This is a genomic window from Vibrio sp. A2-1 (assembly GCF_021728355.1).
GTDB classification, from domain to species: Bacteria; Pseudomonadota; Gammaproteobacteria; order Enterobacterales; family Vibrionaceae; genus Vibrio; species Vibrio splendidus_K.
On the sequence record NZ_JAKKCO010000002.1, the window covers coordinates 57,672 to 115,342 of the forward strand.

At 44.3% G+C, this 57,671-nt stretch carries 49 protein-coding genes and 4 tRNA genes (2 of these 53 cut by a window edge); 17 read left to right on the forward strand and 36 right to left on the reverse strand.

Annotated features, from left to right (window positions below; translation table 11 throughout):
- The 5 genes from L3V33_RS07965 to L3V33_RS07985 form a co-directional block, all read right to left on the reverse strand.
- Positions 1-256: the beginning of a cache domain-containing protein gene (locus L3V33_RS07965; protein WP_102553388.1), read on the reverse strand. 1,100 nt of this gene lie to the left of the window's left edge; the window shows 256 of its 1,356 coding nt (coding positions 1-256); its start codon is at positions 254-256; its stop codon lies off the left edge, out of view.
- Positions 257-360: 104 nt separating this feature from the next.
- Positions 361-1,644, reverse strand: a complete 1,284-nt coding sequence (locus tag L3V33_RS07970) for a TRAP transporter large permease subunit (protein WP_054547368.1) — start codon at positions 1,642-1,644, stop codon at positions 361-363.
- Positions 1,645-1,653: 9 nt separating this feature from the next.
- Positions 1,654-2,226, reverse strand: coding sequence for a TRAP transporter small permease subunit (locus tag L3V33_RS07975; protein WP_054547367.1), 573 nt, complete (start codon positions 2,224-2,226; stop codon positions 1,654-1,656).
- A 211-nt stretch (positions 2,227-2,437) separates the two neighbouring features.
- Entirely contained in the window at positions 2,438-3,532 is a 1,095-nt protein-coding gene (locus tag L3V33_RS07980; RefSeq protein WP_029223544.1) for a TRAP transporter substrate-binding protein, read from the reverse strand.
- A 608-nt stretch (positions 3,533-4,140) separates the two neighbouring features.
- Positions 4,141-4,533, reverse strand: coding sequence for a MarR family transcriptional regulator (locus tag L3V33_RS07985; RefSeq protein ID WP_237290201.1), 393 nt, complete (start codon positions 4,531-4,533; stop codon positions 4,141-4,143).
- 220 nt (positions 4,534-4,753) lie between these two features.
- Between L3V33_RS07985 and L3V33_RS07990 the strand changes: the two genes are divergently transcribed.
- Positions 4,754-5,569 carry a DUF2982 domain-containing protein gene (locus L3V33_RS07990; protein WP_237290202.1) on the forward strand — a complete coding sequence of 272 codons (816 nt, stop codon included), beginning with the start codon at positions 4,754-4,756 and terminating at the stop codon, positions 5,567-5,569.
- A gap of 122 nt (positions 5,570-5,691) precedes the next feature.
- Here the strand turns inward: L3V33_RS07990 and L3V33_RS07995 are convergent, their stop codons facing one another.
- From L3V33_RS07995 to nrfB, 15 genes are all read right to left on the reverse strand, one after another.
- Positions 5,692-6,345: an MBL fold metallo-hydrolase gene (locus tag L3V33_RS07995; RefSeq protein WP_004733386.1), complete on the reverse strand. Its 654-nt coding sequence runs from the start codon at positions 6,343-6,345 to the stop codon at positions 5,692-5,694.
- Positions 6,346-6,445: 100 nt separating this feature from the next.
- Positions 6,446-6,994: a YcbK family protein gene (locus L3V33_RS08000; protein ID WP_065204824.1), complete on the reverse strand. Its 549-nt coding sequence runs from the start codon at positions 6,992-6,994 to the stop codon at positions 6,446-6,448.
- 199 nt (positions 6,995-7,193) lie between these two features.
- The gene (locus L3V33_RS08005) at positions 7,194-8,732 is read right to left on the reverse strand and encodes a L,D-transpeptidase family protein (protein ID WP_237290203.1); all 1,539 of its coding nucleotides are present in this window, start codon (positions 8,730-8,732) and stop codon (positions 7,194-7,196) included.
- A gap of 80 nt (positions 8,733-8,812) precedes the next feature.
- Positions 8,813-9,901, reverse strand: a complete 1,089-nt coding sequence (locus tag L3V33_RS08010) for a DUF1513 domain-containing protein (protein ID WP_237290204.1) — start codon at positions 9,899-9,901, stop codon at positions 8,813-8,815.
- Complete coding sequence (locus tag L3V33_RS08015) at positions 9,891-10,952, reverse strand: imelysin family protein (protein ID WP_237290205.1); 1,062 nt, start codon at positions 10,950-10,952, stop codon at positions 9,891-9,893. Before L3V33_RS08015 ends, L3V33_RS08010 begins: the two co-directional genes overlap by 11 nt.
- Before the next feature lie 158 nt (positions 10,953-11,110).
- A complete protein-coding gene (locus L3V33_RS08020) occupies positions 11,111-12,499 on the reverse strand; it encodes a di-heme oxidoredictase family protein (RefSeq protein ID WP_237290206.1) in 1,389 nt (462 codons plus the stop codon).
- 112 nt (positions 12,500-12,611) lie between these two features.
- Positions 12,612-13,871, reverse strand: a complete 1,260-nt coding sequence (locus L3V33_RS08025) for an imelysin family protein (protein WP_237290207.1) — start codon at positions 13,869-13,871, stop codon at positions 12,612-12,614.
- Between the two features lie 176 nt (positions 13,872-14,047).
- Positions 14,048-14,644, reverse strand: a complete 597-nt coding sequence (gene ribA, locus L3V33_RS08030; protein WP_004733379.1) for a GTP cyclohydrolase II — start codon at positions 14,642-14,644, stop codon at positions 14,048-14,050.
- 249 nt (positions 14,645-14,893) lie between these two features.
- On the reverse strand, positions 14,894-15,070 hold the full coding sequence (locus L3V33_RS08035) for a hypothetical protein (protein ID WP_017063565.1): 177 nt from the start codon (positions 15,068-15,070) through the stop codon (positions 14,894-14,896).
- A gap of 89 nt (positions 15,071-15,159) precedes the next feature.
- A complete protein-coding gene (locus tag L3V33_RS08040) occupies positions 15,160-15,600 on the reverse strand; it encodes a cytochrome c-type biogenesis protein CcmH (protein WP_237290208.1) in 441 nt (146 codons plus the stop codon).
- Positions 15,597-16,151 carry a DsbE family thiol:disulfide interchange protein gene (locus L3V33_RS08045; protein ID WP_171330945.1) on the reverse strand — a complete coding sequence of 185 codons (555 nt, stop codon included), beginning with the start codon at positions 16,149-16,151 and terminating at the stop codon, positions 15,597-15,599. The genes L3V33_RS08040 and L3V33_RS08045 overlap by 4 nt, the downstream gene beginning before the upstream one ends.
- Positions 16,132-18,054: a heme lyase CcmF/NrfE family subunit gene (locus L3V33_RS08050; RefSeq protein WP_237290209.1), complete on the reverse strand. Its 1,923-nt coding sequence runs from the start codon at positions 18,052-18,054 to the stop codon at positions 16,132-16,134. Before L3V33_RS08050 ends, L3V33_RS08045 begins: the two co-directional genes overlap by 20 nt.
- A 128-nt stretch (positions 18,055-18,182) precedes the next feature.
- The gene (gene nrfD, locus L3V33_RS08055; RefSeq protein WP_237290210.1) at positions 18,183-19,157 is read right to left on the reverse strand and encodes a cytochrome c nitrite reductase subunit NrfD; all 975 of its coding nucleotides are present in this window, start codon (positions 19,155-19,157) and stop codon (positions 18,183-18,185) included.
- A 2-nt stretch (positions 19,158-19,159) separates the two neighbouring features.
- On the reverse strand, positions 19,160-19,846 hold the full coding sequence (gene nrfC, locus L3V33_RS08060; RefSeq protein ID WP_004733373.1) for a cytochrome c nitrite reductase Fe-S protein: 687 nt from the start codon (positions 19,844-19,846) through the stop codon (positions 19,160-19,162).
- A gap of 3 nt (positions 19,847-19,849) precedes the next feature.
- Positions 19,850-20,434 carry a cytochrome c nitrite reductase pentaheme subunit gene (nrfB, locus tag L3V33_RS08065; RefSeq protein WP_004733372.1) on the reverse strand — a complete coding sequence of 195 codons (585 nt, stop codon included), beginning with the start codon at positions 20,432-20,434 and terminating at the stop codon, positions 19,850-19,852.
- A gap of 481 nt (positions 20,435-20,915) precedes the next feature.
- Between nrfB and nrfA the strand changes: the two genes are divergently transcribed.
- Positions 20,916-22,346, forward strand: a complete 1,431-nt coding sequence (gene nrfA, locus L3V33_RS08070; RefSeq protein ID WP_017091593.1) for an ammonia-forming nitrite reductase cytochrome c552 subunit — start codon at positions 20,916-20,918, stop codon at positions 22,344-22,346.
- Positions 22,347-22,474: 128 nt separating this feature from the next.
- On the forward strand, positions 22,475-22,819 hold the full coding sequence (locus L3V33_RS08075) for a rhodanese-like domain-containing protein (RefSeq protein WP_102540736.1): 345 nt from the start codon (positions 22,475-22,477) through the stop codon (positions 22,817-22,819).
- A gap of 72 nt (positions 22,820-22,891) precedes the next feature.
- Here the strand turns inward: L3V33_RS08075 and L3V33_RS08080 are convergent, their stop codons facing one another.
- Positions 22,892-23,521, reverse strand: a complete 630-nt coding sequence (locus L3V33_RS08080; RefSeq protein WP_237290211.1) for a tetratricopeptide repeat protein — start codon at positions 23,519-23,521, stop codon at positions 22,892-22,894.
- 257 nt (positions 23,522-23,778) lie between these two features.
- Positions 23,779-26,466: a DNA topoisomerase (ATP-hydrolyzing) subunit A gene (gene gyrA, locus L3V33_RS08085; RefSeq protein WP_237290212.1), complete on the reverse strand. Its 2,688-nt coding sequence runs from the start codon at positions 26,464-26,466 to the stop codon at positions 23,779-23,781.
- A gap of 258 nt (positions 26,467-26,724) precedes the next feature.
- Between gyrA and ubiG the strand changes: the two genes are divergently transcribed.
- The 4 genes from ubiG to yfaE all read left to right on the forward strand — a co-directional run bounded on the left by ubiG (position 26,725) and on the right by yfaE (position 31,772).
- A complete protein-coding gene (ubiG, locus tag L3V33_RS08090; RefSeq protein ID WP_017078713.1) occupies positions 26,725-27,468 on the forward strand; it encodes a bifunctional 2-polyprenyl-6-hydroxyphenol methylase/3-demethylubiquinol 3-O-methyltransferase UbiG in 744 nt (247 codons plus the stop codon).
- Between the two features lie 508 nt (positions 27,469-27,976).
- Positions 27,977-30,259 (forward strand): class 1a ribonucleoside-diphosphate reductase subunit alpha, encoded by a 2,283-nt coding sequence (nrdA, locus tag L3V33_RS08095; RefSeq protein WP_108176287.1) that lies wholly within the window; start codon positions 27,977-27,979, stop codon positions 30,257-30,259.
- A 101-nt stretch (positions 30,260-30,360) separates the two neighbouring features.
- A complete protein-coding gene (gene nrdB / locus L3V33_RS08100; protein WP_004733365.1) occupies positions 30,361-31,494 on the forward strand; it encodes a class Ia ribonucleoside-diphosphate reductase subunit beta in 1,134 nt (377 codons plus the stop codon).
- Positions 31,494-31,772, forward strand: a complete 279-nt coding sequence (gene yfaE, locus L3V33_RS08105; protein WP_004733364.1) for a class I ribonucleotide reductase maintenance protein YfaE — start codon at positions 31,494-31,496, stop codon at positions 31,770-31,772. Before nrdB ends, yfaE begins: the two co-directional genes overlap by 1 nt.
- A 179-nt stretch (positions 31,773-31,951) precedes the next feature.
- On the opposite strand, the gene napF is transcribed toward yfaE, so the two are convergent.
- Together napF and L3V33_RS08115 are read right to left on the reverse strand one after the other, a co-directional pair.
- Entirely contained in the window at positions 31,952-32,464 is a 513-nt protein-coding gene (napF, locus tag L3V33_RS08110) for a ferredoxin-type protein NapF (RefSeq protein WP_054547353.1), read from the reverse strand.
- Entirely contained in the window at positions 32,464-33,030 is a 567-nt protein-coding gene (locus tag L3V33_RS08115; RefSeq protein WP_171316054.1) for a molecular chaperone, read from the reverse strand. The genes napF and L3V33_RS08115 overlap by 1 nt, the downstream gene beginning before the upstream one ends.
- Before the next feature lie 198 nt (positions 33,031-33,228).
- On the opposite strand from L3V33_RS08115, the gene L3V33_RS08120 reads away from it, so the two are divergent.
- The 3 genes from L3V33_RS08120 to L3V33_RS08130 are packed head-to-tail and all read left to right on the forward strand — an operon-like array spanning position 33,229 to position 37,146.
- Positions 33,229-35,667 carry a DmsA/YnfE/YnfF family dimethyl sulfoxide reductase gene (locus L3V33_RS08120; RefSeq protein WP_171330959.1) on the forward strand — a complete coding sequence of 813 codons (2,439 nt, stop codon included), beginning with the start codon at positions 33,229-33,231 and terminating at the stop codon, positions 35,665-35,667.
- Positions 35,668-35,678: 11 nt separating this feature from the next.
- The gene (locus L3V33_RS08125; protein WP_004733360.1) at positions 35,679-36,299 is read left to right on the forward strand and encodes a DMSO/selenate family reductase complex B subunit; all 621 of its coding nucleotides are present in this window, start codon (positions 35,679-35,681) and stop codon (positions 36,297-36,299) included.
- 1 nt (position 36,300) lies between these two features.
- The gene (locus L3V33_RS08130; protein ID WP_171309115.1) at positions 36,301-37,146 is read left to right on the forward strand and encodes a DmsC/YnfH family molybdoenzyme membrane anchor subunit; all 846 of its coding nucleotides are present in this window, start codon (positions 36,301-36,303) and stop codon (positions 37,144-37,146) included.
- Positions 37,147-37,307: 161 nt separating this feature from the next.
- Here L3V33_RS08130 and L3V33_RS08135 read toward each other — a convergent pair whose 3' ends face one another.
- Positions 37,308-38,546: a CinA family nicotinamide mononucleotide deamidase-related protein gene (locus L3V33_RS08135; protein WP_237290213.1), complete on the reverse strand. Its 1,239-nt coding sequence runs from the start codon at positions 38,544-38,546 to the stop codon at positions 37,308-37,310.
- 209 nt (positions 38,547-38,755) lie between these two features.
- On the opposite strand from L3V33_RS08135, the gene L3V33_RS08140 reads away from it, so the two are divergent.
- The 4 genes from L3V33_RS08140 (at position 38,756) to L3V33_RS08155 (ending at position 42,811) form a co-directional block, all read left to right on the forward strand.
- Positions 38,756-39,667, forward strand: coding sequence for a DUF3943 domain-containing protein (locus tag L3V33_RS08140; protein WP_054547348.1), 912 nt, complete (start codon positions 38,756-38,758; stop codon positions 39,665-39,667).
- A gap of 253 nt (positions 39,668-39,920) precedes the next feature.
- Positions 39,921-40,433 (forward strand): ACT domain-containing protein, encoded by a 513-nt coding sequence (locus tag L3V33_RS08145; protein ID WP_065204842.1) that lies wholly within the window; start codon positions 39,921-39,923, stop codon positions 40,431-40,433.
- Between the two features lie 192 nt (positions 40,434-40,625).
- Complete coding sequence (locus tag L3V33_RS08150) at positions 40,626-42,275, forward strand: DUF1566 domain-containing protein (protein ID WP_237290214.1); 1,650 nt, start codon at positions 40,626-40,628, stop codon at positions 42,273-42,275.
- Positions 42,275-42,811: a DUF1566 domain-containing protein gene (locus L3V33_RS08155; RefSeq protein ID WP_146457118.1), complete on the forward strand. Its 537-nt coding sequence runs from the start codon at positions 42,275-42,277 to the stop codon at positions 42,809-42,811. Before L3V33_RS08150 ends, L3V33_RS08155 begins: the two co-directional genes overlap by 1 nt.
- Positions 42,812-42,896: 85 nt before the next feature.
- Here L3V33_RS08155 and nspC read toward each other — a convergent pair whose 3' ends face one another.
- From nspC to uvrY, 10 genes are all read right to left on the reverse strand, one after another.
- On the reverse strand, positions 42,897-44,030 hold the full coding sequence (gene nspC / locus L3V33_RS08160) for a carboxynorspermidine decarboxylase (RefSeq protein WP_237290215.1): 1,134 nt from the start codon (positions 44,028-44,030) through the stop codon (positions 42,897-42,899).
- A 213-nt stretch (positions 44,031-44,243) separates the two neighbouring features.
- Entirely contained in the window at positions 44,244-45,494 is a 1,251-nt protein-coding gene (locus L3V33_RS08165) for a carboxynorspermidine synthase (RefSeq protein ID WP_237290216.1), read from the reverse strand.
- An 8-nt stretch (positions 45,495-45,502) separates the two neighbouring features.
- Entirely contained in the window at positions 45,503-48,454 is a 2,952-nt protein-coding gene (locus tag L3V33_RS08170) for a pyridoxal phosphate-dependent class III aminotransferase (RefSeq protein ID WP_237290217.1), read from the reverse strand.
- A 665-nt stretch (positions 48,455-49,119) separates the two neighbouring features.
- Positions 49,120-49,195, reverse strand: a tRNA-Gly gene (locus L3V33_RS08175).
- A gap of 36 nt (positions 49,196-49,231) precedes the next feature.
- A tRNA-Leu gene (locus L3V33_RS08180) sits at positions 49,232-49,318 on the reverse strand.
- Between the two features lie 80 nt (positions 49,319-49,398).
- Positions 49,399-49,474, reverse strand: a tRNA-Gly gene (locus L3V33_RS08185).
- A 47-nt stretch (positions 49,475-49,521) separates the two neighbouring features.
- Positions 49,522-49,595: transfer RNA gene (locus L3V33_RS08190), tRNA-Cys, on the reverse strand.
- Positions 49,596-49,861: 266 nt separating this feature from the next.
- Positions 49,862-50,419, reverse strand: coding sequence for a CDP-diacylglycerol--glycerol-3-phosphate 3-phosphatidyltransferase (gene pgsA / locus L3V33_RS08195; protein ID WP_017078221.1), 558 nt, complete (start codon positions 50,417-50,419; stop codon positions 49,862-49,864).
- Between the two features lie 46 nt (positions 50,420-50,465).
- Entirely contained in the window at positions 50,466-52,298 is a 1,833-nt protein-coding gene (gene uvrC / locus L3V33_RS08200; RefSeq protein ID WP_171310846.1) for an excinuclease ABC subunit UvrC, read from the reverse strand.
- Positions 52,299-52,313: 15 nt separating this feature from the next.
- Complete coding sequence (gene uvrY / locus L3V33_RS08205) at positions 52,314-52,958, reverse strand: UvrY/SirA/GacA family response regulator transcription factor (protein ID WP_004729778.1); 645 nt, start codon at positions 52,956-52,958, stop codon at positions 52,314-52,316.
- Between the two features lie 426 nt (positions 52,959-53,384).
- Here uvrY and L3V33_RS08210 point away from each other — a divergent pair, with 426 nt between their 5' ends.
- Positions 53,385-55,748, forward strand: coding sequence for a DNA polymerase II (locus tag L3V33_RS08210; protein WP_237290218.1), 2,364 nt, complete (start codon positions 53,385-53,387; stop codon positions 55,746-55,748).
- Between the two features lie 133 nt (positions 55,749-55,881).
- Here L3V33_RS08210 and L3V33_RS08215 read toward each other — a convergent pair whose 3' ends face one another.
- The gene (locus L3V33_RS08215; protein ID WP_237290219.1) at positions 55,882-56,649 is read right to left on the reverse strand and encodes a nucleotidyltransferase domain-containing protein; all 768 of its coding nucleotides are present in this window, start codon (positions 56,647-56,649) and stop codon (positions 55,882-55,884) included.
- A 137-nt stretch (positions 56,650-56,786) separates the two neighbouring features.
- Here L3V33_RS08215 and yeiP point away from each other — a divergent pair, with 137 nt between their 5' ends.
- Positions 56,787-57,356, forward strand: coding sequence for an elongation factor P-like protein YeiP (yeiP, locus tag L3V33_RS08220; protein ID WP_004729781.1), 570 nt, complete (start codon positions 56,787-56,789; stop codon positions 57,354-57,356).
- Between the two features lie 10 nt (positions 57,357-57,366).
- A protein-coding gene (locus tag L3V33_RS08225; RefSeq protein ID WP_004729782.1) for an HI1450 family dsDNA-mimic protein crosses the window boundary here: on the forward strand, positions 57,367-57,671 show its 5' portion. It continues 25 nt past the right edge of the window; only the first 305 of its 330 coding nucleotides appear in the window; the start codon lies at positions 57,367-57,369; its stop codon lies off the right edge, out of view.

Here is a 57,671-nt window from a genome sequence, read left to right on the forward strand (position 1 = left end):
ATATGGTTCGAACTTCTCTTTTGGCTTGGGCTTCTTGGATATCAGGGTCGTTGTAGATATGTTCGATGGCATCAAATGCGAGGTCAACAGTGTCTTTGAGGGCGTTTTCACGAGCCTTGATTAGGCTGTCTCTGAAGATCTCAACTTCTTTAGCACCCAACGTTTTGGTTTGATGTAACGAGATCCAACTTATGCTCGCCGTGACCAGTAGCAACGGGAGTAGCGTCAGCAAAATCAGCTTAGCTTTTAGAGGCATTCCTTTCCCTCACAAAAAACGGCTTACTGAACATCAATAAGCCGTTTTACTTTAGCAATTTATAGATAGCCGTTGAAACATATCATTCACATTCTTGGCTTCACTCACATTCCATAGAAAGAAGGGAAAGCGAGAAGTGATCCAAGTACGAGGATTTGAATAAGAATGAACGGCATCACGCCTCGGTAGATGTCTTTTGTGGTGACGCCTTTCGGTGCAACCCCTTTCAAATAGAACAAACTAAAACCAAATGGCGGCGTTAAGAAGGAGGTTTGTAGGTTCATCGCGATAAGGATAGCGAACCAAGTCATGTTGATACCCATCAGTTCAGCAACAGGCGCAATGATCGGTACGATGATGAAACAGATTTCTACGAAGTCGATGAAGAAACCCAGAATCAAAATAACCAACATGGTAATGATCAAGAAGCCCCATTTTTCACCCGGCAACTGCAGCATCCACTCTTCAACCAGATAATCACCGCCAGTATAAGTGAACGCCATCGAGAATGCCGTCGCACCAAGCAAGATAGCAAAGACCATTGCCGTGACTTTCACCGTTTCTTTGGACGCTTCATACACCATCGACCAACTGAATTGACCGTACAACAAAGCAAGTACCATAGCACCCGCACCACCTAATGCAGCTGACTCTGTCGGCGTGGCAACACCCGCGAAGATAGAGCCCAATACGACAATGATCAGCGCGAGTGGCGGTACGATAGCTTTCAGTGCATTGATGACTTCTTGTTTACGACTAATTGAGTCATCACGTTCAATTGGTTGAGCCGCTTCTGGGTTAAGCTTTGCGTATATCAAGATATAAACGATATACGCGCCCACCAACATTACACCCGGCCAAATCGCCGCTTGGAACAAGTCCCCTACTGGCACACCGAGTACATCACCTAATAAGATCAGTACGATAGAAGGCGGAATGATTTGCCCTAACGTGCCAGATGCACAAATAGTGCCGCAGGCTAAGCCTTTGTCGTAGTTGTACTTGAGCATAACTGGCAACGAGATAAGACCCATGGCAACCACAGAAGCACCTACTACGCCCGTTGAAGCCGCAAGCAGTGAACCCACAAGTACCGTCGAGATAGCAATACCACCACGAACACCACCAAACAGTCGTCCCATTGACTCTAGCAACTGCTCAGCAAGCTTGGTCTTTTGTAGAACAAGCCCCATGAAAACGAACAATGGAACGGCCATCAGCACCGTATTTTCCATGATCGATTGAATTCGATATGGCATGAAGGCGAACATTTCGATGCCTTCAGCCCAAACACCAAAGATTAACGCGATACCACCAAAGGTGAACGCGACCGGGAAGCCAAGCAAAAGTGCAAACAAGGCTACGAAAAACATTACTATTCCAATCATGTTCAGCCTCTACTTATTCTTTGTATGAGTATTGTTTACATGCGTGTTAGTTGCATGGATAAGGTGCGGATTAAAAATCTTATTCAGCGAATGCAGAATCAAGCCAACGCCACTGACTGCCATCAAGAAAAACGACAGTGGGATCATCGCTTTAATGATCCAACGATACGGCAAGCCACCGGGATCGCCCGACGTTTCACCCAGGTTATAACTCTCTTTGGCAACATCGATACCAAACCAAGCCACCAGCAAACAAAAAGGAAGCAGGAAGACAACGGTGCCGATTAGATCAATAATCGCTTGCGCCTTGAAGCTGAGTTGTTCGTAAAAAACATCCACTCGCACGTGGCCACCAGCCTTGATGGCATAAGGAACACCTAATAGGAAAACAGCTGAGAAAAGATGCCATTCCATTTCTTGGAAGGCGATTGAGACATCATTGAAGGCATATCTCATGACAACGTCATACACGACGTTCGCGATAAGTAAAATAAACAACATACTGGAAAGCCATCCCAGTGCATCACCGATACGATTAAATAGGCGTTCAATATAAATTAGACTTCGCATTCCCGACTCCATGGAATTTGAAAAGACATCGCGTATTAGAGTTAGGGCAACTAAAACAAGTAGCGCTAACAAGATGCACGACGTAGAAAGGGTTCTTGGGATCTTGTTACAGGATTTATCCTGCTTAATTATTATGGTTAAAATGAACCCGCCGCTTAGTCACTCTTAGTTACCTAACAAGAACAGCTTTGGGTTCATTTAGCTTCAGTTCAACAACTGTCGATTATTTCGCTTGGCTATTTAAATAAGCTCTGTGTGAAATATCCGTCCATGAGCGCACTTGCTCTAGGTAGCTTGCTTGTGAAGCTTGGATCTCTTTTGCCAGTGCATCTTTCTCAGCATGTGCCGCAAGTAGGCGATCGTTCGCTTCTTTCAGTGCCGACATGACTTCTGGTGGGAAATCTTTAACTTGTACGTCTGGGTATTCTGTTTTCATTGAAACCCAGTTCTTGCCACTTTCGTGCGTTGCTTGTGTGTACATGTCGTAAGCCGCTGTACGCATTGCAACACGCAAGATTTCTTGTAGGTCTTCAGGAAGCTTGTTCCATGTACGCTTATTCACTAGGAATTGAAGCTCTGAACCCGGCTCATGCCAACCTGTGTAGTAGTACGGCGCAATTTTGTGGAAACCCATACGCAAATCAAGTGATGGACCCACCCACTCTAGCGCATCGATTGTGCGACGCTCTAAAGATGTGTAAAGCTCACCAGGGGCAATGTTAGTCGGCTTAGCACCTAGCTCCGCAAGGATCTCACCAGCAAAGCCTGGGATTCGCATTTTCAGACCTTGTAGATCTTCAACGCTGTTGATCTCTTTTTGAAACCAACCACCCATCTGAATATCCGTGTTACCACCTGGGAACGACATTAGGTTGTGTGGAGAGTAAACCTGCTCCATCAATTCCATACCGCCACCGTGATAGAACCACGCGTATTGTTCTGCTGGCGTCATACCGAAAGGCATAGAAGTGAAGTAAAGAGTGTTTGGAACTTTACCTTTCCAGTAGTAAGAGCCTGAGTGACCCATGTCGTATTGACCAGACTTAACCATGTCAAAAACGCCAAGCGGTGCTTTGTGTTTGTTTGCTGAATCGATTCTGATTTGCAGTCGACCATTCGACATTTTCTCAGCCATCGCAGCCATGTTTTTGGTTGCATCACCGAAAACAGGGAAGTTTGGTCCCCATGTTTCAGCGAGCTTCAAGCGATAAACCTTATCAGCAGCTGTGGCGCCAGTTGCGACCAAAGCTAAACAAGCCGCTGCAGTAACCGCAACGTTTTTAAAAACTCGTGTGAGGGAGTTAGAAATGAGACTCATGTTCACGTCCTTTTGTTGGATTAACACTCTTTCTGTGAGTATTTTTTATGGTTCAACATAAGAGTGCACCTTGATGAGGCAACTAGATATCAGGGAGAGCACGCACGACAGACCCACACAAACTGCGTATTAGACCAAAGGATTACGTAGAACTACGTAGGAGATAATTGAGTTATGTCGGTTTTAAAGGACTTACTCTATTCATCAGGGGAATGCTTATTGATAAGTACCTAAGTATTAATAATTAAATATCGTTAACAATTGATTGCCATTTCGTGATGAGGCTCTATTCTCACCACATATCAAATACGCACCTGAATGCATTCAATCCATGAGAATCAAGGATTTCAGAGAATCCGACGCCCTACTTTGGTGCTTACTGATTCGAAACAAGGGACGCACGAAAGACAGATGAATAACGGAAGAGATCTGCCGATTGGAAATGAGGCTTCTGGGGCTAGGTTCGAATGCTAGGTTTGAATATGAGTATGTGTTTAGGGGATTTGGGTTTTGGTTTTGGTTTTGGGATTAACATGATCCGTCAGATACAAAAAAGCCTCGAAAATCGAGGCTTAAAAACTTAACGAAGCGAATGTAATCCCACAGAATTAGATAGCTTTGTAGATAACCTTGTTACCTGCAAGTTGCTCTTTCGCTACTAGGTTTTCTTCAAGAAGTTTTTTCAATGCGCCTGTTGCCCATGAAGCTGCTTTCGCGTCTTCTTGACCAGCTGCTAGGCCGATACCTTTAGGGTTAATGCCTTCAGCATTGCTAACAACGATGTCTAGAACTTGTTGTTGCTTAGGAGTCAGTGCTACTGCAACTTCTTTAGTTGCTGCTACTGCTTTCTCTACCGCTGGTTTTGCTGCTACAGTTTTTTCTGCTACAACTTTCTCTGTGACAGGCTTCGCTTTTTTCGGCGTTGCCACTGCTTTAACTACAGCCGCTTTAGTGCGTTTCTGCAGTTTAGCCTGCACCTTACGCTTATGAGCAAGTCTCATTGAATATTTCTCCAGTTCACTGCTCTTTTCGCAGTGGTGAAAATTTGAAGCGCGATTTATACCAAAAAACAGGAGCTATTTGTAGAGTGAAGCGCCGAAAGTCGACGAAAAATACCGATATTGTCTACTAGCGTCTATTATTTAATCATCGACTTATCAATTCAGGGTCATATACACTGGTTATCCATCCAGACAAAAATATGAAAACTTGGTGTTGCCTATGGACACTCGTCACCTTACAAATTTCTCTTTGCCTTCGTTCACACGTTCGTACCGTATTCTGGCCGTTGTTTTAGGCTTCCTTTGCTTGATCGTTGCTCTGTACAGTGACAATCCAAAGTTACTGATCGTGGGTGCATTTTGCATTATTGCCCTACTCGGAACTGGCTATTATTTAATGTTGCGCAGCAGAGTGATGTTCACTCTCACACCGACTCATTTTCAGCAGCATTTTTATAAAGGAGGGTGGATTTTAAAGTGGAGCAATATTGAAAAGATCGGCCTATGTACTTACGAACAAGATGGGTGGCATCAACCTCTTCCTTGGGTTGGTATCAAGGTTAAAGATTACTCGCCCTACCTCGATTCAATTTGCCCTAAAATCACTTGCGAGTTATTGCTGAGCCAGCGAGCACTTTTGTATCTGGGCGCCAAGCAAGCGGGTAAAGAGTCAAACTTTGAAGATATGGTTCTCGACTCATCGCATTACCATGCGCGCTGCACTGAGAGCGGTTGTGTGGAACTGAACAGATATAAAGAGTCACAAAATACTGACGAGGTTATCTTCAACGATAGCCAAACACAGACTAGCCCAGGTTCATCCCATGAATCGAAATCCCATAAATCGAATGCGAAAAACGCAGTGATTAAAGACTATTCCGGGTTGCAGGCGATGCTAGCGAATAGGATGAAATATCAGAGGGGTTTCCACGGTTACGATATTTTCATATCAACTCAAGATTTGAATATGAGTGGAGAGGAGTTTATTGGACTTGCTCGACGCTACTTGGCGGCTGCCGAGCGTCTTTCTGATTAAAATTAAACAGGTTTAAAAATAAACTCGCACGCAATAAAAAAGCTTAGCTTTCATAGGAAAAGCTAAGCTTCATTTTCAATCAATCGCAACACGAATAATCGGCCGGATAATCAAATACTTAATTAGTACAGGGGCATTTCATCCGCGACAAACGGGTTTGATGCGCGTTCACGACCAAATGTCGATTCAGGGCCATGACCCGGAACGAATGTTACGTCGCTGCCTAGTGGCCAAAGCTTAGTCTTGATTGAAGCAATCAGCGTGTTGAAGTCGCCTTGTGGGAAATCCGTACGACCAATAGCACCGTTAAATAAAACATCACCAACAAACGCCATGCGCGCTTGCTCACTGAACAGTACAACGTGACCTGGCGTATGACCCGGAGTATGAATCACATCAATCACTTGGTTACCAAAAGTAACTTTGTCGCCCTCTTCCAACCATGTGTTTGGTTCAAAAGCTTTACACAATGGGAAACCAAACATCTGACTTTGATTCTCTAGGCCTTGAAGCCAAAAGTTATCGGCTTTATGCGGGCCAACAATGTTCACGTTCAAGATCTCAGCAAGCGGTACAGTGCCGCCAACATGATCTAAGTGACCGTGCGTCAGGACCAAGTTCACCACTTTAACACCGAGCTCTTCAATGATCGCAGCCAGCTGTTGAACATCACCGCCCGGATCGACAACGATGCCTTCCATTGTCTCATCACACCACACAATTGAGCAGTTTTGAGAGAAAGAGGTAACAGGGACAACTTGATACTTGAGAGACATATACAAACCTTAAAGGGCAAACTGAAATTTGGGCAAACTATGACATTGGATGTCTACTTTGACAAGTCCCTACCGTTTCGCTCGCAATCTAAGCTTAGCGCTACCAGCTACGAACTGGGCCAGTATCGATATGGATAAAGTTGCTACGTGCATAATAACCTACACCACCCGCATTCAGGCTTTTGGCTACGTCTCTTAATTCTTTTAGGTTGACGCCATCAATGCGGAAATCAATCGCTTTACCCAACATGTGGTAGCTCTTCTTAGCTACGCCACTCGACTTAGAGCGCAATGCCTCATTGGTCGCTGGAGAGCGGTAGCCAGAGATGATCTGAACTTCTTTATGAATACCTAAGACATTTTGAATCTGAGTGATCTGATCAAACAGGTTCTTGTCCATTGGGTGAATTTCATTACGGCGGAAATCACGACATAGTTTGCTGAGGCGTGCCATCTCATCACCAACATAGTTAGTGCCATCGAAATAACAGGTCTCTAATCGTTCACCAGTGTGAAGATTGTTCATACTAATCGTTCTTGGTTGATCAGGGTATGAAGCAAAAGCAATAGAAGGAGTAATTGAGGCGACAACAGCGGTACCACCAGCGTAAGTCAGAAACTGACGGCGTGAAAATAAACTTTGAGACATACAGCAAAAAAACCAATTAGATCGAACGAAAAATGCACGATACATAATGGTAATTGCTGCGTCAACGTACAAAAACCGCCCAAAAGGTTAGTATTTGTAACCTTTTCACGGTTAGTTATTGATCCACATTATAATTTTATCAATAGAAGCTTGGTTGTCATTTTTTGGTCAAGATCACCCTTATTGGCTTCACTGATGGTTAACCACCCTCTTTATCATATTGGTAGATGTCACCACGATACTGTATGCCCCCTTCTTCAAACAATACGGTTTGATAAATGATATGTACGGGGATTCGCTTCTTGAGTCGCACCTTAGTATTAGGAGCAAGGTCATCACTTTGGTTAGGTACTTTCCTTACCTTGGTAGCAAACAACAATTCAGCCAATTCCTCTGCATGTTCAACACGTATGCAGCCGGAGCTATAAGCACGGAAGTCGTCATTAAACAGACCTTTGCTTGGCGTATCGTGCAGATAGATCGCTCGCTTGTTAGGTGTGTTGAACTTGTACAAACCTAATGCATTACGCGAGCCTGCCTGCTGACGCATTCGATATGGGAAAGAATTGAAATTGATGGTCTGCCAATCGATCTCAGTGGTGTCGACCGTCTCCATAGTGCGCCAACCGTCAATCACTTGGAAGTTGTGTGTATCTAGATAGCTTTCGTCCGCTTTCACCTTAGGCAAGATGTCTTTGACCATGATTTTCCATGGCACATTCCAAGTCGGGTTTAGGATGACCGAATCGAGGTTTATCTCTAAAAGTGGTGTTTTTCGCGACTTTCTGCCCACGACGACTTTGGACTCAAAGACCTCTTCGCCATCTTCCCAATACTTCATATCAAAACTAGGGACATTGACGACGATGAGAGAGTCTCTGTTTTTTGGCCACAAACGAACTCGTTCGGCGTTCAGAGCCAATGAAGTCAATCGATCATCAAAGCTCATGTTGATCCATTTGATCGTATCTGGCCCGACGATCCCATCGTCTGTAAGGCCGTGCATGCGCTGAAAAGATTTAATCGCTGTTTGCAGATCTCGATCGAACTCGGGAAAATCGACCGCGATCATCGAGGTATCAACACCAACCAAAGCAATGCGCTCAACAAGAACCGTTTTGTCTGAAAGCTCGTCACCCAAGCGCTTCAAACCTTTCTGTCTATATCGTTCAATATTGAGTTCAGAGGCGGTTTCTAACACCGAATAGGTTGTTTTGAATTGGTCAAAATCCCCTACAGGCGGAGCGTAGGACAGCACCATCTCCAATAAATAATCATCGGAAACACTGCTTTTTAATCTCATCAGAATATGAGGAGAAGGCGCCGGTAATTTGGAATGTAGCTTTCCGGAAAAATACCATTCCTTTCCCATTAGTGGCGCATTTTCAACGTAACTTAAGTAATAGATAAAGGTATCGGTTAAAAGAACGTCCAACTCTTGCCATTGACCGCGGGATTGATACTGACGGATTTGCTTGAGTTGTCGTTCGAAGAGCGGTGCCATTTGCGCTTGTTCGAGAAGCGACAATTGGAATTCAAACGCTTTAACAAGTTCAGGGGAGTCCCATAGAATTGGCAGAGAGGAGTCTTGATAAATACTCTGGGTAAGCTCTGGATAAATCAACATAAAAGAGAGCTCTGAATCAGCCGGAATAAATCGGCTCTCGTCAGAACTCGTATAGCTCCATGCGTGCACAGAAACTAGAACTAATAATCCACAGAAGTATTTTGCGAACATGCTTAACTCCATCACCAACCATCTCATAAGTATGGCAAAGAAATAGAAGTAAGCATGTTATTTTTAAGAGGCTTTGTAAATCAGATTGAACTCCAATGGTTATCCCACTGGACCGATGATTGCTGAGTTGATTTCTCATAAGGCTTGCTCTGGCTTACCACACTTCCCGCCCCAGAGCTTAGTCGAAACTCACCATCAAGCAGCACAGCGCCAGAAGCATCAGATAATGCAGACAGTTCTACTAACTCTTTGGTTTCTTTAGACCAAATTCCGTAGCAGTTGCCTCTTGGCGAAGTCGCAATAATCCAATCGTCTGACGCCGCAATACTGGCGATATAGTGATTGAACCTTGCCCATTGCTCTGGCTCTGCGTTCAGTGATTCAAACTGCCCACCTTTAGTATGCATAGCTAATAGCGAAGGATACTCATCGGGTTCACCACGATATTGCTGGCCACAAAGCACGGTTTCAGCACCATCATGGGCTAAGTGTCGAATGCTCAGCTTCTTATCCAACAATTCAACCTGATCAAGCAGCGCACCTTCAGGTGAAACATAACTTAAGCTCGGTTGCATCGAATCCAAGTTTTTTGGGGTTCTTCCGTCAGTATGAACGCCACCAACGCCAATCGCGAGATTTCCATCCGGCATGATGATCACTTCATGAGGGCCAATACCAAATCCAGTGAACTCCTCGACCTTACGATAGCCTTTAGCGACGTCGTAAACGCCAATCACACCTTGGCTGCTGTCCGTTTTCCCTTCAGTGGCATACAGTAACTTGCCATCTAATGAGTAAACGCCATGACCATAGAAGTGACGATTAGTCCCTTTCACGACCATTTTGATCTGCTGACCGTTTTTATAGTCAAACACCATAAAATAGTCACCAGGACGACGAGCAAAAACCACCGCATGTGATGAGGTTGGGCAAATCGCGACGCCATGACCACGATCTGGGATCGGCAGTTGACTCAATGGCATCCCATATTCGTCAGCCACAACCGCTGAATATTGACCTCGCCCATTCAGCGCACAACCGACTAATTGAGGCTCATGAGATGAGCTCATAGCACCAGAGCGACTAGCACACCCAAATGGAAGTACTGGTACAGCGGCACAACCCAGTGCAGCCTTGAGTAGCGTTCTTCGCGTAGTATCAGTCACCATCGGTAGCATTAAATCCTATTACCACGCCAAGCTCTATCGCCACTTCTTCATGAATGAGGTACTTCAAACGTTCTAGTTTGTTGTATTGAGTCAGCACATCTCGATAGCCCTCTTTAGTCTGCAATAACTCAAACAAGCTTGAGTCTGTAGGCCAAGTATCTAGCGTCAATGTGAACTGGTCAGCAACACGGTCAGCAAGGTCATTTAAGCCCTTCTCTCTCAACAAGCCGTCTAGGCCATTGCCATCGGCAAGGTACAAATTCTGCAGTGCTGCTACATTGGCTTTTAGTTGAGTCATCGAGGTTTGTGCACGCCATGATTCTGAGAAGTAAGGACGCGGATGACCAATTTTCGCCATCGGGCGACTCAGCTTTTTCATGCTGTAATCAAGTTGGTTGGTCAATAAAGCGATGTATTCAGACTCCCAGCGAGTATCGTCTAGCGCTAACCAAGGGTTAACCTGCCATGCCAGTGCAATCGAAGACGACTTAATCGCTAAGTTTTCAGTAATCGCTTGTGATGATTGGCAACCTAGCGCTTTGTCTTGAAGCAGTGGCGATTGCTCGTCATAAAGCGACCATTCCAACGCACCTAGCCCTTGAACGGTCACACTCTGCTGAGCAATTTCGTGCTGGGACCAAACTTTATCTTGCTGAGTCAGCTGGCGCATTTTTAGGCCTGTGGTGTTCTTTTTGTCTGGCCAGAATTGAACATTCCAGCTCTCTTCAAGCGCTGCTGTTGGGCCTCTTTCTTGGCCTTGTAGTGCCATCCAGCTGTTCATGGTGAGCTGCCACTGATTTTTCAACGCATCCAGTTCAACATTGTTGGTTTGGCAATAACCCTGCATCAAGACTTCTAGCTCGTTGGCTTGCTTGGCGAATAGGACTGCAGAATCAAACTCTTGTTGATAGACACTGCGACTGATGTGGTCGGTCGTGTCTGCTTGATAAGACACACCGTTAACCTCAGATGAAGCGGCTTGCTCACCCGATGATTGGCAGCCTGCCATGATTAATACCGACAAAGGCATTAACAAAAATTTATGTGTCATGCTGTTACCTTACTTCCTAATTTTTCTTTTAATTATATGAGTTCATTAAATACGAAACGACCGCTGGCCTCGTGTTCCTACAAGTTCAGCGGTGCTAAGTGGTTTGATAGCGGCTTTCTTAAGTCATTAGCCGTTAACTAAACTGAATTCAACTCAGCCTATAACGAGTTTAAGAACGCCAATAGCGCGTCACGCTCGCTGCTACTCAAAGCTAAAACGTTTTGTTTCGCCATTTCTGCTTCACCGCCATGCCAAAGCACAGCTTCCATAACATTTCTCGCACGACCATCATGAAGTAAGAACGTGTGACCATTCACTTCTTTGGTATAGCCTAATCCCCATAAAGGTGTTGTGCGCCATTCTTGGCCATTCGCAAGATATTCAGGACGGTTATCCGCTAAGCCTTCACCCATATCGTGCAGTAACATATCGGTATATGGGCTAATTAACTGCTTAGACAACGCAGGCAAACCTTCACGCTCTGCCGTGCGGAATTCAACTTGGTGACAACTTTGACAACCAGCGTCTTTAAACAGCTTTTTACCCTGAACAACGACTGGATTGTCGACGTTACGACGAATAGGCACGGCTAAATGCTGCGAATAGAACTCAACAAAATCTAGAATGTTGTCGCTAACCTCAGGCTCACCACCATTCGGAAAATCATCACAGGTTGATTGCGCTGATGTGCAGTTTTCATTCGGGAACAAGCGACTGGTTAAGCCTAAATCACCGTTAAACGCCGCGGCATTTTGCTGCATTAAGTTCGGCTGCCCAGCTTTCCAACCAAACCGGCCTAGAGCCATTTCGTTGGTTTGAACATCGAGAACATAGTTAGCTTTACCGGAAATACCTTGCTTGTCGGCCAATTGCTGATCAGCAAATCCAAGAATCGTTTCTTTTGAAATGCTCTCCAGCAGACCAAGGCCAATCATTGGCGGCGCAACGCGCGCAGAAAACTCTGTTTTAGGGTGCATCTCGCCAAAAGCAAGATCAGTAATCTTTAGGGTTGGTTTACGCAGAGTCACGACTGTGCCGTCTTTGAATTCAACCGGAACATCTGTGTAGCTGATGTTCACTTTACCCTCTGGTTTCACACCTTGAAGCGCGAAATCTTGTAACTGGCCGCCGTAAGTTGGTTCTGGAATACCGCCATCACGAATGAAAGCTTGTCTCTGCTCTGGCGTTTCAGCTGGGATACTTAAGCGAACCAACATTGAAACCGCGTTCTCATCGCCTTTTTCAGGCGCATGACCACGACCATCTTTAATATGGCAGTTTTGACAACCGTTGGTGTTGAATAGTGGGCCTAACCCATCACGCGCATCGGTTGATGAGGGTGCAGGTACCCAAGGGTTTCTGAAGAAACTGTTACCGACACTGAAATCCAAGCGTTTGCTCATTGGTAGATTGGCTGCAGGAAGAGAAAAAGCATTCGCTCCCTCTTTCTTCACAGTCGTTTTACCACCAGAGTAAGTTTCATGGGCATGTAATGGCGATAAGAAAAACAGTGCGGTTAATAGTGAGGCTGATAGATACGACTTCATACATTGCCTTGCTGTGTTTTTGATTTTAGTTTTTATTTGGGAGTAACTTTCTTGAGTAGCAAACAATTAAGGGCTCAATGAGAGCCCTTACAATAGTTTTCGTCTCGGGTTCTTAGAACTCGTGATCAGCCGTGTCTGGGTTAAGGCTATCAATACCAATAACACCAGCAGCACGCTCGATTGCAGCAGTTTGAGACACTAGCGCAACAATCGTTTTGTTTACTAGTGCGTTACCCGCTGCGTTGTCAGCAGCAATTAGCTGATCGAAGTGCTGGTTGTTTTTCTCAGCAGACGTTACTAGTTGACCAACTTGTGCACGTGCTAGGTCAAACTGCTTTTGGATCTCTTTCGCAGCTTGCTCATCTTTTTGCTCTACTAGGTCAAACAAGCTTGGACCTGAAAGCAGAGTGCCGTCTTCACGCTTATATAGACCCGTGTAAACGTTGTAGATGCCTTGCTCGTTGTAGTAGTGAGAGTTGTGCGTGTTATCAGAGAAACAGTCGTGCTCATCTTCAGTAGAGTTAGCTTCTAAAGCCACTTTCATACGCTCACCCGCCAATTCACCTAGAGACAGTGAACCCATGCCGAACAGCATTTTACGTAGGCCGTTGTCGCTAGATTCAGAAAGAAGCTCTTGACGGTAGTTGCCTTTCTCGCCTTCAGCCCACTGTTTTTCCATCCACTCTAGATCTTGGATAAGAAGTTCAGCTGATGCTTTTAGGTATGCGCCACGACGGTCACAGTTACCATTAGTACACTCAGCGCCAACAACGAAGTCAGTGTAAGCACGCTCACCAGCACCGCTGTTTGTGCCGTTCAAATCTTGACCCCAAAGTAGGAATTCAATCGCGTGGTAGCCAGACGCTACGTTTGCTTCAGAACCACCGATCTCGTTGAGATCTGCAATTAGTTCTGGAGTAATGTTGGTTGCGTCTACCGTTGTCTGACCAATTTGGAAAGTTTTATTAGCAACGATGTTTGCGCTAGCGCCTTCGTTACCAAGCTCATATTGGTAATCAGAAGAAACGTAATCGATTAGGCCTTCATCAAGTGGCCATGCGTTCAATTGGCCTTCCCAATCGTCAACAACAACGTTACCAAAGCGGAATACTTCTGACTGTTGGTAAGGTACGCGAGACTCAAGCCAAGCTTGTTTTACTTGTTCGAAGTTGCCAGCAGAAGGAGAAGCTAAGAAGGTATCAATAGAAGAGTTCAACGCTTTTGCTGTAATTACTGAATCTGCAAACACGGCATGAGCAATATCTGCGTAATGTTCTACAACTTGATCTTGAGTTACTGCTGCGAAAGAAGAAGCAGAGGCAAAAAGGAGTGACGAAGTTACGGCTTTTGTCACTAAAGATTTAATAGTCATGAAGCATCCTTGTTGAGCTTTAAATTATTATTCGTAGTAATAGTGCAAACCATTATCATTTGCACTACGGATTGGAATAATACAAACTTACAATTTTATTGCAAGATAAATACAAAAAAACCTCACATATGTGAGGTCTTTAAACATTTTTATGTTAAGCGCAACAAAGAGGCTAATCAGATATCCAGATTATGCTTACCGTGTGAGACTTTTGCCTTCAGGTAGCTTTCATTACCCGACTTAACATGAGCAGAGGTATTCACCACTTCTTCAATCTCAATACCAAAAGATTTCAGCTCATTGATTTTCTTTGGGTTGTTAGTGACTAAGCGAATTTTTGTGGTTCCTAAAGCACGAAGCATTTCTGCCGCTTCAGTAAAATCACGCAAATCATCACCGAAACCTAGATGGTTATTGGCTTCGTAAGTGTTCATACCTTCACTTTGCAGGCGGTATGCATCGATTTTATTGTATAAACCAATACCACGACCTTCTTGGCGTAAGTAAAGAATCACTCCACCCGTCTCACCCATAATTCTAATGGTTTCGTCTAGCTGCTCGCCACAGTCACAGCGAGAGGAATGGAAAACATCACCAGTCAGGCACTCAGAGTGCATACGAACAAGAGGTATGTCTTGTGTCTTGTCTGCTGATTTAAATATCACAGCAACATGCTCTTTATCTGTTTTCAATCCATGAAAAGACAGAAGTTCAGCATCAATACTGCTTGTTACCCCTACTTTGAAATCTATTCTGGCACGCACTTCCGCCATAGCTATACTCACTTGAAAATTCGATGTATTTAACAACACTACATTATATGTCTAGGCAATATTTTGTAGCTAACTATCTAATGATAGACACTATGAGGCTGTTAACAATTTTTTTCAAGGTCGACCATGCACTAATTGTTATATTATAACAATAATTTTTCAGGTAACAAAAAACCCCACATTGGAATGACCAACATGGGGTTATAAATTAATCAGTTGCGGCTAAGACTACGATTTTTTACAGAACGATCAACTTACTTGAGTTTGCTTCCAGATGACAAGCTGAACCCAAGCGTTCTCTAATTCGGTTAACTCTTCTTGAGTAAGCGTAGAAATGCTCGACTTTGCACTGTATTTTTCTGCCCATTTGTCAGATCGGACATGAGTATGGAACTCTTTCTTTAAATTTGAGATTACGTTATCCACAGATACATCCTTATATAACAGTGCTTAGCCTTTATAATCCTTTAATGTTACAAAATACAGGTCAATTGGTAAACAGTAATACATAATTTTTATGAGCTCTTTCTAACACTTTTTACTGATAGATATATAAATAAGAGAAATGATACGCTCGGAAGTAGCCAAAGTAATAAGTTTGAAACACTCATTGCTGGTTTATAGAGCACAAATTCACCGAACCTTTCCGTCATATATTGAGTAATTTCATTATTACTCTTCCCTGCTTTCACCATATTGAATACAACGAGGCGTAAGTCTTTTGCAATTGGAGAGTTCGACTCAATCAGGTTTTGATTCTGACATTGCGGGCAACGTAGGGTTTTTGCCAATGTAATAGCGCGCTGTTGCTGTTCTGGGTTTTCAAACTCAAACAGTTCAACTTGAATACTCGTGTCCTTATTACTGGCTGTAAACAGATCTTCTGCCAAAGTCGGAAAACTAATAACCATAAGCGTAGACAGCATAACGAGTGCTTGTATTAAAGGCTTCATCATCCATTCGCACCATCAAAATACATCGCAAGTTCTTTGCGCCAAACCGATTCATTAATCACGCCCAGTAACTTCTTAACTATTTGGCCTTCAGCGTCGACCAGATACGTTTCAGGAGTACCGATTACACCGAGTTCTAACGCCAACTTCCCTTGAGGATCGCTGATCACAGTTGAGTACGGGTTGCCGTCGTTGGACAATACATTAAGCGCAGCACCGGGGTTATCTCGATAATTGAGACCAACAATTGGAATACCTTCCTTTTGTAGTTCGAGTAAAAAAGCGTGCTCGGTTTTACATATTCCGCACCATGAAGCCCATACATTGACCAGTTGGTAAGGATGTTGAGTGACATCAGCCAACGTAATTTCCTGTTTACTACTGATGCCTTCACTATTCGCTAACGCAGTAGATATGAATTCTGGAAATGCCCTTTTTTGCTCCGACACAATCGTCGATTGCTGTTTATTATTGAGCGCAAAGGCAAAACCCAACACCACCATTAATGCCAAGATAATTAACGTGATGAGCTTGTTACGAACGCTGGTATGCATACTGTGACGCCTTAACGGTTTTCTTTTTACGATGAGTCAATGAGAGTAAAGCGCCAAGAATGGAAAACAACCCACCAAACCAGATCCAGCGCGCATACGCCTTGTACTGCACTCGAAATGCATAAGCGGTGGAATCTACTTTCTCGCCCATGGTGATATAAACATCGCCATGCCAGAACCACTTCATTGCAGGCTCACTCATGTTCATGACTCGAACTTGGTAGTGTCTTCTTTCTGGCGCGATGGTAAAGCTTTTCTCACCAGTATCTAAGTTTAGTATCGCCTTCTCTGCGGTAAAATTTGAGGCGACATAAAGCTCAGTATCACGATGAGAAAGCGTCCAATCCATGAACTCTACTTGTGTGCCAGGGCTTAGTTTATAGCTGCGCTCAAACGAGTGATAGCTATTCATTGCAGCGCCTACGGCGAGCACCGCAACCCCAACATGAGCAAAGGTCATCACCCAGACTTTGCGTTGGAACTTAGCGCCGCGCGTTACCACTAAGCCATAAACATGAGTGAGTAAAACCCAAAACGCGAGTGACCATGTCATCAGAGCCATCACTTGCGCTTGCGACTGTTCTACTTGCCAAGAATAACAAACGTAACCCAATGCCAACGACACCAAAGCTAACAATGAAATAACACCTTTGGTTGCCTGAGGTTTAACACTCAACAATGGGGCTAAGCCAACCACGCCAAGTGCAAGCAAAGCCAAAGGTGCAATCAACAGATTAAAGTAAGGCGCACCTACCGATATGTTCCCCAACCCAAGCAGTTCAAAGACCATTGGATAAAACGTACCAAACACCACAACAGCGGTCGCCAGCACAAAAATGAGCACCGCGACTAGGCTTAAAAAGCTCTTACTCGCGAAGCTAGTAATCGGGTTAGATTCAAAAGACTCTCCTCTAATGATAAGCAGAGAAAATGAGCTCACGAGCACCAACACTAATATAAGTAGCAGTGCGATACCTTTGGTTGGGTCAACAGCAAAAGCATGCACCGACGTTAATACGCCAGAACGAACAATAAAGGTGCCTAAGATACTCAAACAAAACGTAATGAAAGCAAGGCTGAGAGACCATTTTAAGAGCTGTTGTTTGCCCTTGGCAACGCCTAAGCTGTGCAGTAAAGCTGTTGAAGTAAGCCACGGCAACAAGCTTGCATTTTCAACAGGATCCCAGAACCACCAGCCGCCCCAGCCTAATTCGTAATACGCCCACCAAGAGCCAAGAATGATCCCTGCGGTTAAAAAGATCCAAGCGACTAGACACCAACTGCGACAATGAGCAACCCAATCAAATTCAATTGGATCAACCAGCAAAGCGGCAACTGCAAATGCAAGCACCACAGAAAAGCCGACATAGCCAAGGTAAAGTAATGGCGGGTGAAAGATCAGACCGACATCTTGCAACATTGGGTTAAGGTCACGCCCTTCTAGCGGCAAGATCGAGTTCATTTCAAACGGATTTGATGCGAATAACGTGAACCAAGCAAATATCGCGAGCAGTAGGTTCATCACCCACAGCACTCGGCTTTGGTATTCATTCGAATAGTGTTTTTGTAAGGCGATCACGCCAGACCAGACGCTGATCGTCAGCACCCAAAATAACAAGGAACCTTCATGGCCTGCCCATACGGCTGCGAGCTTAAAAAATGAGGGTAATTGAGTATTTGAATGTTCAGCGACATAGAGGATAGAGAAGTCATCACTGACAAAAGCGTAGCCAAGCAATGCGACAGAAGTGAGAGAAAACAGCGCACTTGAAAGAGAGAAACTGCGGATTAAACCTATATTTTGCGTCCGTTTGTTTAGCATTTGATAAAACGAATGCACACCAATAATGCTACTGAGTACAGCAACCAACACTAAACTAAACAGCCCCAAAGAACCGACCATATCACCTCAATAAGGCTCCGCTTGAGCAGAGCCAATCTGAACACGCATCTCATGTTTATTTAAAGCATGTTCATTAATAAGCAGATATTCAGTATCTAACATCTGCTCACTAATAAACTTGAGCAAAATTAAGCTATCGTTAACTGCCCTGCATAAAGGACAAAAGTTCGCAGCATTAATACGCCCATTAGGCTTAGCGAAGTAACGGAGAAAATATACACCGAGCTATGGCGGATTGAGGTTGGTGTAACGGCATTCAGCAACAACGGTAAAACCATGCCAACACCGATGACGCCATACCAGAACCAACTCGCCCAGAAACCACTGCCAATTGCATTCCATACTGCTTGTTCACTTTGACCACCAGCGAAGATCAGCCCAGTAAAGAAAGTAATAAGAACAAACAATTCAAACATCACGACTGGACGTTCGAATCCGTGGATCCATGAAATAGTTGGGCTATGAGGTGATTCTTTAAAGACCAACACACCAAATAAAATACACGCCGCCGCTCCCGAAGATAAGCTCGAGAATAAGAACAAAATCGGCAGCACTGGGTTATTCAATAGTGGGAAAGTATTTAAAGCTGAAAGCAAGAATCCGGTATAAGCGGCAAGCATAAGAGCAAGAACAGCTAAGAATATTTCCAGAGCATTCTCAAACACTTCTAATTTGCCAATCCAATTACCGACAAAATCAAGTCGCCCTTTTAGCCATGCTTGCTCATTCAAGAACACGACTATTTGATCTCTAAATATAATGCCGATCCAAAGGAATAAGATTACCATATATACTTGGAATAAGATCACACCCATCGACATCACAGACGTTGGATTATAGAAGATCATGATCTTCCAAAAGGATAACGGTTTTGTCAGGTGGAAAACCAAGATAAGCAGACCTGAAATGATCCCAAATGGCGCAAGAAAAGCCGTGGCCTTTAACACACCATTATGAGCAGGGTCGCCTTCAATAACCTTACGCTTTAGGTAAATGGAGATCATTACGGCACCCGCCGACATCCCCGCGAGAAATAGATAGATTGCTATAATCCAGTCCCATACCACGGTACCAGACTGAAAAGCTGCGTCCCATGCACTCATAATCAAATCTCCCCTTTTTGGTGTGGTACTTTATAGAGTTTTGGCTGAGTACCTAGATAAGCTTTATCTCTGTAAACCACCTCAGATTGAAGCACCTGGTTTATCTCACTCTCAGGGTCATTTAGATCGCCAAAGACCAGCGCATTGGTCGGGCAAGATTCGACACAAGCAGGCAACTTCCCTTGTGCAAGATTGGTATCACGACAGAAGTTACATTTATCTGCGGACTTGTTCTCAGGATGGAAAAAACGCACTTGATATGGGCAAGCCAATAGACAATAACCACAACCGACACACTTCTCTTGATGAACGTCGACAATGCCGGTTTTTTCATCTTTGTAGGCCGCGCCTGTTGGGCAAACCATCACACAAGGTGCGTTATCACAATGTTGGCAAGAGTTACGAGTAAAACGGTAATCAACATTGGGATATTCGCCTTGGGGCTCACTCTTAATAATTTCTAAGCGCGATACACCTTCAGGTACTTTGTTTACTTCACGACATGCTTCGGTACACGCGGTACAACCAATACAAGCGGTTTCGTCATGAATCATTCCATAACGTTTAGTGCCATCTTCTTGAACATTAGCTAGCGTCTTGCGACTTGTTACCGCCGCAGTTCCCGCTACACCTGTGGTAAAAATAACGGCACCAGCGCCTGCTAAAAAGTTTCTTCTTGAGCAGCTCATAGATTACTCCTCTTCTTTCTTCTGGTTGAAGTCTGAATGGCAATCCACACACAGCTTGATGGTTTGCTTCTTATCTAAGCCCAACACCTTTGCTTCAGTCGCATGAACATCATGGCAGTTTGAACACGTTAAGTTTTGCGCGTGAACATCGTGAGTCCAACTCGCTTCACGCAGATCATCAGGCTTGTGACAATCGATACATTGGCTATTGGCATCTAAAATTAAGCTAGGGTCTAGGAAAACCTTTTCAGTTCCCGGTTGTGATTGAGCCTCGCGATACTTCACCACTTCAGGCGCACCTTCACGGTGATCGGGGCTAATAGAACTATGACAGTCGGTACAATTTACTTCGCGGCCAAGCAAAGCGTGTGCACTTTCACCATGTGAACCCAATACCGTTTCTTTTGAATCTTTATGGCATTGAACACACTTGTAGTCTTTGTCGCGGATTAATTCGACTTCATGTCTTGTTGATTCTCCTACTGGCGTAACAGCAGGCTCAGCAACAGCATGAATGGAATAACCATAGAGGCAGAATGCTAGAAGGGATTTAAGCATTATGACTATGGCCAATTTAATATTGCCCATTTTATCCTTTCCTTATACCGGCATTATTTAACTCTCAACTAAATAATATTCCGGTTAAACAAAAGTACCCTTAAACGATATTATTACCGCTTAAATGATATCAATTCTTATTTTGGATAAGCCACAACGCTTTCTACAGTTAGAATATACCTCTAATTAGGTAATACGAAATTTGGATGGGTTAATCTGTGAACGCAATCACCCTATTTATACCATGGTCAATTTAGGTAATTGATTGTTATATATGATAATAATTCTCAATTAAATTTTAATAACACTGCCCACCAATACCCCTTTAGGGGTATATAAACTTCAACGTGATTGAAGTCACTACCATTAATTGATCTAAGACAAGCTATATCCAACACGTAACAAAATGTGTTTGTTTATGAATTAATATAAACAGGAATTCTCCAGTTCTTAATTTGAATAGCAAACTCACAACGCTTGGTATAAGAATCAGTATATTGGAGATATCACTGTGAAAAAGCATTGGATACGTAATTCGGTCACAGCACTATTAATGGTTAGCGCATCACTAGCAAGCGCGACCAGTTTTGCTGCGTCTGAACAAAAAGAAATTGGCGATCCTCGTAACGACCAGTTCGAGCAAAACCACCCAGATCAATATCATTCATGGAGACAGACTTCAGAAAGCGAAGTTATTGAAGACGCACTAAAAGAAGATCCCAACATGGTTATCATGTGGGCTGGCTACGGCTTCGCAAAAGATTACAACAAGGCACGTGGTCACTTTTATGCGATTGACGATGTACGACAAACGCTTCGTACTGGCGGCCCAACAGACGAAAGCTCAGGCCCAATGCCAATGGCATGTTGGAGCTGTAAGAGCCCAGACGTAGCACGTGTTATTGAAGAACGTGGCGAAGATGGTTACTTCGAAGGTAAGTGGGCGCGTCTTGGCAACGAGATCATTAACCCTATTGGCTGTTCAGACTGTCACGATACCAAAAGCGAAGGCTTTAAAAATGGTGAACCAGCACTTAAGGTGACTCGTCCTTACGTTGAACGTGCATTTGAAACGATTGGTAAAAAGTTTGATGAACAAAGCCGCTTAGACCAACAAGCTTCTGTTTGTGCTCAGTGCCACGTGGAATACTACTTCACAGGGCCAACCAAAGGTGTGAAATTCCCTTGGGACCAAGGTACAACCGTTGGCGACATGGAACGTTACTATGATGCAATCAACTTTAAAGATTGGACGCATAAAGTATCGAAAGCACCCATGCTGAAAGCACAGCACCCAGGTTTCGAAACATGGCGCGAAGGCATCCACGGTAAGAACAAAGTCGTTTGTGCTGACTGTCATATGCCGAAAGTGACCAAAGAAGATGGCACCGTTTATACCGACCATAAAGTGGGTAACCCATTCGACCGCTTCGAAGATACGTGTGCAAACTGTCACACTCAATCGAAAGAAACCATGCGTAACATCGTATCAAGCCGTAAAGCGCAAGTACTAAACATGAAGCTGACAGCAGAGAAACAAATCGTTGCTGCTCACTTTGAAGCAGGCGCAGCATGGGAAGCGGGTGCGACAGAGCAAGAGATGGAGCCGATCCTACTGGATATCCGTCACGCTCAATGGCGTTGGGACTACGCGATTGCGTCTCACGGCATTCATATGCATGCACCTGAAATCGCTCTAGAAGTGCTAGGTACTGCCGTTGACCGCGCAGCGGATGCTCGAACTAAGATTGTTCGTCTACTGGCGAAGAAAGGCATCACCGATCCAATCGAAATTCCAGATATCTCGACAAAAGAAGCGGCTCAAAAAGCGCTTGGAATGGACATGGATAAGATGAACGCAGAGAAACAGCACTTCTTAGACACGGTTGTTCCTAAATGGGAAGAGCAAGCTGAAAAGCGTGAAGCCAACTACGAATACTAGTTTCTTCAATTAGACCATTACGTAAAAACCAGTCACACTATTGTTGTGTGGCTGGTTTTTTTAGGTTTTGGGGGAATACACATCAATATCGATACCCCTAATCCACTCGCCAATTCAAGGAATAAACAATGAAAATCTTACTTTCGCTTTCGGCATTATGTATTGCTCTACTCAGTTCAAGCGTTCACGCATCTGAGCGTGCTGAGACAGGGTGGGAATTAATAGAGAAAGGTGCATTAGTGGTTGATGTCAGAACACCTGCAGAGTTCGAACAAGGGCATCTAGACAACGCCATCAACTACCCTCTTTCTGAAGTGGCTACTCACTTTGCTAAAATAGATAAAGACCAACCCATCGTGTTGTATTGCCGCAGTGGCAATCGTTCAGGGCAAGCTTATCAGTTCTTGCGCGCTCAAGGGTTTACTCAAATCCATAACGCAGGTGGGTTAATCGAAATGCAAGAAAGCCAATAACTTGAGAGATTAATGGCTTTAGAGGCTAATCGTTTCAAAGGCTAATCAGGAAGAACAGCCTATTGACCAAGCCTAGCGGGTCATCTGTTTGGCTTGGTTGATCGAATGGATAATAGAAACACGATCAATGCCCTTTTGATTGGAATCGAGAATTTGAGTCCACGCATCGATCGCTTGTTGATAGCGCATACTAATGAAGTGATCGGTCGCAATCAGCATCAATGCCGTACGATCATTGGGATCAAGCTGCATGGAGTGATCCAGTAACGCATTCACGTCATCACTCATCGCTTGAGAACTAAGATAGTAAAGTGCCGTTGCTTTGGCTGCATAGAGGCCAGAAGGTGCTTGAGGATCTAAACGAATCGCATAGTCGTAACAGGTGAACGCTGCATCAAACTCCCCTTTCTGCATGTACACACCACCAAGCTTAAACCACAAATCGGATTGATTCGGGTCTTGCTCAAGGCTTTGCTGAAGTTCATCTTCGAAATCTGTTGCCGTGTAGTTATTATTATCATCCAAAGGCAGTTGAGGTAACTCTTGTTTAAGTTGAGACCAGACAAGCACACTCAAAGCCACAGCAGTAAGTGAAATCATCACATTGCCTTTTAGATGACTGCCATTGTTGTTCGCGGCAATAACGATCACAATCAAAAACAGACTCATCAGTAGTAACGCAACCAACAACCAGATATCCATTCCACATCCCTTTTATTTAGCTCTATCTCCTACTCTATCGTTTTCGCCGTGCCTCGTTATTGATCAAAGTTTAGCGTTCGAGATTTAGTGATCAAACTTTCGCATAAAAGCGACGGGGTAAGATTGGTGCTCAGACCTAAGCCATAAGCCATAAGCCAAATGAAAAGAGAAGAGAAGAGAAATGACAGGCAATAAAAAACCGAGCACTTAGGCTCGGTTTTTTCATTGGTAAGCTAAATTACTTAACGTAATCGAGATTACTCAGTGTCTTGCTCGCTATCACTTTCAGAGTCAGAAGCATCTGATGCTTGCTCTTCACTTGATTCAGAAACGACCGTTTCTTCTGCATTAACTGTTTCTGCGTTTACTGCGTCAGCATTTGCTTCTTCAGTTTCTTCGCCTTCAACAATCTCAGCTTCTTCTACTTCGTCGATACGTTGTAGACCTACAACATTCTCGTCTTCAGCAGTACGAATCAGTGTTACACCTTGAGTGTTACGACCAACTTGGCTCACTTCCGCTACGCGAGTACGTACTAATGTACCTGCGTCGGTGATCATCATCATTTCATCGCCTTCTTCAACCTGAACAGCACCAACAACTGGGCCATTACGATCAGAGACTTTGATAGATACTACACCTTGCGTTGCACGGCCTTTCGTTGGGTATTCAGCCAGCTCAGTACGCTTACCGTAACCGTTTTGAGTCACAGTTAGGATATCGCCTTCGTTTGAAGGAACAATCAGTGAAACCACTTGGTCGTCTTCTGGAAGCTTCATACCACGAACACCAGAGGCAGTACGACCCATTGGGCGCACTTTGTCCTCGTTGAAGCGAACAACTTTGCCCGACTTCGAGAACAGCATGATGTCGCTATTACCATCAGTAATATCAACGCCAATCAGTGAATCATCGTCACGTAGGTTAACTGCGATTAAGCCGTTAGCACGTACGTTTGCAAATTGATCCAGTGATGTCTTCTTAACTGTACCGTCGCCTGTTGCCATGAAGATGAATTTCTCGTTAGAGAACTCAGAAACAGGCAGGATAGCCGTAATACGCTCACCTTCTTCTAGAGGAAGAATGTTAACGATAGGCTTACCACGAGCGGTGCGGCTTGCTTGAGGCAGTTGGTAAACTTTCAGGCGGTACGTTTTACCACGAGTAGAGAAACATAAGATGTTATCGTGAGTATTAGCAACAAGCAGACGCTCAATGTAATCCTCATCTTTCATCTTAGTTGCACTCTTACCTTTACCACCACGACGCTGAGCTTCGTAGTCGCTTAGGATTTGGTACTTAACGTAACCTGCGTTAGAAAGCGTTACTACAACGTCTTCTTGAGCAATTAGCTCTTCCATGTCGATGTCATGAACCGCTGCTGTGATTTCTGTACGACGCTCGTCGCCATAGATATCACGTACCGCTTCAAGTTCTTCACGGATCACTTCCATCAAACGCTCAGTGCTTGCAAGAATATGCATTAGCTCAGCGATCTCTTCTAGAAGTGCTTTGTACTCGTCTAGAATCTTCTCGTGCTCAAGGCCTGTTAGGCGGTGAAGACGAAGTTCTAGAATAGCTTGTGCTTGAGTTTCCGTTAGGAAGTATTGACCATCACGGATACCGTATTGGTCTTCAAGCCAATCTGGACGAGCTGCATCAGTACCAGCACGTTCAAGCATTGATGCAACGTTACCAAGATCCCAACCACGAGATACTAGACCAACTTTAGCTTCTGCTGGTGTTGGTGCGTTCTTGATCAGTTCAATGATTTCATCAATGTTTGCAAGCGCTAAAGATAGAGCTTCCAAGATATGTGCACGGTCGCGTGCTTTCTTCAGTTCGAAGATAGTACGACGTGTCACAACTTCACGACGGTGATCAACAAAACACTTCAACATATCTTTAATGTTGAAAAGTTGTGGTTGGCCGTTGTTCAGAGCAACCATGTTGATGCCGAAAGTTGTTTGCAGTTGAGTTTGTGAGTAAAGGTTGTTTAGTACAACTTCACCGACAGCGTCACGCTTACATTCAATAACAATACGCATACCATCTTTATCAGATTCGTCACGCAGTGCACTGATGCCTTCAACTTTCTTGTCTTTTACAAGTTCTGCAATCTTCTCGATCAGACGAGCTTTGTTCACTTGATATGGAATTTCAGTAACGATAATTGTTTCTTTACCGTTCTTTTCCATTTCAATGTTCGCTCGTGAGCGCATGTAAACTTTGCCACGACCAGTCTTATATGCATCAACAATGCCCTTACGGCCACTGATTAATGCTGCTGTCGGGAAGTCTGGACCCGGGATGTAGTCCATTAGCTCATCAATAGTGATGTCTTCATTACTGATGAATGCTAAACAGCCATCAACAACTTCGCCAAGGTTATGTGGCGGGATGTTGGTAGCCATACCTACTGCGATACCAGAAGCACCGTTAACCAATAGGTTTGGTATTTTTGTTGGTAAAACTGCTGGTATTTGCTCGGTTCCATCATAGTTAGGAACGAAGTCAACCGTATCTTTATCAAGATCCGTTAATAGCTCACCAGCTATTTTTGACATACGAACTTCGGTATAACGCATTGCCGCAGCTGAATCGCCGTCAACCGAACCAAAGTTACCTTGGCCATCGACTAACATATAGCGTAGTGAAAACGGCTGAGCCATACGAACAATTGACTCGTATACCGCACTATCACCGTGTGGGTGATATTTACCGATTACATCGCCTACTACACGAGCAGACTTTTTATATGCTTTGTTCCAATCATTACCTAGTACATTCATCGCGAACAAAACGCGGCGGTGTACTGGTTTTAGGCCATCACGCACATCAGGAAGGGCACGACCAACGATGACGGACATCGCGTAGTCTAGGTATGAACCTCTAAGCTCATCTTCAATATTTACGGGCGTGATCTCTTTCGCTAGATCGCTCATAGAGCCATTTTCCCTCTATAGTCAGATCGTATTTTTGAATACGTATAAGACCGAAAAATATAACACAAATTTACCTACGGAGGCATCACTTTCCCTCTCCTTTTACCATCTTGTGACCCTTGTAGCCAATCTATTGATGAGAAATTGCACCTCAGCGTCATATCTTGCTGAAACATGGTCACTTTACACCCAATAAACTAGCAAAATTGTAGATCTTCTGGTCAGCAGGAAAAGGCAAGTTATAATGCCTGCAATTTCATGGATGCATTATTTAACTTGGAAATGCCGATTATGACTAAATCACAGAACGTAGACCCAGCAGAAATCAAAAAATTCGAAGACATGGCGTCGCGCTGGTGGGATCTAGAAGGCGAGTTTAAGCCACTACACCAAATCAATCCGTTGCGCTTAAATTACGTGCTAGAGAAAACCGAAGGCCTTTTTGGTAAGAAAGTTCTCGATGTTGGCTGCGGCGGCGGTATTCTGGCTGAAAGCATGGCTGTAGAGGGTGCGGTAGTCACCGGACTAGATATGGGTAAAGAACCGCTCGAAGTCGCTCGTCTGCACGCATTAGAAACCGGCACCAAGCTCGATTACATCCAAAGCACCATTGAAGACCATGCAGAGCAAAACCCACACACTTACGATGTGGTGACGTGCATGGAAATGCTAGAGCACGTTCCTGACCCACAATCAGTTATCTCGGCTTGTTCAAAGTTGGTTAAACCAGGCGGTCATGTGTTCTTCTCAACATTGAACCGTAACTTTAAGTCGTACCTGTTCGCTATTGTTGGTGCAGAGAAGTTACTTAAGATAGTGCCAGAAGGTACTCACGACCACGAAAAGTTCATTCGCCCTGCTGAGCTTATCAAAATGGTTGATAACACTCCGCTTCAAGAACTAGGGATTACAGGACTGCACTATAACCCGTTAACGAACACCTACCGTTTAGGCCAAAAAGTCGATGTGAACTACATCGTTCACACTCAAAACTTGGGCTAAAAAATATCGGTAGCCCTACCGTAAAATATTTTGTAAAAAAGACGAATGAAAAGAGTTGCAATTACCATAAGTTTGCGACTTTTTTCAGTCTAAATTTCGTGCGCTAGCTTCCATTTTGACCACCTCGATTTAAATTTAATCGTCCAAAATCCATTGCCTATTTTGCCCAAAGATCAAGGGATTTTTTTTTATGGGCGTGCAAAAATAAAGCATCCTTAAAAGGCGACTTTTGTACAATCAAGTCACGTCTAACGTCATCAGTTAGTGGTCACTTACAGTTTTTTTTCAATCCACTACTTATCCACAAGCAACCCAATTTCTTTACCTTGAAAAATATCAGTTGTAGCACTATCTTGTAACCCAACAAACAAATGACCCCTATATGTTGTGTTTGAACTACAATATATGGGTAGACCAAGATCACAAAGCCGAAACGTAATTTACAAAAATTACACAGAAATACACAAAAACACGGCCTTGTTCAGTTTTGTTAGGGAAATTAAGCAGAATGAACCAACAACTTACTGTTACCAAGCGTAACGGGCGCAAAGAAACGATCGATTTAGAGAAAATCCATCGAGTGATCACATGGGCAGCTGAAGGCTTGCACAATGTTTCTGTATCACAAGTAGAATTGAAAGCTCACATTCAGTTTTACGATGGCATTACCACGACTGACATTCATGAGACAATCATCAAGTCAGCAGCGGATTTAATCTCTGAAGAGACTCCTGATTACCAATATCTAGCAGCACGTCTGTCAGTGTTCCATCTACGTAAAAAAGCGTACGGTGAATACGAGCCGCCTGCACTTTATGACCACGTTGCAAAACTGGTTGATATGGGTAAATACGATAGCCACCTAATGGAAGACTACACGAAAGCTGAGTTCGAAGAGCTTGACGCGTACATCGACCACAAGCGTGACTTAAACTTTTCTTACGCGGCGGTTAAGCAGCTTGAAGGCAAATACTTCGTGCAGAACCGTGTAACAAAAGAAATCTACGAGAGTGCTCAGTTCCTTTACATTTTAGTTGCTGCGTGTTTATTCGGTAAATACCCGAAATCGACTCGTCTTGACTACATCAAACGTTTTTACGACGCATCGTCTACGTTTAAGATTTCTCTACCTACACCAATTATGTCTGGTGTACGTACGCCTACTCGTCAATTCAGTTCATGTGTACTGATTGAGTGTGGTGACAGCCTTGATTCTATCAACGCAACAGCAAGCTCTATTGTTCGTTACGTATCTCAACGTGCTGGTATTGGTATCAACGCAGGTCGTATCCGTGCGCTTGGTTCTGAAATCCGTAATGGTGAAGCGTTCCACACTGGCTGTATCCCTTTCTACAAATACTTCCAAACAGCAGTAAAATGTTGTTCTCAAGGTGGTGTTCGTGGCGGCGCAGCAACAGTGTTCTACCCACTATGGCACGGTGAAGTTCAGTCTCTATTAGTACTGAAAAACAACCGCGGCGTTGAAGAGAACCGTGTTCGTCACATGGATTACGGCGTACAGCTGAACAAGCTTATGTATTCTCGCCTAGTCCAAGGCGGCAACATCAGCCTGTTCTCACCTTCAGACGTACCTGGCCTTTACGACGCGTTCTTCGAGAACCAAGAGCGTTTTGAAGCACTTTACGTGAAGTACGAAAACGATCCTTCAGTGAAGCGTGAAACGGTTAAAGCCGTTGAGCTATTCTCTCTGCTAATGCAAGAGCGTGCTTCTACTGGTCGTATCTACATTCAGAACGTTGACCACTGTAATACACACAGCCCGTTTGATTCTGAAGTAGCCCCTGTTCGTCAATCGAACCTATGTTTAGAAATCGCGCTACCAACTAAGCCGCTTTCTAACGTAGAAGATGACGAGGGTGAGATTGCATTATGTACGCTTTCGGCGTTTAACCTAGGCGCAATCAACGAGCTAGACGATCTGGCTGAACTTTCTGAACTGGTTGTTCGTGCTCTAGATGCACTACTTGATTACCAAGACTACCCGCTTCCAGCAGCACGTAAGTCGACAATGAACCGTCGTACTCTAGGTGTGGGTGTAATCAACTACGCATACTACCTTGCGAAGAATGGTGTTAAGTACTCTGATGGCAGCGCAAATGGCCTGACTCACCGTACTTTTGAAGCAATTCAATACCACTTGCTAAAAGCGTCTGTTGAACTAGCGAAAGAGCAAGGCCGTTGCCCATCTTTCCACGAGACCAACTACGCGAAAGGCCTACTGCCAATCGATACTTACAAAAAAGATATCGACTTAGTATGTGAAGAGCCACTGCACTACGATTGGGACACGCTACGTGAAGAGATCATGGAGCACGGCCTACGTAACTCTACACTGACAGCACTTATGCCTTCTGAGACTTCATCTCAAATCTCGAACGCGACTAACGGTATCGAGCCACCACGTGGTTATGTATCAGTGAAAGCGTCGAAAGACGGTATCCTGAAGCAAGTTGTTCCTGATTTCCTAAATCTTAAAGAGAATTACGAGCTACTTTGGAACATTGGTACTAACGACGGTTACCTGCACTTAGTGGGTATCATGCAAAAATTCGTTGACCAAGCTATCTCTGCAAACACTAACTATGATCCAAGTGTTTACGACAGCGGTAAGGTACCAATGAAGCAGCTGCTTAAAGACTTGCTAACAGCGTACAAGTACGGTGTTAAGACGCTTTACTACCATAACACTCGTGATGGTGCTAAAGATGACCAAGGCGATGCAGTTCAAGTGCCGGAAGAAGATTGTGAAGGCGGCGGTTGTAAGATCTAAACCGCAATAAACATTAAGACCCCAGAGAAGTTATCTTCTCTGGGTTTAAAGCATTAACAGGGTCCGTTTTATTGCGGGTCTTTAAAGGATTTGAGGCATTTATGGCTTACAGTACTTTTTCTCAACAAAAAAATGACCAACTAAAAGAACCAATGTTCTTGGGTCAGTCGGTAAACGTTGCACGTTACGACCAACAGAAATTCGAAATCTTCGAAAAGTTGATCGAAAAGCAGCTTTCTTTCTTCTGGCGTCCAGAAGAAGTAGACGTGTCTAGCGACCGTATCGACTACAACAAGCTTCCTGAGCATGAAAAGCACATCTTCATCTCTAACCTGAAGTACCAAACGCTTCTAGATTCTATCCAAGGCCGCAGCCCTAACGTTGCCCTACTTCCTTTGGTATCACTGCCAGAAGTTGAAACTTGGATTGAGACTTGGTCATTCTCTGAAACGATTCACTCTCGTTCATACACGCACATCATCCGAAACATCGTGAATGATCCAGGCGTAGTATTCGACGATATCGTTGAGAACGAAGAGATCCTGAAACGTGCGAAAGACATCGCGTTTTACTACGATGATTTGATCAAGCTGACGGCTGACTACCATCGCTACGGCGAAGGCAACCACAACATCAACGGCGAAGACGTTAAGATTTCACTTCACGACCTGAAGAAGAAGCTTTACGTATGTCTAATGTCTGTGAACGCACTGGAAGCGATTCGTTTCTACGTAAGCTTTGCATGTTCATTCGCATTCGCTGAGCGTGAGCTAATGGAAGGTAACGCGAAGATCATCAAGCTAATCGCTCGTGATGAAGCTCTTCACCTTACTGGTACACAGCACATGATCAACTTGCTGCGTAATGGCCAAGATGACTTCGAATTCATGCAGATCGCTGAAGAGTGTAAGCAAGAGTGTTTCGACCTATTCAAAGAAGCGGCTGAGCAAGAAAAAGAGTGGGCAGAATACCTATTCAAAGATGGTTCTATGATTGGTCTAAACAAAGATATTCTTTGCCAATACGTTGAGTACATCACTAACATCCGTATGCAGGCTGTTGGCCTAGGTACCGCTTACCCAGAAGCAACGTCGAACCCAATTCCATGGATCAACGCTTGGTTGTCTTCAGATAACGTTCAAGTTGCTCCACAAGAAGCTGAAATCAGTTCTTACCTAGTTGGCCAAATCGACAACGAAGTAAAAGCTGACGACTTTGAAGGGTTTGAGCTGTAATGCCAACAATCAAAATCAACAAGCTGACTTCTATTGAATCTAACCCTTCAAATACTCTATTGGAAACAATGGAACAAGCAGGGTTAGAGCCAGAATACAACTGCCGAGATGGCCACTGTGGCGCTTGCCGCTGTACGTTGGATTCTGGTGAAGTCGAGTACGTTGGTTTTGCTATGGCTTACACACAAGCCAATGAAATTTTGCCATGCATCTGCAAAGCAAAAACTGAGTTATCGCTGAGTAACGTTATCCATAGAAGCAAGCAAAAACGCGCATAAGCCAACTGGCTTTAGGTCGCTTTGCTCGAATAACTTCAATAAGAACTAAAAAGGGTCCGCTTCCTCTAGGAATGCGGACACTTTTCTATTTATGTCTTTAGGAATCTGAGACTACTCGCCTCTCACTCAACCAAAGCCTTTCTGCTAGCTCGCTGCCACAAAGCCAAACCAGACGTTTACTACTGAATAAGGTTCAAAGTCACTGAGCCAATGTAACAAGCGCTTCGGCACTCTCCGCAGCCGTTACACTTATCTTTGTCCACCGTAGGCAACTCCCCTGCTTCGATTTGAATCGCACTTGCTGAACAAGCGGTTTGGCACGCATTACAATCCATTTGCATGTAATTGTTACAGCTATCAGCAAAGCTAGGCTTCAAGTCAATATAAGGCGTGACCGTTGGATGAAGCGCGCCAGTCGGACACACTTCACTGCACTTGTTACACATAGAACAACTGTTGTAATCCAAATTCAGCAGCGCACTGCCCTCTAGCATCTCTATGACACTATTCGGACACGTATGCTCACATAGCCCACAACCGTCGCAAAGACGCTCAAACAGCACCTCATCGACCGCTTTTGGCGGCCTTGCATACGAGCGTTGTGACTTCTCTTCATAATTCGCGGCGGCTTTAACCGGTTTAGAAAGTCGAGTTAAGAAACCACGCCTATTTGAATTTATTTGTTCAGGCATTAATCGATATATAACTTTTTAGTAGCAACGTTTAAATTATATTCAGATGTTAATTGCTCAAGCCAATATATTACATCACTTGATAGCTTCTTATAAAAAGATAACTCTGATGCTGAATTAAATCTCTCTAAATAAACTGATGACCAAGTTAATAAATGAGACTCTAATAATTCACGAGATGAATCAATATTATTATTTTCTAACAAATACGCATGTGCGAGTAGCATTAAACCAAATTGGTCTTCTGGCTCTCTTAAGCCTGTATCTAACTCAATATGATTCAATTCTAAAAACTGTCGATATTCCACAGTCGATGCGCCAAACACAATACGGTCTTTATCGAGATAAACAGAGCCCCAAGGCGGTGCTGGCATGTCGCCAACGCCTTCAAACAGTCGACTAAACTCTGCAGCGAGCGCATCTTCCTGTTCGTTTTGGAGTGCCAGTAAACAATCTTCTGATAAAACTTGGCTCTCTACTAAGGCCTGAACAGTATCTATTAACTGTTCTTTATTAGTTGCTTGATAAAATAATGAACCGAGCAATTTATGCGTATCAATAATCATTCTTATTTATGCCGTAATTGGTTTAACGACAATTATATAAATAATACGATTGGATTCTTTGATCTATTTTATACATTCGATTCATAATATTTTAATTCCGATCTTATTTGATGCCAATCAATCAACAATTAGAAATAAAAACATAGAGACTAAACTACCTATAAAGTGCTAGTCATCAATAACAATAGGCATCTTAGAATGACGAATAAGAAAGAATCTGGGGTAATGAATCTTACTCGAAGAGGCTTCATGAAAGCTTCTTCTGCGGTAGGTAGCGCAGCCGCACTCGCGGGCGGTATCGCTTTACCTTTCAAATCCAAACCAGTAGCGGCTGCGGTTGCTGAGAGTGTGGATGAGAAAATCGTATGGAGTGCATGTACTGTAAACTGTGGCTCTCGCTGCCCATTACGTATGCATGTGCAAAACGGTGAAATCAAATACGTAGAAACCGACAACACTGGTACTGACGAATACGGTCATCACCAAGTTCGTGCTTGTCTACGTGGTCGCTCTATGCGCCGCCGTGTTTACAACCCAGATCGCCTGAAATACCCGATGAAACGTGTGGGCAAACGTGGTGAAGGTAAATTCAAACGTATTAGCTGGGAAGAAGCTTACGATGAAGTTGCTGGCACCATGCAACGCCTTATCAAAGACTACGGTAACGACACTATCTACCTAAACTACGGGACAGGTACACTTGGCGGTACAGTAACTAAGTCTTGGCCACCAGCACAAACGCTGATTGCTCGTCTAATGAACCTAAGTGGTGGTTATCTAAACCATTACGGTGACTACTCAACAGCGCAAATCGCGAAAGGCTTGAGCTACACCTACGGTGGTTGGGCAAACAACAACTCTTTCTCTGACCTAGAGAACACCAAGCTTAACATCCAATTTGGTAACAACCCTGCCGAGACACGCATGTCTGGCGGCGGTCTGATCCACCACTATGTAGAAAGCAAAAACAAATCGAACGCAAGAACGATTATCATCGACCCTCGCTACACCGATACTGCCGGTGGCCGTGAAGATCAATGGATCCCAATTCGTCCTTCTACAGATGCTGCATTGGTAGCGGGTCTTGCACACGTAATGATCACTGAAGACCTTGTCGATCAACCGTTCCTAGACAAATACTGTGTCGGTTACGACGAGAAAACTCTGCCTGCATCGGCGCCTAAAAACAGCGACTACAAATCTTACATCCTAGGTTTAGGTGAAGATGGCGTAGAGAAGACACCAGAATGGGCTTCTAAGATCACCGGTATTCCCGTTGATACTATCGTCAAGCTTGGTCGCGAGATGGGCACGGCGAAACCATGTGCGATTCACCAAGGCTGGGGCTTACAGCGCACTGCGAATGGTGAGCTAGCGTGTCGTGCAATCGCAATGCTGTCATTACTAACCGGTTCTGTGGGTGTGTCTGGCGGTTCAACAGGCGCTCGTGAAAGTGACATCAACATTCCGTTTGTTCGCTTCCCTACTGTGCCAAACCCAGTTGAAACTTCAATTTCAATGTTCATGTGGACAGACGCGATTTACCGTCACCATGAAATGACCGACATCACTGACGGTGTTCGCGGTGCAGAGCGCCTTAAGAACCCAATCAAAATGATCTGGAACTACGCAGGTAACTGCATCATTAACCAACACTCAGACATCAACAAGACTCACGCGATTCTTCAAGATGAAAGTGCGTGTGAAATGATTGTTGTGGTTGATAACCATATGACTTCTTCAGCGAAATACGCCGATATCATCCTGCCAGACTTAACAACGTCTGAGCAAGACGACTGGTGTATGGATGGTAAAGCAGCGAATATGCCTTACTTCATCTACGCGCAGAAAGCGATCGAGCCTCAGTTCGAAGCGAAATCTATCTATGAAATGTGTTCTCAATTAGCGAAGCGCATGGGCGTCGAAAAAGAGTTCACTGAAGGTCGTACACAAGAGCAATGGATTGAGCATCTTTACGCTGAAACTCGTAAGAACGATCCAACACTGCCAACCTTCGAAGAGATGAAAGAGCTGGGTATCTACAAACGTAGCTATGACCACCACTACATCGCTTACGAAGATTTCCGCAAAGATCCTGAAGCGAACCCACTGACAACACCAAGCGGCAAGATCGAGATCTACTCAGAGCAACTGGCTGATATCGCGAAGACTTGGAAACTGAAAGAAGACGAAGTAATTCACCCACTTCCCGTTTACGCGGACTCTTTTGAAGGTCACAACGACCCACTAGCAGAGAAGTACCCACTTCAGCTAACTGGTTTCCACTACAAGGCTCGTACTCACTCGACTTACGGCAACGTTGCAGAAATCAAAGCAGCAGCACCGCAAGAGTTATGGATCAACCCGATTGATGCTCAAGAGCGCGGTATTAAAAATGGCGATATGGTGAGTATTTTCAATGACCGTGGCGAAGTTCATATTCCAGCGAAAGTGACACCTAGGATTCTTCCTCGAGTTGTCGCACTAGGCGAAGGTGCATGGTACGCACCAGATGGTCAGAAGATCGACCATGCAGGCTCCATCAACGTGCTGACGACTCAGCGCCCGAGCCCACTTGCTAAGGGTAACCCTCAGCATACAAACCTAGTTCAAATCAAAGCGCTAAACAAAGCATAAGGTAGGTTGGAATGAAACAATACGGCTTTTACATTGATTCAAGTAAATGCACGGGTTGTAAAACCTGTCAGCTTGCTTGTAAAGATTATAACGATCTAGACATCAAAACGAACTACCGTCGCGTATACGAATACGCAGGTGGTGGCTTCACTCAAGATGGTGATACTTGGGTTCAGAAAGATGTCTTTTCTTACTACCTATCTATCGCTTGTAACCACTGTACTAACCCAGCGTGTGTGAAAGTGTGTCCTTCGGGCGCTATGCACAAACGTGATGAAGACGGTTTGGTTGTGGTTGATGAGAGCGTATGTATTGGTTGCCAGCACTGTAGCAATGCGTGTCCTTACGGCGCACCACAATACAATGCTAAGAAAGGTCACATGACGAAATGCGATGGTTGTTACCAACGAGTTTCTGAAGGCAAACAGCCTATCTGTGTTGAGTCTTGCCCACTTCGTGCATTGGAGTTTGGCGAAATCAATACACTTCGCGAGAAGTACGGCTCTGGTGCGGATGTGGCTCCACTGCCATCTTCAACAGAAACGCTACCGAACATCGTGATTAAGCTGAACAAAAACGCGAAGCCGACTGGCGATACCAGTGGTCACCTAGCAAACCCGAAGGAGGTGTAAGATGATTTTTCATGAGTGGTCTTTAATCTTCTTTACGGTGCTGGCGCAAACTGCGGTTGGTGGTTACTTACTGATTGGTGCTCGTGCACTGGTACTTGGTCATGACGAAGAGAAACTAAACAGCTACAAGGTTCCAATGTTCATTCTGTGGGCATTAATGGGTCTTGGTTTTATGTTCTCGACAACGCACCTAGGTTCTCCACTGCGCGCGTTTAATGCCTTTAACCAATTAGGCTCAGCTTGGTTGTCTAACGAAGTGTTCTTCGGTGCAGCATTCTTCGCTGTCGGCGGCCTGCAATGGCTACTGTCTGTGGTTAAGAAAGGTGGCGTTGCTATCCAGAAAGCACTGATGGTCGGCGCTATGGTGCTGGGTGTTATCTTCATGTACGCGATGATTAACGTATACATGATCAACACAGTACCGACGTGGGACAACATCTACACACCACTGAGCTTCATCATGACGATGGTTGTGGGCGGCTTGCTGATGTCTCAGTTTGTGATTGTATTCGCAAATGACAGCCGCTTTACGGTTGACCGTAACATCACCATGCTGGCTGTTATCGCAGTTGCTATCAGCTTGCTTGTGACAGTAGGAAAACTGAACCTAATCGGTGACATCCAAACTTCAGCGGCAAAAGCGTCTGAGTTAGTCGATGGTTTAGGTAACTATGTGATTCTTCAAGTGGCACTGCTAATGGCAAGCTTGTTGATTTGGATTCTACCTATGCTGAACAAAGCAAAAGTGAACCCAGTAAACCTTGGCTTAGCACTAGTATTGTTCTTGGCTTCAGAGTTAATCGGCCGTGGTTTATTCTATAGTCTACATATGACAAGCGGTTTGTAATCAAGTTCTTACAGACATGAGTTACGTGTAAACATAGCTGCTTGTTTGGTTATCTAGAAGGCTAGATAAACTAAAGGCCCAACACCTATTTAGATGTTGGGCCTTTTTATTTCGTTTTTTCTCGCGTTTTTAGTACAGACTTGGTTAGCTCGCCTAAATACTTACTTAATAATAGCCGCTGGAATAAACATGTCTTTCAATCGCTTAACCGAAGAGTAAGTACCAAACATCGGTTTGTTGTCTAAATGCCTTCTCAGCATATCGGCAGCAACGGTCTTAATCAAGTTACGTTGGTCTTCGCGTGAGTATTGACGATAAAATTCAAGCACCTGACCCCATTCTCCCGCTTCGGTCGACAATGCAACGCTGAATGTGTTGCCTTCTAACTTGCCAGTCACCAAAGCTAGCTCAGTACCGCACTTCTCTCTTGTTGCGCCAGCCAGAGCAAAGGTTGCAGCTAATGGATCGCTCTTCTCAAGTTCACTCTCTTTTGGCTCAGCCATCACCCACGAATGCCCGAAGCAATCTTCAACCTGCTCATTCAATTGCAGCCACGCTGACAATGCGCCTTTGGTCGACACTTCAGACACAGATAACGTCTTCTTTTTCTCAGCCATTATGTGGCCAATATGATCAACCATAGGCTCATCAACACTGACGACATTACTTTCTAGCAGCTTGTAAACCATTTGCAGCAACTTAACGCGAGTTTCTAAGTCTGCCTTAGGACCAAACAGTTTGACCTCAATGAACGGCAGATAAGAACGGTAGCCAAGTTCATAGCCGGCAGGAAGCTTAAGCTGATCTAACACATCCGAGATACCCGACTCAGACAAACCAAACGTAAACAGTCGACTGCATTCAGAGGCAACCACTTGAGGGTAAGTACGCGACAAATCAGGAATAATCTCAAACGTGACCATGCGTTTGAATTCACTCGGTACACCCGGAGTGAAATAGAAAGTCGCATCGTTGATTTTCAGTTTGAAGCCGCAAGCCGTGCCCACAGGGTTATCGACAATCTCTGAACTCGCTGGCAACAAAGCTTGTTTAAGGTTGCTGTCCGGCATCGGCATACCACGTCCAGAAAACATCTCTTCCATACGAGTTAGCCATTCAGGGAACATGACGAGTTTCTGCTCTGAAGCCGTCGCAGCCGCAGCCGCACTCATATCATCAGTTGTCGGTCCTAAACCACCATTAACGATAACCACATCATAGTTAAAACTCAGCATCAACAGTTCTTCAACTAGAGCATTCATTTGGTCACCCACAGTCGAACGTTTCGCTAGGGCAAAACCGTGCTGATAAAACTCAGCAGACATCCAAGCTGCGTTTGTGTCTACAATGTCCCCATGAAGAACTTCTTCACCAGTGCTTAACATTGCGATTTTCGTCATATTTCTATCCTTTGTAGTCATAAAAAGACACTGCATTATTTACAAACTGGTCTATGGTTGAGTTTGAGACATTTCACCTTTTCACAAATATTAATAATGTTAAATCTAAGGTTTTCTTAGGAAAAGCAATAAATTATTAGTTCCCTAAATCAGGCATTTAATAGATAATTGTGACTCTGATCAATTCTTAACTTCTCATGGAGACCCTTGTGGCCAAATCACCGTTACTAACGAAGGTTACTGCTGCATTTTCAATGCTAATGTCAGTTAACTCGGTTGCAAGCCAATACGACTTCGACCAGCCAATCAACCTTTCTTACTCGGATGAATGTGCTCAAGATTACTGTGTTAATGAAAGCTTGTACACCTACAAGCCTAGCAAGAACTATGCACTAAGCGAATCAAGTGATCAGTACGATCTAACGATCGATAAGCAACCAATCTACCTTACCGTCAGCGATGGCAAAGATTGGGATTACTTAATGGGTCAAACCTACACTATTCTTGGCCTAAGTGTCGCAACCGTTGGTCTAATGACTCTTTTACCTGAAAGTATCACTAAGTGGGATGATGACCAACGTGATATCAGCGCACTGGGTAAAAAATGGAAAGATAACGTTTCCGAAGGCCCAGTATGGGATCGTGACGAACACTTCCTAAACTACGTGATGCACCCGTATTTCGGTGGTGTTTACTATACAGCAGCTCGACATGCTGGTTACGACGAGTTTGAGTCTTTCATGTACTCTTGGACAATGTCGACCTTCTTCTGGGAATACGGCGTAGAAGCGTTTGCTGAAGTACCTTCATGGCAAGATCTCTTCATCACACCTTTCTTTGGTGCCGTTGTTGGTGAAATGATGCTAGAAGCAGAACAAGACATCGTTGCTTCAGGTGGCGAAGTGATGGGCTCTCAAACCATGGGTAATGTGTCTCTATTCTTCCTAAACCCTGTTGGCCATATCCACTACTGGGTAAGTGATGCATGGGGTGGTGACGCGGAAGTTAATCTGAATACTAACCCTTGGTGGGATAACCAAGACGCGGCTCGATTCGCCTACGATGCTGGCGCACGATACGATTCTCAATTTGTTGGTATGAACTTTAAAGTAACGTTCTAAATCGTCTTTCAGTCTATGAATTTCAAGTTACTGCATTCCTAATAAAAGCGACAACTCTTCTAAAAAGCGGCTCTCTAGCCGCTTTTTTTGTGCCCTACTCTTCATTCTCTTTTTTTACTTCACAGCTTAGTTTCAAAAATTGACGTAGGTCAAACATTGTTCGATGTAAACTTCTACACTGAAATTAAAGAACTTTATCGCGTGATATCAAACATTTAATTAGAAACGAATCATTGAAACTTTGGGGGCTGATATGAACAGTACATTTATCGTAAACTTTATCGGAAAAGCATCACCAGCAACAATCAAACAACTTGCTGCTGTTACTCACGAAAACGACGGCAAATGGCTCATCAGTAAAGTTAATTTTATTGAAGACCAGGTCGCAGGCGTACTCAAGGTTCAACTTCCAGCCATCAACGAATCGATTGTGAAAGAGGCTTTCAGCGCCAATGCTGACTTGATCGTGCAGTTTGTTGATTCAGACCACACTCACAACGCACAAGATACAATCCATCACTTAAGGCTCGACTCTAACGACAGAGCAGGTATCGTCAACGAAGTGACACATGTATTAGACAGACAAGGGATCAGCATTCTCGATATGGACTGCCACCGTGTCTTTATCGCCGGTGGCGGCGGTGTTAGCTCAAGCTTATTTACTTCCAAGATTGCCGTTAAGCTACCAATCGAAGTTTTGATTGATGACGTAGTGAATGAACTAGAAACACTCAGCGAAGATACTCGAGTGATGATTGAGAGTTAAGTTACCTACCCTCCCGACAATGGATTCGTTGTTGGGAGGCTAACTAATGAGAAACACACTTCACTTACATAACTTACAAAAATACGAATAAAAAGGATAGAAAAACATAACCTAGACATATGAAACCAAGCATTTATATGAATTTATTGTTATCATAGATATCTTATATAATTTAGTAGCTTAGGTTAATACATGGAAAGAAAAAGGTCGAGTTGGCAACTCAATGCCATCTCAGTAATCCTTCTCACAACACTATTTAGCGGCTGTAAAAGCGGCCATGAAAATAATGACAGTGGAACAACAACGACAGGAACCAGTACTGGTTCATCCTCTTCCCCGGTTACTGTTAGCCTCCCTAATAGTGTTTCATTGTCTGAACCACAATCAGGGTCAAAAACAGAGTCGATCACCGTTTCTCTTTCCGAAGCCTTAAGCCAAGATCTAACCTTGACGATCTCAACCAGTGACGTGACGACACGTTCCAGTGGTGCGTTCAAGAACTACGATGTTATCTCTAGCCAAAACGTCAAAATTGCGGCAGGAGCAACAAACGCAGATCTGCCATTAAACCTTGTGCACAATAATCTGTATGAAGGAAGCAAAACTCTTCATTATTCTATAAGCGCAGATGGTAGCGATCTATATAAGATCGACAATGCTCAAACAAATGTGACGTTATCCGATAGTGATTCTGAACCAAGTATTCGCTATAGCGACACCAGCAAAGTGGTCTTAGAAGGGGATAGTGACAGCAGTAACATTGAGTTAAGCCACTATTCCTACCAAGATATTACCGTTACACTAGAAAAAAGTGGGATAGCTTCAAATGATGATTACACCAGTAATCTTAGTAGCATGACTATTACGATTCCCGCCGAAAGTTTAACGCACGCAATAAAAGTAACAGCCAAACAAGATAGGCTAAGTGAAGGGGGGGAATCGGTTGTATTCACCATGTCCAGTAGCGGAAATACCTCGATCGATAGCGATCACAACTCGCTGTCATTTTATATACCCGGCGATAGAGGGATTAACGATACGGGTTTTGCTACCTACTCTGATGGTGCAACCCACGATTTAATATCTGCGCCAGCCAATTACCCCGGGCAAGATGCCAACTATGGTTTAGATAGTACTAACGGTACAGACCACTCAGACGGTCAATACGGCTTTAAATTCACTAAATTAGATTACAGTGGCAACATTCTTCCAAATAGCGCCACGGATTGGTCTTGCGTTCGAGATGAACGAACAGGTATGTATATTGAAGCCAAACAGCAACCAATCGACTTACCAAATCAAAGCGCAATCGATCAATGGTTAGAAGATTACGCCAATGCCCCTGATGCAAACCCGTACCCATATTCGACAAAATCGGCCTACTGGCGCAGCGCTGCCTACCAATACACATGGTATGATTCAGTTTCCACAACGAATGGCGGTTCTGCCGGTCATAAAAATGATGAGCTTCTGGCTGACGGACCAATTTCTTCTGCGTGTGCTTACTCGACCAATTCTTCAGGTAATAGACGTTGTGATGCCGAAGGTTACTTAGCCAACCTAAATAGCTTTGGTGCATGTGGCGTCAATAACTGGCGTTTGCCTTCTCCGGCAGAAGCTCGTTCATTTATTAACTATAATGTGGGCACTATTGACCCAACGACTGTTGATTACTTCCCATACATCAAGAATGTGAGCTCTGTTGATACTATTTTTACGCAGTCCTCTTCTGTTGGAGCCAGCAGCAGTGCATGGTGTATGGATACATCAAGCGGGCAAATGAAACTTTGTAACAAAGGGACTTATCAAGGTGTTATCGCAGTAAGTGGAGTAGTCGAATAATGAAACTTAAATATTATGTTATAGCAGCCCTATTTGCTCCGAGTTTAGGCTCCGCTCAAACCTGTGTTGAAAATCAACCCGCTTCCCAAACTGATGGTCAATTCATCGACCGCCAAGATGGAACGATCTTAGATATACACACCAACCTGTTATGGGCCAAATGCAGTCTCGGGGAAACCTATGATACAGAAAGTAATCTTTGTAGCGGGTTCCCTACGAACTACATCTCTTTTCAAGATGCTTTGGCCGCGGCGGCTGATACAACATTAACAACAATTGGATCTCAAAATAGTTTTAGACTACCAAATATCAAAGAGCTTGGTTCCATTGTTGATTACCGCTGTACCCAGCCAGCTATTAATCTAAGTTACTTCCCAACAACAATAAATGCACCTTATTGGACAAATACTCCGGACAATAATGGTATCAATACTAATCACGACGGATTGATAATTGACTTCACAGAAGCACAAGAAGTAACCACAAATTCAAGTGGGATGACCCTTATCCGCTTAGTAAAAGAATTGAACGAGTAAAACACTCTTTCATCAAGTAAGAGTCCAAAATCAAAAAGAGCAGCTCATTGGCTGCTCTTTTTATTGTTCTGAAGCTATGACTCAGTTACTTTACTGACCACTGCGACAGAGAACGTTTGAAGTCGTCATAGCCAAACTCATTCAATTTTTGAATTTCGCCATTGCTGCGCTCACAATAGATAGACGGCATTTTCAAACCATTGAACCAATTCAGTTTCACCATAGTGTAACCAGCACTGTCCAACAGATGCAGCTTTTGACCAATTTTCAGAGGTTCATCAAAGCTTGCTTCACAGAACTGATCGCCCGCAAGGCATGAACACGAACCAATCACATAATCATGGCTGCCATTTTCAGACGCTTCCAATACCGATGCTGGTTCATTGTAGATAAGCGTATCTAGGCGGTGCGCCTCGGTAGCTGAATCGACAATTGCCGTTTTCTTCACGTTCTCTACGATATCAACCACTGTCACAACCAAATCAGTTGTTTTAGTGATGATGGCTTCACCCGGCTCAAGGTACATCTGCACGCCGTGCTTTTCAGAGAAGGATTTTAGCGCAAGACCCAGCTTCTCAATGTCATAACCCGGCCATGTGAAGAACACACCACCGCCCATGCTCACCCAGTCCAACTTATCTAAGTGCTCACCAAACTGTTCTGAGATTGAATCAAGTAAACCGATAAATGCATCGACGTCTTTGTTCTCACAGTTCATGTGAAACATGACGCCATTAATCTCATCGAAGGTCTCAGGCTTGATGTGATCAGCTTGAACACCCAAACGAGAGAATTGGCGTGCAGGGTTTGCTAAGTCTTGCCCTGCGTAGCTCACACCCGGATTTAAACGTAAACCCAGTGAAGCTTTACCTTCAACAACATAACGGTAAGCCGCTAACTGGCTTTGCGAGTTGAAGATCATCTTGTCGCAGATGTCAGCGACTTCTCTCACGTCATCTTCGCTGTAACCCACACTGTAAGCGTGCGTTTCACCACCGAAGGTTTCGTGACCAAGCTTCACTTCGTATGGACCAGAGCTTGTCGTGCCATCGAGATAAGGTTTGATGATGTCAAACACACCCCATGTCGAAAAACACTTGAGTGCCAATACCAGCTTCACACCTGAAATCTCTTTCAGCTGTTTAGCTATCTCTAAATTCGCAATCAACTTCTCTTCGTTGATCATGAAATAAGGCGTTTTTAGTTCATTGTTTTGCATGTTATCTATACCTTGCTGCCCTCGACTTAACGAGGGCACATGATAATCGAAAAAAGCCGACACTCATGCATCGGCTTGTAATTATACGTTCTTGTCCATCATATGGCTTTGGATGTAATTCGCAGAGCTTTGACCTTGTAGCTAGGACATCGCGCGAAGTTTACGAATGTAAATGAACACGATGGACAACGCAACGAGGGCAAAGAGCCAGAATTACTTCAAAGTGTGGATCAGAGGTAAACCTTGTTTAGGCTCTAGCTCTTGAACATGCCAATCTAGACCGATTTCAGGCATCGTTGCAAGGAACGGGTCTGGGTTTAGCTGTTCCATGTTGAACACGCCTTTATCTGCCCATTCGCCACGGAAGAACTGAAGTGCAGCGGTAATTGCTGGAACACCTGTTGTGTAAGAGATCGCTTGGTGCTCTACGTCTTCGTAAGCCACTTCGTGGTCTGCGTTATTGTAGATGAATACGCTACGCTCTTTACCGTCTTTCTTACCTTGAACCCAAGTACCGATACACGTTAAACCTGTGTAACCCGGAGCTAGAGATGTTGGATCTGGTAGCAGCGCTTTAAGAACATGTAAGGGCTGAACCACAGTGCCGTCATGTAGCGTTAGCGGATCAGGGCTAAGAAGACCGATGTCACGCATGCAGTTGAAGTAGTTCAGGTATGCATCACCAAAGCCCATCCAAAATTCGATACGCTTAGCTGGGATGAACTCTTTCATTGAACGCACTTCATCGTGTGCCATTGAGTACACCTTGTGAGAGCCACAGTTAGGGAATTCAAACTCAAGCATACGAGAGTGACAAGGTACTTGTTTCCACTCTTCATTTTCCCAGTAGAAAGAGTCGCCTTGGATCTCAAGCATGTTGGTTTCTGGGTCAAAGTTTGTCGCAAACTTCTTACCGTGGTCGCCAGCATTTACGTCCATTACGTCAATTGAGTCAATCTCATCGAACAGGTGCTTAACCGCGTACGCTGCAAAGATTGATACCACACCTGGATCGAAACCCGCGCCAAGAATACCTGTGATGCCCGCTTCAGCGAACTTCTCACGGTAGCCCCACTGCCAATCATAAGCTTGTGGTACTTGTTGGCCTTCAGAACATAGATCAACCGCAACCGATGTATCTAAATAAGATACTTTAGATTGGTAACACGCTTCCATGATCGCCATGTTTACCCAAGGAGGACCAGCGTTGATCACTAGATCAGGCTTAACTTCTTTAATCAAAGCAACAAGTGCATCAACATCGTCAGCGTCTACTGAACGAGCTTCTAGTTTCTTAGTAGAATCTTTAAGGTTGTTTTTGCCCTTGATAGATTCGATGATTTTTTCACACTTCGCGATTGTGCGAGAAGCGATTGTGATATCACCCAGTACTTCGTTATTTTGTGCTGCTTTATGTGCAACAACCCAACCGACGCCGCCTGCACCAATTTGTAGAATAGCCATAGTTTTAATTACCCTTGTTGTTCTGCTAGCTCAGTGGCTAGAGTTTGAATTTTGTTAATTAGAGATTTGAAATCTGATGTCTTTAAGCACGGGTTCAAGATAGTGAATTTCAGCGCACTTTTACCATCAACGACCGTTTCGCCAAGCACGGCAGCGCCACGAGTCAACGCCTCCAGTCTTAACGTCTGATTCAGTTTGTCTAAATCAAGAACACCGTTTGCTGACTGTCCATTACTAGGAACCGAACGGAACAGCACAGTCGAAAGAGACGGCTCAGCAAGCAGTTCAAAATCATCATGCTTCTGAATCAGATCGGCAACCTCAAGCGTCTGCTCTAGAAGGTGATCGTACATATCACCCAGTTGCTTTGGCCCAACGCTTTGCATAGTCATGAAGACTTTCAGTGCATCGAAACGCTTGGTGGTAGCGATAGACTTATCGACTAGATTTGGCAGCTCATCGTGCTCACGATTCAAGTAATCTGCGTGATGCAGTAGGTACTTAAAGTTCGCTTTGTCTTTGAGAAGCACAGCACCACAGCTGATTGTTTGGAAGAACAACTTGTGGAAATCAACGCTCACTGAGTCCGCTTTTTCGATGCCTTTCAGGCGAGCTTTATGGCTACTTAAGATAAGCGCGCCACCGTAAGCACTGTCGACATGGAACCAAAGATCTTGTTGGTTGGCGATGTCAGCTATCGCTTCCAGGTCATCAATAGCACCGTGATCGGTTGTACCCGCGGTACCGACAACAGCAAAAGGAATCAACCCTTGAGCTTTAAGTGCTTTCACTTCTGCGTCTAGCAAGTCCGGCTTGATAGTGCCGTTTGCATTGGTGTCAACACAACACACTGCAGCTTCGCCTAAACCCATTAAAGAGGCCGACTTTTGAACCGTGAAGTGAGATTTCTTTGAACATAAGATACGCAGCTTGCTCGCGTATTCTGGCAAGCCAAGCTTTTGGATAGAATGGCCATTGTACTTATCGGCAACCCAATCTCTCGCAAGCAATAAACCCATTAGGTTACTTTGCGTGCCGCCGCTGGTGAAAACACCGTCAGCTTGTGCGCCAAGCTGGTATTTGTCACACATCCAATCTACGACGCGCTGCTCAACATAAGTCGCAGCAGATGCTTGGTCCCATGAATCCATCGATTGATTCAACGCCGCGATAATCGATTCCGCAGCAACAGAAGCCATAAGAGGAGGCGTGTGAAGGTGTGCAATACAGTCTGGGTGCTGCACAAAGATAGAGTTCGCTGCGACTAAGTCAGCCGTGCTATCCACAACATCAACCAAAGCGTGTTGGCTGTTATCGAGATCGACAGCGTTGATAGCTGCTTCTAGCATTTTTGGATCTAAACCCGAATAAGGGGTTTCAACCTGTTCAAAAACCGCTTTCATCGCTTGAGTAGTTTGGTTCATCACGCTAGCAAATTCGTCGCTACCGCCTAAACCCGTCTGGATGAAATGCTTGTTCCATTCCTGATTTGATTCTTCGCTTTGTGTTTGGTCTTGTCGTAAACCACCACCCGCTGCGATGATCGCTTCTTCCATGACGCGCAATGCAAAGTCGATCTGCTCAAAAGAGATAATCATAGGAGGAAGGAAACGAATTACCGAACCATCACGACCACCCTTTTCAACCATCAAGCCGCGCTCTAATGCTGCTCGTTGAATCGCTAACGTCAGCTCGCCGTCTGATTGCGGCTCGCCAAATTTGTTGAGTTCGCCGTTTGGTTGCTTGATCTCAGCGCCAAGCATCAAGCCTTTGCCACGAACTTCAGCAATACAGTTCACACGCGATTGAATTCTCTCAAGCCCATGACGTAAGTATTGGCCTGCGATGTTCGCGTGCTCAACCAAACCATCTCGCTCGATGATTTCTAATGCTTTAGCGCCAGATACCATTGCTAATTGGTTACCACGGAATGTACCGGTGTGCTCACCCGCTTTCCAAGTATCAATGCTCTTATCGAACACAAGCAGCGACATAGGCAGTCCGCCGCCAATCGCTTTAGACAAGCACAAAATATCAGGGTTAACGCCTGATTCTTCAAACGCAAAGCGATGACCAGTTTTACCTACACCACACTGAATTTCATCAAAGATAAGTAGAATGCCGTGTTCATCACAGATACGACGTAGACCTTGTAACCAAGATGCTGGAGCAGGGATCACACCGCCCTCACCTTGTACAGGCTCAACGATCATCGCAGCTGGTTTCATGATGCCGGATTCGTCATCATTCAACATACGTTCGATGTAACGAATGCTCGCGTTGGCACCTGCTTCACCACCAATGCCAAACGGGCAGCGAAGGTTGTATGGGAAAGGCATGAAATGTACGTCAGACATCAAGCCGCTGCGACGTTCTTTTGTACCTAGGTTGCCCATCATACCCATGGTGCCATTAGTCATACCATGGTATGCGCCACGAAAAGCAAACATGGTGTTGCGACCTGTGGTTTGCTTAGCGAGCTTGATCGCCGCTTCTACAGCGTCAGCGCCAGATGGGCCACAAAATTGGATCACCGAGTTAGTTGAAAAGTCTTGAGGAAGAAAGGCTTTAACTCGCTTGATAAACGTATCTTTCGCTTGCGTCGTGATATCAAGCGTTTGGTATGGCAAACCTGAATCGAGTTGATCTTTGAGTGCTTGGTTGATCTCAGGGTGGTTATAACCCAGAGAAAGTGTACCTGCACCGGCTAAACAATCGAGAAAGAGTTGGCCACGAGTATCTTCAACTAAAACGCCACATGCTCTCTTAATTGCAATAGGTAGGCGTCTTGGGTAAGAGCGAACATCCGATTCATGCTGTTCTTGCTCAAGCAAAATAGCGTCAGGTGTTAGGTCGTAAGTTCCCTCAACGATAGGAACCATAGTTGAAAATGAATTTGCGATAGTATTAATATCGACTTCAAAGGCGGTAGTCATAAAAGTCCCCTTGAATCTGTTCATACTCATCTCCATCAGACGCAATGACACACTAACCCTCTGCTGATTTTGAGAGAGTTCACCGTGAAACACGCGTATTGTCTAGAAATGAGATATAGCTGTACGCTCGCATAAGTCAAATGACGAATACGAAATTAGGCCGTCTTAGGACAGCAAAAATTAGTTAGCGCGAGCTCAAGGTTCAGTAATGCTACTGTTTTGAAGAATTGGACATTTTTGCAGTATCGGACAGCTATGAAGAACTGGCCCTTTTGGAAATGCAGAGCTGATTAGCAATGTTGTTATTAGTGTATTCAATGTTGGGTTTCCCATTAGCATGGCGAATTGCGCCATAAGTATCCCGTCTATCAGCTAAAGGATTAGCCGATACCTACCCTACGTAATGTCCCAATCAGCAAGAATGGTCACTACGCGTATCCCCCAGAAGTAATCGCTGCTCTTTTTGAACATCGGTCATTCCGAGATTGCGCAGGAAAGTAACACAAAGTGAAACGAACGATCAATAGTTTTTAATAATCGCTTTATAAATACTAGATTTGATTAGGTGATTGATTTAAATATCACCAATCTAAGCTCAGGGGTTGAACAAGAAGAGTTCGGGAGATGAGAAAAAAACAGATACAGCAAAAACCAAAAAGCCCGAACATTTCTGTTCGGGCTTTTTAATTTGGAGCGATACATCGGGTTCGAACCGATGACCTCAACCTTGGCAAGGTTGCGCTCTACCAACTGAGCTAGTATCGCATTTGCTACATCCGTTAAGACGTAGACTTTAATAGATGGTGCCCCGGGCCGGACTTGAACCGGCACAGCGCGAACGCCGAGGGATTTTAAATCCCTTGTGTCTACCAATTCCACCACCAGGGCACGCAATTCTTTATTGCGATGCCGATTACTGAAAAGTAAAACACCATCTTAATGCTGACGCCAATCAACATTACAAATTTTGGAGCGATACATCGGGTTCGAACCGATGACCTCAACCTTGGCAAGGTTGCGCTCTACCAACTGAGCTAGTATCGCATTTTCATTACTCTTACCTCTTCTCATTAACTAAGAAAAAGAGATAATGGAGGCGCCTCCCGGAGTCGAACCGAGGTCCACGGATTTGCAATCCGCTGCATAGCCACTCTGCCAAGGCGCCTTAGTAACTCCAATCGAATCGCTTATTGCCATCCTCTTGGGTACGGGATGCATTCTACGGATTCAGAGGATTGAGTCAATATTATTTTTGTATTTTTAATTCGTTTGAATAGATTTCATACGAAACAGGCTAAATAGCTGACTTTGTGTGCAAAGGACTTTGTGGACAGGCCATTCAAAGGCGATCTATATCACATTAGATATCCACTATTGATAACTTAACCTTAGGTTAAAGATCAAAAAAGCGAGCCTCAGCTCGCTTCTTCATCAATGATGTTTTTCGTCTAACAAATCGTCTTTGGCAGCCATCAAGTATTGCGCCATTGACCAGTAAGTCAGAACAGTTGCGACATAGAGCGCAATGTAACCTACCCACACCATCCAGTCGTCGTATCGCCAGATCAGTACCCAAAGAGCGAACATCTGAGAAACGGTTTTGACTTTACCAACCCAAGATACCGCAACGCTTGCACGTTTACCGATTTCAGCCATCCATTCACGAAGCGCCGAAATGATAATCTCACGAGCAATCATGGTCACAGCTGGAATCGTTATCCAAATCGAATGGTAATGCTCAGTCATCAAGATAAGAGCCGTAGCAACCAGCACTTTATCCGCTACAGGGTCAATAAAGGCACCGAAGCGAGACGTTTGCCCGAGTTTACGAGCCAGCATGCCATCTAGCCAGTCAGTAAAACCCGCTACCCAAAACACCATTGCAGCAGCAAAAGGAGCCCATTGGTAAGGTAGGTAAAAAACAACAACGAATACTGGGATCAAAAATAGTCTCAGTAAGGACAAAATGTTAGGTATATTCAAACGCATATTATTGGGCTCTTATTAATTGCGCTTTAATGGTGCGGGATTTTTACTATTGTTTCAATGCTTGATAAATGTTTTCTGCCAAAGAATGACTAATGCCCGGTACTTTGGCTATTTCTTCGACAGTTGCACGCTTAAGTTCTTGTAAGCCACCCATATATTTCAGCAAAGATTGACGGCGCTTAGGCCCTACCCCTTCAATTCCCTCAAGTGCACTGGTTCTACGCGTTTTACCACGTTTTGCTCTATGCCCTGCAATCGCATGATTATGGCTTTCATCACGTATATGTTGGATAAGGTGCAGTGCTGGCGCATCACTTGGTAAATTAAACTCTTCACCTTCAAGGGTCACCAAGGTTTCCAAACCCGGTTTACGTGTTACCCCTTTCGCAATACCCATCATTCTTGGTCGAAACGGCCAATCATCCCAATATTTGGAAATGATCTCATGGGCACGATTCAACTGACCTTTACCGCCATCGATAAAAATGATGTCTGGGATCTTGTCGACATCGAGTTGTTTTGAATAGCGTCTTTCAAGCGCCTGAGCCATTGCAGCGTAGTCATCACCACCTATAATACCTGTGATGTTGTAACGACGGTATTCCGGTTTAACTGGCCCTTCTTGATTGAAGACCACGCAAGATGCAATCGTACTTTCACCCATGGTGTGACTGATATCGAAACATTCCATGCGTTTGATAACGTCCATCGACAGCACTTCTTGAAGTTCCTTAAATCGCTGATTGATCGTCATCTTGTGATTAATCTTAGTGGTAATGGCTGTTAATGCATTGGTGTTAGACAGTTTAAGGTAGCGACCACGAGTTCCAGAAGGATTAGTATTGAAGTGAATCTTACGGCCCGCAACTTCACACAAGGCTTCTTGAATCGGTGTGACATCTTCCATCAAATCAGCATTAAGGATGAGACGAGTTGGTATGGTTCTCGCTTCATTATGTGCAAGATAGTATTGGCTTAAAAAGCTCGAAAAGACTTCCTCTCGCACCGTATTATTTGGAATTTTCGGGAAATGGCTTCTACTGCCTAAAACCTTTCCTTGGCGAATCATCAAGATGTGAATACAAGCCACGCCATTTTCTTGAGCAAAACCTAACACGTCCATATCTTCCATTGAGTCGTCAGATACATACTGTTGCTCTTGCACGCGTCGAATCGCTTGGATCTGGTCACGGAAAGCAGCAGCTTGCTCAAAGCGAAGCTCTTGGCTTGCCTTGTCCATTTTATCGATGAGTGTCTCAAGAACTAGCTTGTCTTTCCCCTGCAGGAATAAACGAACGTAGTCGATAAGTTCACTGTACTCTTCATCAGAGATGATTGAGCTGACACATGGCGCAGCACAACGACCAATCTGATACATCAAACACGGGCGCGTTCTGTTGGCATAAACCGTATCTTCACACTGACGAGCAGGAAAGATTTTCTGTATTAGGTGCAACGTCTCACGCACAGCGCCGGAATCAGGATAAGGACCAAAGTACTCTCCCTTTTTCTTCTTAGCACCACGATGCATCGACAAACGAGGATGTTTGTGACCGCTAATAAAAATATAGGGATACGACTTATCATCGCGCAGAAGTACGTTGTATTTCGGTAAGTACTGCTTGATGTAGTTGTGCTCAAGGATAAGAGCTTCTGTTTCTGTATGCGTTACAGTAACATCGATTTTGTCGATATTGCTGACTAAAGCGCGCGTTTTTTCACTGTCGACTTTTTTACGGAAATAACTGGAAAGGCGTTTTTTGAGGTTCTTTGCTTTACCGACGTAGATAACAACAGCCTCGGCGTTATACATACGATAAACGCCGGGCTGTTCTGTTACTGTCTTGAGAAATGACACTGAGTCAAACAAGTTGGTCACTATACGATCTCAGTGTTAAAGGGTCTCAGTGTCTAACATTCCATGTCTAATCGCTAAATGCGTCAGCTCTACATCGCCACTGATATCCAATTTGCTGAACAAACGGTAGCGGTAACTGTTGACTGTTTTAGGACTTAGATTGAGTTGTTCTGAAATATCCGTCACTTTCTGACCTTTGGTAATCATCATCATGATTTGAAGTTCACGCTCAGATAAGTCTGCGAATGGATTTTCAGACGCAGGCGAGAATTGGCTCAAAGCCATCTGCTGCGCAATTTCTGGTGAAATGTATCGTTGGCCACTATTAACCACTCGAATTGCATTTACCATTTCATCCGGACCTGCCCCTTTAGTAAGGTAACCAGCAGCTCCAGCTTGCATCACTTTAGTTGGAAACGGATTTTCCGTATGAACAGTTAAAACGATGATTTTAACATCAGGGTTGAAACGCAAGATTTTCTTGGTTGCTTCTAAGCCACCAATACCAGGCATATTCATATCCATCAAAATAACGTCAGTATTATTAGTACGACACCATTTTGCAGCATCTTCACCGCTTTCAGCTTCCCCTGCTACGTTCATTCCACGGACGTCTTCAATAATACGTCGTATCCCTGTGCGAACCAGCTCGTGATCATCTACAAGGAAAACATTTATCAAACTTGTATCTCCACACTATTAATTGGCTCTGCAACCACTGTGTCATTTCATCTGTTTGAAACAATTGAACAAAGGAACAGTGGATCGCAGCATTGAGTACATCTTAACTTAATTACTAAAAAAAAGCTCTGTTGAATATGTGCTGAAACACGAACTTTAGCAAGTACTTATTAACAAATAAGCTAACTAAAACAACAAGCTTTTTCTAAAAATCAACCAGTTAAAACAACACCCAATAAAATTACACAAGATAAAGATATTTTCAATACCATTGAATAGCCATTCGCGACAATTTCACTTATTTGCTTATTGAGTCCCGTTATTTGCCTCTGTTAACTAGAATTTAGTTAGTATTTTGGTTGCCTATTGTGCGCAGAGAGCCGCTAGATGGTAGTATTCGATTCCCAATTTCAATAGGTTACTACATTGGATATTCAGCAAGGCTTTGTACTCACAAGACAAGCGAGAGATTTTTCAGGGCGTACCCAAATTGATTTGTGGTTAAGCTCCCCTCAAGGCCCAACTCTGCTGACGATTCAAAATGAAAAACCTGTATTTTTCGTCGCTCAATCTGATGTTGAAGAATGTCAGGCTATCGCAGCGAAAGAGTCGATTGATTGCCAATTCAAGTCCCTAGAACTAGCCACATTCGATCAAACCCCTCTCGCCGCATGTTACACCTCACTGTCGAGAAGTAGCTTTGGTTTAGCACAAGCCTTTCACAGCGAAGAGATTCAGACCTTTGAAAGCGATATTCGACTCGCCGATCGATATCTGATGGAACGCTTTATCAAAGGCAGCATTGAGTTCACTGGGACTGCCGTGCAAAAAAATCAGCATCTTAGAGTCTCCAATGCAAAATGCAGAGCGGGCGATTACTTACCCAGTTTATCTGTGGTTTCACTTGATATTGAATGCTCAGAAAAAGGCGTGCTTTATTCCATTGGCTTAGACAGCCCGATGGACAGCCGAGTGATCATGGTCGGCGAACCACAAGAGGCTGACACAAACGTCCAATGGGTCCCTAATGAGAAAGCTCTACTAGAGGCGATGATTAGATGGTTCTCCGAGTTTGACCCCGACATCATCATCGGTTGGAACGTCATAGATTTCGATTTTAGGCTGCTGCACAAACGTTCAGAATGGAATGAAGTGAAGCTCAGCATCGGTAGAGACAATCAACCAAGCTTTTTCCGTAGTTCTGCACAAAACCAGCAAGGCTTTATCACTATCCCAGGCCGCGTTGTGTTGGATGGCATCGACATGCTCAAGACAGCGACCTACCACTTCCGCTCTTGGTCTCTTGAATCGGTATCTCAAGAGCTACTCGGCGAAGGTAAAGACATCCATAACGTTCACGACCGCATGGATGAGATAAACCGGATGTTTAAGTTCGATAAGCCTTCGCTCGCCAAGTACAACCTTCAAGACTGCGTGCTAGTAAACCGCATCTTCGAGCACACCCACCTACTCGACTTCGCGATTGAGCGATCTCGATTAACCGGTGTCGAACTGGATCGTGTTGGTGGCTCTGTTGCGGCCTTTACTAATTTATACATGCCTCAAATACACCGAGCAGGTTACGTCGCGCCTAATTTAGAGCCCGAGAACTGGATCGCTAGCCCCGGTGGCTATGTGATGGATTCCATCCCTAACCTGTACAACTCGGTTTTGGTACTCGATTTTAAGAGCCTTTATCCATCGATCATTCGCTCTTTCTTGATTGACCCGATGGGGTTAATTGAAGGGCTAAAGCTAGAGTTAGGCTCCGAAGAAGACCAAGCAGTGGCTGGATTTCGTGGCGGTCAATTCCACCGCTCTAAGCATTTTTTACCAGAGATGATCGAAAACCTCTGGGCAGCGCGAGATGTCGCAAAGAAAAACAACGAGAAAGCTTTTTCTCAGGCGATTAAGATCATCATGAACTCTTTCTATGGTGTGCTTGGCTCTTCTGGCTGTCGCTTCTTCGATACCCGTTTAGCCTCATCGATCACTATGCGTGGGCATGAGATCATGAAGCAAACCAAGGTTCTAATCGAGGATAAAGGTTATCAAGTAATTTACGGAGATACCGATTCAACCTTCGTATCGCTAAACGGCAGTTACGGTCAACAAAAAGCAGATGAGATCGGGAACGCGCTGGTCGCTTACATCAACGATTGGTGGACGAATCACTTAAAAGAAACCTACAACCTAACCTCAATACTCGAACTGGAATACGAAACTCACTATCGCAAGTTTCTAATGCCGACCATTCGAGGCTCTGAGACAGGATCGAAGAAACGTTATGCAGGTCTAATCAATCAAGGTGACCAAGAGAAGATCATCTTTAAAGGGCTTGAAAGTGCGCGAACCGATTGGACACCTCTCGCGCAACAATTCCAACAAACTCTGTATGAGATGGTGTTTCACGACCAAGATCCAACGGACTATGTCAGACAGTTTGTCGATGAAACCGCTGCCGGTAAACACGATGATTTACTGGTTTACCAAAAGCGTTTGCGCCGTAAGTTACATGAATACCAAAAGAACATTCCGCCACAGGTTCGCGCAGCAAGATTAGCCGACGAAATCAATGCCCAGCTTGGTCGCCCGCTTCAATACCAAAACAAAGGGCGTATTGAATATTTGATTACACTGAGTGGCCCTGAGCCAAAGGAGTACTTGAAGAGTGGTATCGATTATCAGCATTACATCGACAAACAAATCAAACCGGTTGCAGAAGCTATCTTGCCCTTCATCGGTTTAGATTTTGAACGAGTCAGCGGGCAGCAGCTAGGTCTGTTCTAGATTGAACCCTCTTTTCTAGGCGACATTAGACTCGAGGTATCTATTAAAACTCGAGCCAGGCATCAACACGAAAAAAGCAGAGGAGTTCATAACTCGCTCTGCTTTTTCATATCAATGGATAGCTTACGAACCCCTACCCGATTCGAAACTCAGTTTTCTGATACTGCTTAACCAGCCATTCACCAAAGCCATCAAGAATCCCTATCACCGAGCGTTTGGGAATCGCTCGTCCAGACAACAGAATACCCAATCTTTGAATCTCGACTTCTTTCTCTGGATGATATTTCAAGAACTGTTGACCACACTCTATTGGGTCATCGAACCAATATTTATCACGATACATCACCAAAGAATAACTCGCTCGCAGTAGCTTTTTAGCAATAATCACCTGTGCTGCAACTTGTTGTTCTGGCGTTGTTGCTCGGGCAATCTTATTACGATAAACCGCTAACCAGTTTTCCGCATCCATATTCCAATGCTTAGCAATTTCCCAACTCGTTTCGAAATCACCATAGCAGTCCGATAGATCTTCACCATGCACACACACGGCTAAATGCTTGAGCATGAAGCCCCACGTAAAGATGTTGTCGAAATCAACGATCTCGCTCACCAAGGTGGTTTTGATTGCCACTTGAGTGACCTGAGGGAAGCTCTTTTGGAAGCGCCACTTGATGGTATTCAGCAGCGTAGTTCGTTGATCTGGGAAGTGACGATGAGTAACCACGACCACATCTAGATTCGAGCGACCGACAACGGCTTGCTTACGTGCCACACTGCCATAAACATAGACACTGTGCAGATTAGAACCTAACCCACCTTTTAAAAAGGTAATCAGATCGTTAACCACAGGTTGGAATTCAGGTTGAAATAGCTGTGTTGGGTCAATAACAGGTAGCTGCATAGGTCGTTTCGGTAAATAAAATAATGATTTAACTGTCTCTCTATGATCGCTTAGGTGACTTTATGATTCAAGCTATTCCTATTTATAGCGTCTACGAGATATAATCACTGGATAGACCCAATAAGGACAAACACAAAATGCCTAGAGCAAGTGAGATTAAAAAAGGTTTTGCGATCAACGTTGATGGCAAAACAGTACTAGTAAAAGATATCGAAGTGACAACACCAGGTGGCCGTGGCGGTCAAAAGATTTACCGCTTCCGTGGTCACGATGTAGCAACTGGCGTTAAAACAGAAGTTCGCCACAAGGCTGACGAAATCGTTGAAACTATCGACGTAACTAAGCGTGCAGTGATGTTCTCTTACGTTGACGGCAACGAGTACATCTTCATGGATAACGAAGATTACTCACAGTTCATCTTCAACGGTGAAATGATCGAAGACGAACTACTGTTCATCAACGAAGAAACTCAAGGCATGTACGCGATTCTTATCGACGGTACTGCAGCAACGCTTGAACTACCAACTTCAGTTGAGCTAGTGATCGAAGAAACAGACCCTTCAATCAAAGGTGCATCTGCTTCAGCTCGTACTAAGCCAGCTCGTCTGTCTACAGGCCTTACTGTTCAAGTTCCTGAGTACATTGCAACTGGCGACAAAGTTGTTGTGAACACAGCTGAACGTAAATACATGAACCGCGCAAGCTAAGATATTTATTATGACCGAAGCTAACGACCTAATGTCTTACGACGACGCAATTGACACTGCATACGACATCTTTCTAGAGATGGCTCCTGATAACCTTGAACCAGCAGACGTGATCCTATTCACTGCTCAGTTTGAAGATCGTGGCGCTGCAGAGCTCGTTGAAACTGGTGACGATTGGGTTGAACATGTTGGCTTTGAAGTCGACAAAGAGATCTACGCTGAAGTACGCATTGGTCTTGTAAATGAAGCTGATGATGTCTTAGATGACGTATTCGCTCGTCTGCTGATCAGCCGTGACCCTGAACACAAGTTCTG

What these genes read in the sequence shown, in the direction of transcription:
- L3V33_RS08135 (WP_237290213.1), bottom strand. Translation starts at nt 38,546, where the DNA reads ATGACGAAAATCGCAATGTTAAGCACTGGTGAAGAAGTTCTTCATGGG.
- L3V33_RS08040 (WP_237290208.1), bottom strand. Translation starts at nt 15,600, where the DNA reads ATGATGAAGCCTTTAATACAAGCACTCGTTATGCTGTCTACGCTTATG.
- yfaE (WP_004733364.1), top strand. Translation starts at nt 31,494, where the DNA reads ATGCCAACAATCAAAATCAACAAGCTGACTTCTATTGAATCTAACCCT.
- nspC (WP_237290215.1), bottom strand. Translation starts at nt 44,030, where the DNA reads ATGCAAAACAATGAACTAAAAACGCCTTATTTCATGATCAACGAAGAG.
- L3V33_RS08010 (WP_237290204.1), bottom strand. Translation starts at nt 9,901, where the DNA reads ATGGTGACTGATACTACGCGAAGAACGCTACTCAAGGCTGCACTGGGT.
- L3V33_RS08215 (WP_237290219.1), bottom strand. Translation starts at nt 56,649, where the DNA reads ATGCAGCTACCTGTTATTGACCCAACACAGCTATTTCAACCTGAATTC.
- L3V33_RS07970 (WP_054547368.1), bottom strand. Translation starts at nt 1,644, where the DNA reads ATGATTGGAATAGTAATGTTTTTCGTAGCCTTGTTTGCACTTTTGCTT.
- pgsA (WP_017078221.1), bottom strand. Translation starts at nt 50,419, where the DNA reads ATGCGTTTGAATATACCTAACATTTTGTCCTTACTGAGACTATTTTTG.
- L3V33_RS08005 (WP_237290203.1), bottom strand. Translation starts at nt 8,732, where the DNA reads ATGTTCGCAAAATACTTCTGTGGATTATTAGTTCTAGTTTCTGTGCAC.
- L3V33_RS08155 (WP_146457118.1), top strand. Translation starts at nt 42,275, where the DNA reads ATGAAACTTAAATATTATGTTATAGCAGCCCTATTTGCTCCGAGTTTA.
- L3V33_RS08050 (WP_237290209.1), bottom strand. Translation starts at nt 18,054, where the DNA reads ATGGTCGGTTCTTTGGGGCTGTTTAGTTTAGTGTTGGTTGCTGTACTC.
- nrdB (WP_004733365.1), top strand. Translation starts at nt 30,361, where the DNA reads ATGGCTTACAGTACTTTTTCTCAACAAAAAAATGACCAACTAAAAGAA.
- L3V33_RS08150 (WP_237290214.1), top strand. Translation starts at nt 40,626, where the DNA reads ATGGAAAGAAAAAGGTCGAGTTGGCAACTCAATGCCATCTCAGTAATC.
- nrfB (WP_004733372.1), bottom strand. Translation starts at nt 20,434, where the DNA reads ATGGGCAATATTAAATTGGCCATAGTCATAATGCTTAAATCCCTTCTA.
- L3V33_RS08025 (WP_237290207.1), bottom strand. Translation starts at nt 13,871, where the DNA reads ATGACTATTAAATCTTTAGTGACAAAAGCCGTAACTTCGTCACTCCTT.
- ribA (WP_004733379.1), bottom strand. Translation starts at nt 14,644, where the DNA reads ATGGCGGAAGTGCGTGCCAGAATAGATTTCAAAGTAGGGGTAACAAGC.
- gyrA (WP_237290212.1), bottom strand. Translation starts at nt 26,466, where the DNA reads ATGAGCGATCTAGCGAAAGAGATCACGCCCGTAAATATTGAAGATGAG.
- L3V33_RS08045 (WP_171330945.1), bottom strand. Translation starts at nt 16,151, where the DNA reads ATGCATACCAGCGTTCGTAACAAGCTCATCACGTTAATTATCTTGGCA.
- L3V33_RS08080 (WP_237290211.1), bottom strand. Translation starts at nt 23,521, where the DNA reads ATGGATATCTGGTTGTTGGTTGCGTTACTACTGATGAGTCTGTTTTTG.
- L3V33_RS08020 (WP_237290206.1), bottom strand. Translation starts at nt 12,499, where the DNA reads ATGAAGTCGTATCTATCAGCCTCACTATTAACCGCACTGTTTTTCTTA.
- L3V33_RS08130 (WP_171309115.1), top strand. Translation starts at nt 36,301, where the DNA reads ATGATTTTTCATGAGTGGTCTTTAATCTTCTTTACGGTGCTGGCGCAA.
- L3V33_RS08075 (WP_102540736.1), top strand. Translation starts at nt 22,475, where the DNA reads ATGAAAATCTTACTTTCGCTTTCGGCATTATGTATTGCTCTACTCAGT.
- L3V33_RS07980 (WP_029223544.1), bottom strand. Translation starts at nt 3,532, where the DNA reads ATGAGTCTCATTTCTAACTCCCTCACACGAGTTTTTAAAAACGTTGCG.
- nrdA (WP_108176287.1), top strand. Translation starts at nt 27,977, where the DNA reads ATGAACCAACAACTTACTGTTACCAAGCGTAACGGGCGCAAAGAAACG.
- ubiG (WP_017078713.1), top strand. Translation starts at nt 26,725, where the DNA reads ATGGATGCATTATTTAACTTGGAAATGCCGATTATGACTAAATCACAG.
- L3V33_RS07990 (WP_237290202.1), top strand. Translation starts at nt 4,754, where the DNA reads ATGGACACTCGTCACCTTACAAATTTCTCTTTGCCTTCGTTCACACGT.
- L3V33_RS08000 (WP_065204824.1), bottom strand. Translation starts at nt 6,994, where the DNA reads ATGTCTCAAAGTTTATTTTCACGCCGTCAGTTTCTGACTTACGCTGGT.
- yeiP (WP_004729781.1), top strand. Translation starts at nt 56,787, where the DNA reads ATGCCTAGAGCAAGTGAGATTAAAAAAGGTTTTGCGATCAACGTTGAT.
- L3V33_RS08125 (WP_004733360.1), top strand. Translation starts at nt 35,679, where the DNA reads ATGAAACAATACGGCTTTTACATTGATTCAAGTAAATGCACGGGTTGT.
- L3V33_RS07995 (WP_004733386.1), bottom strand. Translation starts at nt 6,345, where the DNA reads ATGTCTCTCAAGTATCAAGTTGTCCCTGTTACCTCTTTCTCTCAAAAC.
- nrfC (WP_004733373.1), bottom strand. Translation starts at nt 19,846, where the DNA reads ATGAGCTGCTCAAGAAGAAACTTTTTAGCAGGCGCTGGTGCCGTTATT.
- L3V33_RS08115 (WP_171316054.1), bottom strand. Translation starts at nt 33,030, where the DNA reads ATGATTATTGATACGCATAAATTGCTCGGTTCATTATTTTATCAAGCA.
- L3V33_RS08165 (WP_237290216.1), bottom strand. Translation starts at nt 45,494, where the DNA reads ATGGCTATTCTACAAATTGGTGCAGGCGGCGTCGGTTGGGTTGTTGCA.
- L3V33_RS08015 (WP_237290205.1), bottom strand. Translation starts at nt 10,952, where the DNA reads ATGACACATAAATTTTTGTTAATGCCTTTGTCGGTATTAATCATGGCA.
- L3V33_RS08170 (WP_237290217.1), bottom strand. Translation starts at nt 48,454, where the DNA reads ATGAACAGATTCAAGGGGACTTTTATGACTACCGCCTTTGAAGTCGAT.
- napF (WP_054547353.1), bottom strand. Translation starts at nt 32,464, where the DNA reads ATGCCTGAACAAATAAATTCAAATAGGCGTGGTTTCTTAACTCGACTT.
- L3V33_RS07975 (WP_054547367.1), bottom strand. Translation starts at nt 2,226, where the DNA reads ATGGAGTCGGGAATGCGAAGTCTAATTTATATTGAACGCCTATTTAAT.
- L3V33_RS08120 (WP_171330959.1), top strand. Translation starts at nt 33,229, where the DNA reads ATGACGAATAAGAAAGAATCTGGGGTAATGAATCTTACTCGAAGAGGC.
- L3V33_RS08145 (WP_065204842.1), top strand. Translation starts at nt 39,921, where the DNA reads ATGAACAGTACATTTATCGTAAACTTTATCGGAAAAGCATCACCAGCA.
- L3V33_RS07985 (WP_237290201.1), bottom strand. Translation starts at nt 4,533, where the DNA reads ATGAGACTTGCTCATAAGCGTAAGGTGCAGGCTAAACTGCAGAAACGC.
- nrfD (WP_237290210.1), bottom strand. Translation starts at nt 19,157, where the DNA reads ATGAGTGCATGGGACGCAGCTTTTCAGTCTGGTACCGTGGTATGGGAC.